Source organism: Rikenella microfusus DSM 15922, assembly GCF_000427365.1.
In the GTDB taxonomy this organism is placed as follows: Bacteria; Bacteroidota; Bacteroidia; order Bacteroidales; family Rikenellaceae; genus Rikenella; species Rikenella microfusus.
The window spans coordinates 2,029,938-2,087,608 of sequence record NZ_KE386488.1 but is presented as its reverse complement, the minus strand read 5'-3'; the positions used below and the strand labels follow the sequence as shown (position 1 = coordinate 2,087,608).

The 57,671-nt window shown below is 58.1% G+C and carries 45 protein-coding genes (2 of these 45 cut by a window edge); 21 read left to right on the top strand and 24 right to left on the bottom strand.

Annotated elements, in window-relative coordinates; genetic code table 11:
- From RIKMI_RS0109665 to tsaD, 8 genes are all read right to left on the bottom strand, one after another.
- Positions 1-35: the 5' end (the start) of a hypothetical protein gene (locus RIKMI_RS0109665; protein WP_027291442.1), read on the bottom strand. The gene continues 769 nt to the left of window position 1, outside the view; 35 of the gene's 804 nt are visible here — the first part of the coding sequence; it begins with the start codon at positions 33-35; the stop codon falls past the left edge of the window.
- Between the two features lie 187 nt (positions 36-222).
- Positions 223-1,539 (bottom strand): ribosome biogenesis GTPase Der, encoded by a 1,317-nt coding sequence (gene der, locus RIKMI_RS0109660; protein WP_027291441.1) that lies wholly within the window; start codon positions 1,537-1,539, stop codon positions 223-225.
- 410 nt (positions 1,540-1,949) lie between these two features.
- On the bottom strand, positions 1,950-4,322 hold the full coding sequence (locus tag RIKMI_RS0109655) for an ABC transporter permease (RefSeq protein ID WP_027291440.1): 2,373 nt from the start codon (positions 4,320-4,322) through the stop codon (positions 1,950-1,952).
- Positions 4,323-4,561: 239 nt separating this feature from the next.
- Entirely contained in the window at positions 4,562-5,527 is a 966-nt protein-coding gene (gene glsA, locus RIKMI_RS0109650) for a glutaminase A (protein WP_027291439.1), read from the bottom strand.
- Between the two features lie 97 nt (positions 5,528-5,624).
- On the bottom strand, positions 5,625-6,068 hold the full coding sequence (locus RIKMI_RS14385; RefSeq protein ID WP_051214483.1) for a hypothetical protein: 444 nt from the start codon (positions 6,066-6,068) through the stop codon (positions 5,625-5,627).
- 104 nt (positions 6,069-6,172) lie between these two features.
- Complete coding sequence (gene gadC, locus RIKMI_RS13760) at positions 6,173-7,690, bottom strand: glutamine/gamma-aminobutyrate antiporter GadC (RefSeq protein ID WP_051214482.1); 1,518 nt, start codon at positions 7,688-7,690, stop codon at positions 6,173-6,175.
- Between the two features lie 334 nt (positions 7,691-8,024).
- Positions 8,025-10,184, bottom strand: a complete 2,160-nt coding sequence (locus RIKMI_RS0109635) for a GDSL-type esterase/lipase family protein (RefSeq protein WP_027291438.1) — start codon at positions 10,182-10,184, stop codon at positions 8,025-8,027.
- Positions 10,185-10,283: 99 nt separating this feature from the next.
- Positions 10,284-11,309 (bottom strand): tRNA (adenosine(37)-N6)-threonylcarbamoyltransferase complex transferase subunit TsaD, encoded by a 1,026-nt coding sequence (gene tsaD / locus RIKMI_RS0109630; protein WP_027291437.1) that lies wholly within the window; start codon positions 11,307-11,309, stop codon positions 10,284-10,286.
- A gap of 125 nt (positions 11,310-11,434) precedes the next feature.
- On the opposite strand from tsaD, the gene RIKMI_RS0109625 reads away from it, so the two are divergent.
- Positions 11,435-11,890: a copper resistance protein NlpE N-terminal domain-containing protein gene (locus RIKMI_RS0109625; protein ID WP_027291436.1), complete on the top strand. Its 456-nt coding sequence runs from the start codon at positions 11,435-11,437 to the stop codon at positions 11,888-11,890.
- A 334-nt stretch (positions 11,891-12,224) separates the two neighbouring features.
- Entirely contained in the window at positions 12,225-13,166 is a 942-nt protein-coding gene (locus tag RIKMI_RS0109620; protein WP_037291817.1) for a M23 family metallopeptidase, read from the top strand.
- 1,065 nt (positions 13,167-14,231) lie between these two features.
- Here RIKMI_RS0109620 and RIKMI_RS0109615 read toward each other — a convergent pair.
- Complete coding sequence (locus RIKMI_RS0109615) at positions 14,232-15,776, bottom strand: glycine--tRNA ligase (protein ID WP_027291434.1); 1,545 nt, start codon at positions 15,774-15,776, stop codon at positions 14,232-14,234.
- A 167-nt stretch (positions 15,777-15,943) separates the two neighbouring features.
- The gene (locus RIKMI_RS0109610) at positions 15,944-17,458 is read right to left on the bottom strand and encodes an arylsulfatase (RefSeq protein WP_037291815.1); all 1,515 of its coding nucleotides are present in this window, start codon (positions 17,456-17,458) and stop codon (positions 15,944-15,946) included.
- Between the two features lie 71 nt (positions 17,459-17,529).
- Between RIKMI_RS0109610 and ruvX the strand changes: the two genes are divergently transcribed.
- The 5 genes from ruvX to RIKMI_RS0109585 all read left to right on the top strand — a co-directional run bounded on the left by ruvX (position 17,530) and on the right by RIKMI_RS0109585 (position 24,815).
- On the top strand, positions 17,530-17,955 hold the full coding sequence (ruvX, locus tag RIKMI_RS0109605) for a Holliday junction resolvase RuvX (protein ID WP_027291432.1): 426 nt from the start codon (positions 17,530-17,532) through the stop codon (positions 17,953-17,955).
- Between the two features lie 610 nt (positions 17,956-18,565).
- Positions 18,566-19,420 carry a carboxylating nicotinate-nucleotide diphosphorylase gene (gene nadC, locus RIKMI_RS0109600; RefSeq protein ID WP_027291431.1) on the top strand — a complete coding sequence of 285 codons (855 nt, stop codon included), beginning with the start codon at positions 18,566-18,568 and terminating at the stop codon, positions 19,418-19,420.
- Positions 19,421-21,580 (top strand): S9 family peptidase, encoded by a 2,160-nt coding sequence (locus tag RIKMI_RS0109595; protein WP_027291430.1) that lies wholly within the window; start codon positions 19,421-19,423, stop codon positions 21,578-21,580.
- Positions 21,581-21,998: 418 nt separating this feature from the next.
- Positions 21,999-22,394: a hypothetical protein gene (locus RIKMI_RS0109590; RefSeq protein WP_027291429.1), complete on the top strand. Its 396-nt coding sequence runs from the start codon at positions 21,999-22,001 to the stop codon at positions 22,392-22,394.
- A gap of 105 nt (positions 22,395-22,499) precedes the next feature.
- Entirely contained in the window at positions 22,500-24,815 is a 2,316-nt protein-coding gene (locus tag RIKMI_RS0109585) for an ABC transporter permease (protein ID WP_027291428.1), read from the top strand.
- Between the two features lie 232 nt (positions 24,816-25,047).
- Here RIKMI_RS0109585 and def read toward each other — a convergent pair whose 3' ends face one another.
- Positions 25,048-25,605 (bottom strand): peptide deformylase, encoded by a 558-nt coding sequence (def, locus tag RIKMI_RS0109580; RefSeq protein ID WP_027291427.1) that lies wholly within the window; start codon positions 25,603-25,605, stop codon positions 25,048-25,050.
- A gap of 602 nt (positions 25,606-26,207) precedes the next feature.
- On the bottom strand, positions 26,208-26,531 hold the full coding sequence (locus tag RIKMI_RS14895; protein ID WP_027291426.1) for a hypothetical protein: 324 nt from the start codon (positions 26,529-26,531) through the stop codon (positions 26,208-26,210).
- A 33-nt stretch (positions 26,532-26,564) separates the two neighbouring features.
- On the opposite strand from RIKMI_RS14895, the gene rlmH reads away from it, so the two are divergent.
- Complete coding sequence (gene rlmH / locus RIKMI_RS0109570) at positions 26,565-27,041, top strand: 23S rRNA (pseudouridine(1915)-N(3))-methyltransferase RlmH (protein ID WP_027291425.1); 477 nt, start codon at positions 26,565-26,567, stop codon at positions 27,039-27,041.
- A gap of 22 nt (positions 27,042-27,063) precedes the next feature.
- Positions 27,064-30,450 carry a sensor histidine kinase gene (locus RIKMI_RS0109565; protein WP_027291424.1) on the top strand — a complete coding sequence of 1,129 codons (3,387 nt, stop codon included), beginning with the start codon at positions 27,064-27,066 and terminating at the stop codon, positions 30,448-30,450.
- Between the two features lie 188 nt (positions 30,451-30,638).
- Here the strand turns inward: RIKMI_RS0109565 and RIKMI_RS0109560 are convergent, their stop codons facing one another.
- From RIKMI_RS0109560 to RIKMI_RS0109505, 12 genes are all read right to left on the bottom strand, one after another.
- Positions 30,639-31,070: a DUF3127 domain-containing protein gene (locus RIKMI_RS0109560; RefSeq protein ID WP_027291423.1), complete on the bottom strand. Its 432-nt coding sequence runs from the start codon at positions 31,068-31,070 to the stop codon at positions 30,639-30,641.
- Positions 31,071-31,101: 31 nt separating this feature from the next.
- Positions 31,102-31,545, bottom strand: coding sequence for a peptidylprolyl isomerase (locus tag RIKMI_RS0109555; RefSeq protein ID WP_027291422.1), 444 nt, complete (start codon positions 31,543-31,545; stop codon positions 31,102-31,104).
- A gap of 129 nt (positions 31,546-31,674) precedes the next feature.
- Positions 31,675-32,370 carry an FKBP-type peptidyl-prolyl cis-trans isomerase N-terminal domain-containing protein gene (locus RIKMI_RS0109550; RefSeq protein ID WP_027291421.1) on the bottom strand — a complete coding sequence of 232 codons (696 nt, stop codon included), beginning with the start codon at positions 32,368-32,370 and terminating at the stop codon, positions 31,675-31,677.
- An 84-nt stretch (positions 32,371-32,454) separates the two neighbouring features.
- Entirely contained in the window at positions 32,455-33,141 is a 687-nt protein-coding gene (gene phoU / locus RIKMI_RS0109545; RefSeq protein WP_027291420.1) for a phosphate signaling complex protein PhoU, read from the bottom strand.
- 881 nt (positions 33,142-34,022) lie between these two features.
- Complete coding sequence (gene pstB / locus RIKMI_RS0109540) at positions 34,023-34,784, bottom strand: phosphate ABC transporter ATP-binding protein PstB (RefSeq protein WP_037291812.1); 762 nt, start codon at positions 34,782-34,784, stop codon at positions 34,023-34,025.
- A 152-nt stretch (positions 34,785-34,936) separates the two neighbouring features.
- Entirely contained in the window at positions 34,937-35,821 is an 885-nt protein-coding gene (gene pstA / locus RIKMI_RS0109535; protein WP_037291809.1) for a phosphate ABC transporter permease PstA, read from the bottom strand.
- A 270-nt stretch (positions 35,822-36,091) separates the two neighbouring features.
- On the bottom strand, positions 36,092-37,300 hold the full coding sequence (pstC, locus tag RIKMI_RS0109530) for a phosphate ABC transporter permease subunit PstC (protein ID WP_027291417.1): 1,209 nt from the start codon (positions 37,298-37,300) through the stop codon (positions 36,092-36,094).
- Between the two features lie 621 nt (positions 37,301-37,921).
- Complete coding sequence (locus RIKMI_RS0109525; protein WP_027291416.1) at positions 37,922-38,734, bottom strand: phosphate ABC transporter substrate-binding protein; 813 nt, start codon at positions 38,732-38,734, stop codon at positions 37,922-37,924.
- A gap of 159 nt (positions 38,735-38,893) precedes the next feature.
- Positions 38,894-40,195, bottom strand: a complete 1,302-nt coding sequence (locus RIKMI_RS13755; RefSeq protein ID WP_051214480.1) for a hypothetical protein — start codon at positions 40,193-40,195, stop codon at positions 38,894-38,896.
- Between the two features lie 205 nt (positions 40,196-40,400).
- The gene (locus RIKMI_RS13750; protein ID WP_169715517.1) at positions 40,401-43,172 is read right to left on the bottom strand and encodes a S9 family peptidase; all 2,772 of its coding nucleotides are present in this window, start codon (positions 43,170-43,172) and stop codon (positions 40,401-40,403) included.
- Positions 43,173-43,752: 580 nt separating this feature from the next.
- A complete protein-coding gene (locus RIKMI_RS0109510; RefSeq protein ID WP_027291415.1) occupies positions 43,753-44,724 on the bottom strand; it encodes a diacylglycerol/lipid kinase family protein in 972 nt (323 codons plus the stop codon).
- 649 nt (positions 44,725-45,373) lie between these two features.
- Entirely contained in the window at positions 45,374-46,111 is a 738-nt protein-coding gene (locus tag RIKMI_RS0109505) for a S24 family peptidase (RefSeq protein WP_027291414.1), read from the bottom strand.
- A 109-nt stretch (positions 46,112-46,220) separates the two neighbouring features.
- Here RIKMI_RS0109505 and RIKMI_RS0109500 point away from each other — a divergent pair, with 109 nt between their 5' ends.
- The 12 genes from RIKMI_RS0109500 to RIKMI_RS0109445 all read left to right on the top strand — a co-directional run.
- Positions 46,221-46,436 (top strand): hypothetical protein, encoded by a 216-nt coding sequence (locus tag RIKMI_RS0109500; protein WP_027291413.1) that lies wholly within the window; start codon positions 46,221-46,223, stop codon positions 46,434-46,436.
- A 104-nt stretch (positions 46,437-46,540) separates the two neighbouring features.
- Entirely contained in the window at positions 46,541-47,260 is a 720-nt protein-coding gene (locus RIKMI_RS0109495; RefSeq protein WP_027291412.1) for a DUF5131 family protein, read from the top strand.
- 609 nt (positions 47,261-47,869) lie between these two features.
- Positions 47,870-48,637: a ParA family protein gene (locus RIKMI_RS0109490; RefSeq protein ID WP_027291411.1), complete on the top strand. Its 768-nt coding sequence runs from the start codon at positions 47,870-47,872 to the stop codon at positions 48,635-48,637.
- A 32-nt stretch (positions 48,638-48,669) separates the two neighbouring features.
- On the top strand, positions 48,670-49,614 hold the full coding sequence (locus RIKMI_RS0109485) for a ParB/RepB/Spo0J family partition protein (protein ID WP_027291410.1): 945 nt from the start codon (positions 48,670-48,672) through the stop codon (positions 49,612-49,614).
- Positions 49,614-51,065 carry a DUF5683 domain-containing protein gene (locus tag RIKMI_RS14380; protein WP_051214479.1) on the top strand — a complete coding sequence of 484 codons (1,452 nt, stop codon included), beginning with the start codon at positions 49,614-49,616 and terminating at the stop codon, positions 51,063-51,065. Before RIKMI_RS0109485 ends, RIKMI_RS14380 begins: the two co-directional genes overlap by 1 nt.
- Positions 51,066-51,124: 59 nt before the next feature.
- Entirely contained in the window at positions 51,125-52,465 is a 1,341-nt protein-coding gene (locus RIKMI_RS13730) for a lytic transglycosylase domain-containing protein (protein WP_051214478.1), read from the top strand.
- Between the two features lie 430 nt (positions 52,466-52,895).
- Positions 52,896-53,894 (top strand): ornithine carbamoyltransferase, encoded by a 999-nt coding sequence (argF, locus tag RIKMI_RS0109470; RefSeq protein WP_027291409.1) that lies wholly within the window; start codon positions 52,896-52,898, stop codon positions 53,892-53,894.
- A gap of 340 nt (positions 53,895-54,234) precedes the next feature.
- On the top strand, positions 54,235-54,972 hold the full coding sequence (locus RIKMI_RS13725) for a 2-phosphosulfolactate phosphatase (protein WP_037291798.1): 738 nt from the start codon (positions 54,235-54,237) through the stop codon (positions 54,970-54,972).
- The gene (locus tag RIKMI_RS0109460; protein WP_027291408.1) at positions 54,969-55,226 is read left to right on the top strand and encodes a DUF2007 domain-containing protein; all 258 of its coding nucleotides are present in this window, start codon (positions 54,969-54,971) and stop codon (positions 55,224-55,226) included. Before RIKMI_RS13725 ends, RIKMI_RS0109460 begins: the two co-directional genes overlap by 4 nt.
- The gene (locus tag RIKMI_RS13720; RefSeq protein ID WP_037291795.1) at positions 55,223-56,407 is read left to right on the top strand and encodes an aminotransferase class I/II-fold pyridoxal phosphate-dependent enzyme; all 1,185 of its coding nucleotides are present in this window, start codon (positions 55,223-55,225) and stop codon (positions 56,405-56,407) included. Before RIKMI_RS0109460 ends, RIKMI_RS13720 begins: the two co-directional genes overlap by 4 nt.
- Entirely contained in the window at positions 56,389-57,111 is a 723-nt protein-coding gene (locus tag RIKMI_RS13715; RefSeq protein WP_051214477.1) for a pimeloyl-ACP methyl esterase BioG family protein, read from the top strand. The genes RIKMI_RS13720 and RIKMI_RS13715 overlap by 19 nt, the downstream gene beginning before the upstream one ends.
- A protein-coding gene (locus RIKMI_RS0109445; protein WP_027291407.1) for a methyltransferase domain-containing protein crosses the window boundary here: on the top strand, positions 57,098-57,671 show its 5' portion. It continues 239 nt past the right edge of the window; only the first 574 of its 813 coding nucleotides appear in the window; the start codon lies at positions 57,098-57,100; its stop codon lies beyond the right edge, outside the window. The genes RIKMI_RS13715 and RIKMI_RS0109445 overlap by 14 nt, the downstream gene beginning before the upstream one ends.

The following is a 57,671-nucleotide window of genomic DNA, read 5'->3' as shown; positions in this document are numbered from 1 at the left end:
GCGACGACAGCGGCGGTCAGCGACAAAGGTTTCATTCGGAATAGGTGTCTATCGGTTCTTGGAAATATCATCTGGTAGTCCTGCGCCGTTTTTCGATTCGGATTCTCCCGCCGACGGCGCAAATTCCCGGTCGGAATGCCCGGCGGCACCGCAGAACCGGAACAGGATCGTACGGGAACAACGGGTTCTTTCGTGCAAAACCGCATGGGCAGGCCATTGTCCTTATTTCTGGCGGAAATAGATCTGCATCGGCACGCCGCTGAAATCCCACTCCCCGCGGATGCGGTTTTCCAAAAAACGGCGGTACGGGTCTTTGACGTACTGGGGCAGATTGACGAAAAAGGCGAACTGGGGCGTCGGCGTGGGCAGCATCATCGCATATTTGATACGGACGTACTTGCCTTTGATGCTCGGCGGCGGTGTCTGTTCGATAATCGGCAGGATAAAATCGTTCAACTCGGAAGTCGGGATGCGCCTCCTGCGGTTGTCGCAGACATGAAGCGCCGTTTTCAGGGCGTCGAAAATCCGCTGTTTTTCCGTGACCGACGTGAAAACGATCGGCACGTCGCTGAACGGGGCCAGTTTGCGCCGGATATTTTCGGCATACTCTTTCATCGTGTTGCTCTGCTTATCCGGCACCGTGTCCCACTTATTGACCACGATCACGCATCCTTTGCGGTTCTTGACGATCAGGTGGAAAATGTTCATGTCCTGCGCATCGACGCCCTGCGAAGCATCGAGCATCAGGATCGCCGTGTCGCACTCTTCGATGGCCCGGATCGTGCGCATCACGGAATAAAATTCCAGATCGTCGGTCACTTTCTGTTTCTTGCGCAGCCCGGCGGTGTCCACCAGATGGAATTCCATCCCGAACTTATTGTAATAGGAGTGGATCGCGTCGCGCGTGGTACCGGCAATCGGGGTCACGATATTGCGTTCTTCGCCCAGCAGGGCATTGGTCAGCGACGATTTGCCCACGTTGGGCCGCCCGACGATGGCGATTTTCGGAATGGTCGTTCCGTCGGTCTTCTCTTCCGGACCATCGGCCGGCAGGGAGGCCACGACCGCATCCAGCAGGTCGCCCGTCCCGGAACCGGTCATGGAACTGACGGTAACCGGATCGCCGAGGCCCAGCGAATAAAATTCGTAGGCATCGGTCTGGCGCATCGCATTGTCCACTTTATTGACCGCCAACAGTACCGGTTTCGACTGCCTGCGCAGCAACTCCGCCATCGTCAGGTCGAGGTCGGTGATCCCCGTCTCGACATCCACCATAAAGATCAACGAGTCGGCCTCCTCGATGGCCAGTTCCACCTGGCGGCAGATCGCCCGTTCGAAAATGTCTTCAGAATTGACCGTGAAACCGCCCGTGTCGATCACCGTGAACTCGCGCCCGTTCCAATCGGTCGTCCCGTAATGGCGGTCGCGCGTGGTTCCTTCGGTAGCATCCACGATGGCCTGCCTCATACCCACCAGCCGGTTGAAAAGGGTACTTTTGCCGACATTCGGTCGGCCGACTATCGCTACTATGTTTCCCATTATTCGATATTCTTTCTTAGTTTCACCTGATTGTCAGCACAATACGATTCTCTGCGACAACCGGCGTCCCATCTGCGGAACGGAAATAAGACCCGTTCCGAACAGGATGTAAAGTTAATACAAATTTCTTTATCCCCCGACACACTTGCAAAACACTGATAATGAAGTATATAAAAATTTATTAATAAAATATTTTAAAAAATTAATAAAATAATTTTGTAATTAAAATTTCATGCCTTACCTTTGTGACATCGATTTAGGGAGGATGGCAGTTTGGCATACAAATTGCTTCTTTTCATAAAAGAGTTTGGGTTAGTAGCTGAAGGGGTGGTTCCCTGAAGCAAAAAAATGGGCAGGCCGTGACGGACCGCCCATTTTTTGTTTCCAGGCTATGCATACGCTTCGGACATTCAGTCCCTGACGGCCAAAACGGGGTTGGCCCGGGTAGCTTTCAGGGACTGCCACAGCACCGTGCCGAAAGCGATTACGAACGCCACGGCCCCGGCCGCGGCGAATATCGTCCACGACAACGGAATCCGGTAGGCATATCCGCTCAACCAGCCGTTCATCAGATACCAGATCGCCGGGACGGCGACCACGAAAGCCGCAGCCACCAGCTTCAGGAAACCCGAGATCAGGCGAACGAGCACTTCGCGGTCCGTGGCCCCGAACACCTTCCTTACGGCAACCTCCTGCGCCCGCTGACGCATGAAATAGGTCGACATCGCCAGCATCCCCAAAGCCGATATCAGGATCGCAAGCAGAGAGAAAGTCCGGATCATCTGCGCCATCCGCTCCTGAGACCGGTACATATCGTCTATTTCCTGTTGCAGGAATCGACCGTCGAAATAATTGCCTCCAGCCTCCTTATTATAGAGTTCGCCTATTTTATCCATCGTGCCGTACAGATCCGTTCCCCCCAGCCGGATCAATATATACCCCGTCTCCGTATCCGGCGAAACATGAATCAGCAGCGAATAGGTATCTTCGGTAAAATCACTCGTCGAAAAGTCCGGCACCATTCCGGAAATGATAAACTTATGCCGCATCTCCTGCCCTTTGGTATACTCCACGGCATCCGGTGCCAAGCCTAAATCGTTCCACGCCCTGCGATTGAGCCAGATCCGACTGCCGTCCGGTTGCCGCTGCCCCGTCTCCCTCAGCGGTTCGATGCCCAGCGCCGGGAAATAGGCCGTATCCACGTAGTAGGCCCAGATCCCATGGAACTGCCCCTCGATATCCGTATGGATATACCGGCCGCTCCCATCGCCCACGCCCGGTATCGTGTGGGCAAACGAGACCACCTCGACCCCCGGAATTTGCATCAACCGATCGCGGAACCCCGCCGCCTGTTCCGCCGTGCAGCGATTGCGGCAGACCACCACCTGCTCCGTATCGAACCCCAAATCGCTGTGGCGCATGAAATCCAGTTGCCGTACGATCGCCACCGAGCAACCGATCAAGACGATCGTGATCACGTACTGAAAAACGATCAGCACCTTGCTGTACACCATTTTAGTTTTACGGCGGAACGTCCCCCGCACTACATCGATCGGCTTGAAGCGCGTCAAAACATACGCCGGTACCAACCCCGACGCCACCCCGATGGTTACGACTCCGGCCAGTACGACGGCGATATTTTCCGCCGTCGCCCCCTCGGATAGCGACACCTTCGTTTGCAGAACGTTCTGAAACCACGGTTCCACGGTAGAAGCGAACAACAGCGCCAGCACGAATGATACGGAACAGATCAACAGGGATTCCGTCACATAGGAAGCAAACAATTGCCCCCGCGTACTGCCGAGCAATAACCGCATGGCCGCTTCCTGCGCCCGGAAACCGCTCTGTGCCACCGACAGGTTGATGTAATTGATCACCGCGAAAAGCAGGATCACCAGCACCGTAGTTCCCAAAATCAGCAAATAGATCGGGCTGTTCCCGCGCGTGCCGGGGTCCTGCCGGTCGAGGTAGATATTCTCCAGTCGATTCAGATGCGGATTGCCGGAGATATTCTCAACGAACCTCCTCAGCCTCAGTTCCTGTTTGAAGCAGCGATTCAGTTCCGCCGTATCGAGCCTCGCCGACAGGTCGGCATTCCTACGCCCCTGAAAGTAAATCAGTATATCCGCATTGTCATTGAGCGTATTCATTTGCCCGGCCAGAAACGATCGGGTAGTTTTCGACGACCGGAGCCAGTTGTCGATCGGCACGATCATATCGGGATTCCGGAAATGCGTATGCTCGAAATCGCGCACCACCCCGCTCACGGTATAATCGATTCCGCGCGTGGAGATCATTTTGCCCATGGCCGGCTCATGGCCGAAAAGCCTCCGCGCGAACGACTCGGTCAACACCACATCGTCCCACGTATGCATCGCCGTCGCCGGATTACCCTCGACGAACGGGAACGAGAAGATGCTGAAAAAACTCGAATCCGTCAACAGTATCTTCGCATCGACCGTCTCGTCCGTATATCCCGCAATCGGATCGAGCGTATACCCATCTTTGGTACAGACCCGAGTCCAGGCCTCGATCTCCGGATAACGAGCCGCCATTGCCGGAGCCAATCCGGGAGCAAACTGCGCCCCGTCGTCAGCCTCAAGCCGGTAGATCCGCTCCTTATTCTCATGGAAACTGTCCACCGACAGTTCGTCCTGCACATATAACCCCAAAAGGAGCACGAACATCAGCGACACGGCGAACCCGAATATGTTGATCGCCGTGAACAACTTGTTTCTCCCGAGAAAATTCCAGAAAGACCGGAAGTGAAACAGACGTGCCATAATTGCAGTTTACGTATAGCCCATGGTAACTGCATACGATTTTACCCAAAACCATGCCATCACTTACAACGCGCTATATATCAACAACTAACGAACCACACACCCGATCGAAGTGTCTAAAAAATAGACACCCGTTGTCTAAAATTTAGACAACGGGTGTAAAAAACCGGTCGGCTCACGGAAAGAGCCGACCGGCCTGTCGGACGCCGTTACGCCGGGTAGGCGTAATCCGAAAGAAGCTACGCAGTGATCTCGATACTGTCGCCGCTGTACACGTTCACGCCCAGATGACGGGCGATGTACCGAACGGCCTGTTGAGCTTTCACCGAGTTGCCGGCGTCGTCTAACGGCGGGGCGAAGGCGGCGATTCCAAACCCACCGGGCAGAACGCCCATAACACCGCCTCCGACACCCGTCTTTGCAGGTATGCCACTGGTGTACATCCAGTCGCCCGTATGTTCGTAGAAACCGACCGCAGCGATCAAGGCCACGATCTTCGGCGCCAATGCCCTGTCGAACACCTGTTTTCCCGTAGACGGGTTCAGCCCGTAGTTCGCGATGGTGCAGCCGGCGACAGCCAGCTGCCGGGCCGTAACCCCCATCGAACACTGACGCGTATAGAGATCCAGAGCCATATCCGGATCGTCGTAAATACGGTTATAATTTTTCAGCAGCCACGCAATCGACTTGTTGTTGAAATTGGTAGCCGTTTCCGACCGGTACAGCTCCTCCAGCAACACCAACGGCGAGCCGCACAAATCCGCCATATTCTCCTCGATGGCCTTCCACTTGGCATCCGCGTCCGCAGTCGGACCGACCATGCTGCAAGCCGCGATGGCTCCCGAATTGACCAGCGGCGTGCTCGGATGGTCTTTCTCCAACAGGATGGCCATAATGGAGTTGAAAGGCAGCCCCGTGGCGTCCGCCCCGATCTTTTCGAGCAGCTTCTCCGGCCCCGACTGCCGCAATACCAGCACCGCGGTATGCACTTTCGAGATGGACTCGATGCCGAACACGTACCTCGTATCGCCGGCCTCGATGATTTCGCCTCCCGGCAGGCTCACCGCAATGCCGAACAGATCGGAGGGCACGTTGGCCAAATAAGGAATATAGTCGGCGTTCGCGCCGCCTTTCGCGCTTTTGACCTGTTCGTAGGCTTCGTTCACCAGCGATTTGAGCGCAGCGACGGAAATAGTTTTTTTCATAATATTCTCGATAGTTGATTCATACTGTCGGACCCAACCGCGGCGAGGGTACCCACCGCCCGTAACGGGCGGTGCCGTATCCCCCGGACACTGCGGATTACTCCTTGCGGCAACTTTTGCCGCGGCAGCTCTGAGCTTTGGCCTTTTCGCTCACCTCGTCGGCCTTGGCGCTGACCGTCCGGGCTGCGGAAGAGACGGCGGACGCCGCCGTAGCCACACCGCTGTTCACTTTCTCCTTAACCGTTTCGCCCACCTCGCCGGCTTTGTCTTTCACCTGTCCGGCCTTTTCTTTGGCGGTCTCTTTCAGCCGGTCTGCCTTTTCTTTGGCCGCTTCGGCCAGGCGGGCCGCCTTCTCGCCGGCGGTCTCTTTCAACTGAGCGGCCTTCTCCCTGACCGTTTCGGTCACGTCCCCGGCCTTGAGCGACACGGCGGCGGCAGCCTGCGATGCGGCTTCCTTCACCGCCTGTCCGGCATCCTTGAGTTTGTTTTTCGCTTCGGCCAAAGCTTCTTTCGCCGCAGCGCTGTTATCTTTTTCTTTCATAATACAATTGTTTTTTAATGCTTGTTTCGATCGCTACTCCTGTTTCCGGTCCGCCATGTCCTGCGTCCGCAAAACGTGCGGCAGGCGGACCGGCGGAAACGGCGTCACTTGGCTGCCGGCGCGTCGCCCTCCGGAACCGGAGCGACCTGCGCGTCCGGTTTCGCCGGCGTTTCCCAGTGGAACGGTTCGATCTGCGCGGCAGGGTCTTTCCAACTCGGTTTACGCATGGCGTAGATGACGAACGGAGTGGCCACCACGATCGCCGCGCCGATAATCAGCACGCCGAACCACATTCCGTTGCTGATACCCGCAATCGACCCCGGCTTCACGAAACTCAGGATAAAGGCCAGCAACGACCCGCAGAAGCCCAGACCGCCGACGAACCACAGCAGTCCGTTGCCACCCTTCCCGATCCGGAACGGGCGCTGTTCTTTCGGCATCTTGTAACGCAGCACGATGGCCGACGCGAACATCAGCATATACATAATCAGGTACAGGAGTACCGTCAGCTGCGACAGGATCTGGTAGAAAGACTGAACCGAAGGCATCACGACGAAAAGCAGCCCCAGGAGCGTCACGACTCCGCCCTGGACGTAAAGGATGTTTTTCTGAACGCCCAGTTTGTTGGTTTTCTGGAAGAACGGAGGCAGATAGCCCGACCGTCCCACGGTAAAGATACCTTTCGACGGGCCGGCGACCCATGTCAGCACCCCGGCCAGCACGCCGAAAGCCAGCGCGATGGCGATCACCGGAGTGGCCCAGGTCAGGTGCAGGTAATGCAGGTAGTTGTCGAAGCCCACCAGGAGCGACTGCGTCAGGCTGATGTCTTTGGCGGGAATCACCAGCCCCAGGGCGAAAGTACCCAGCACGAAAATCAGCACCGTAATCAGAGCGCCGATGAAGATCGCTTTCGGGTAGTTCTTACCGGGGTTCTTCACGTCCATCACGTGCACCCCCATCATCTCCATCCCCGCATAGAAGAGGAAGATACTGGAAGCCAGCACGAGGTTGTCGAATTTCGAGAGATCCGGAAAGAAACTCTGGCTCATGTCCATCTGGTTCTGGCCTCCGGTCGAGATATAGATGATCCCGAAAACGATCAGCAGTCCGGCCGGGATAATGGTACCGACCATGGCCCCGATTTTGGAAACTTTGCCGACCCAGCCCAACCCTTTGAGCGAGATGAAGGTAGCGATCCAATAGATGGCCAGCACCACGATCAGCGTATAGAGTTTGTTGGAAGCGAGTCCCATGTCGTGCACTTCGTTCATGCCGATGAACGCGATGGCCACGGCCCCGAAAGTCAGCACCGTCGGATACCAGATGGTACTCTCGACCCATTGCAGGAAGATGGCCAGGAAACCGGTGCGGGTTCCCATGGCCTCGCCGACCCAGCGGAATACCCCGCCCTGCTTGCTGGAGAACATCGCCGCCAGTTCGGCGGCCACCAGCGCCGTCGGGATCAGGAACACGATGGCGGCGAACAGGTAATAGAATGCGGAACTGAGTCCGTAGGTGGCCTCCGCCGGCAGCCCGCGCAGGCTGACGACCGCCGCCACGTTCATAATGGCCAGCGTCATCACACTGAGCTTGAACGCTGTGGATTTAGTAGAATTTGCCATTGTCGATAGTTTTTTGATTATGAATAATTTTTTCGAGTATTTCCTGACGTACAATGAACACGGCCCGTAGCCGTTCACGGGATTTCATGCAAAAGGCGTGCAATTTTTACACACAGCAGCTTCCTGAAATGTACGAACGAACACAACATACTACATATCAATGTGATAAAAAATCAGTGCGATTTTATCTGATCGTCCGCTCGGATTCCGGATTTTCAGATGTTTTCGGCCCGTACTCCGGCCGCCGACCGGCCAAACGGAAAACGGACGGTTCCGATACCGTAGGGATATCGAAACCGTCCGTTGTCTGTTTTCACGGCGAGGCCGCCCGGTCTTATTCTTCCAGCAAGGCTGCGATCCGGCCGCTCCAGACCCGGTACCCTTCCGCCGTCAGGTGGATATTGTCGCCGGAATACAGGCCGGGAAGCGGTTTGCCGTCCGGAGCGACGAACCATGCGGTCGGATCGACATACCGCACGTTATCCGGCAGGGCGGCTTTGCGTTCGGCGAGCAGCCGGTGGACCCGGAGGCTTTTCCGACGCAACGGGTCGGAACTGTCCGCCCCGGCGGGCAGCAGACCGAACAGGATGATGCGGCTGGCGGGAAAAAGCCGGGCCGCTTCACGCGCGACCGCTTCGATTCCTTCGGTTACCTCTTCCGGCCGGTCTCCGGCGATCAGGTTATTGATCCCGATGGTAATCACGATATTTTCCGGACGGACGACATCATAAGTCCCGTGCCGCAGTCTCCAAAGCAAATTTTGGGTTTTGTCGCCCGAAATACCGGCGCTCTCCCAGCAGGAACTGTCGCCTACGGCCCCGTCCATCGCCTCGCGCCCCGGTTTGTAAGCGACCAGCCGACGGCAACCGCCGAAACCCTGAGTAATGGAATTGCCCAGTAACAGCACCCGGAGCCGCTTGCCGGAATCCGCCCGTTCGGCATGCCGTCGCAGGGTGGCGGTAATATCCTCGGCTATGCCGTGCCATTCGGCGCCGGGAACCCATCCGGCCGCCGAGCGGAATTCGTTGCCCGGAACGGGCCGGACGCAGGGATTGGAATAGAGACCGGCCGCCCGCAGCACGAACCCGACGATGGGATCCGGATCGGTCAGCGAGTGAGGATGGTGTCCCACGCCCGGTTTATGGATCACTTCCATCCGGGTGCCTCCGGCGGCCTCGTAACGTTCGCGGAAGACCTCGGTATTTTCGGCCGGAGGCACCACCGTGTCGGCATCCCCCACGACATGCAGGATCGGAATATCCGTTCCCGCCAACGCGGCAGCGTGATCGATCGGGTTACGGCTCCATTTCCGCATCTGTTTCTCGTTACGGAACCCGTATGCGGCCATCATCAGCCGCGTATCTTCCGGCGACGATCCGACCGGCCAGCTTTTCAGGTCCATGACCGGCGCGTCGGCGTAGATGCAGCATACCCGTTCCGGACGGCGTGCCGCCCAGTTGTAAACCGGTAGCCCGCCGCGGCTCATCCCTTCGAGGACGACGCGCTCGCTGAAACCGGCACGGGTCATCAGGCCGTAAAACTTGTCCCAACGCTCAAGGGCCTCTTCCGCACCGTACAGGTTCGCCACGTCGCAATAGGCGATGGCGAACCCGTTTTCGAGCAGGGCGATGTCGGCCTGCGGTTCATGGCCCCAAAAGCGGGCGCGGAGCACCCAGGGCTGTCCTTCGGCATAGACGCGCGGCAGCACGAGACGGCAAGCGACCCCTTCTCCGGTTTTACCCCACGGCATGATAAAGTCGTACCGGGTGTGGCCATGAAAGTTCGAACGATCGACAGGCGCGGGCAGCGTCGCGGAATAGACGGCGGCCGGTTTGCCGCAATTCCGCAGGATATACTCCCCGATCGTGCGGGCCATGCGTCCGGCGGCGATGGACGAAGGATGGATGCGGTCAGGCATCGTCGCCGGATCCCAACGGTCGCCGAACAGGTTGTAAAGATTGACCGCCGCCAGGCCGTCTTCATAAGCGAGCCGCCGTACCAGCGGCACGATCCGGCCGCCGATCACGCTGTCGCTGATATTTTCGTCCGTAAAACATTTGACCGGGGTCAGCAGGATCACTTCGGGACGGGACGGGAGCTCGCGGTAGCTCCGGATCAGAGCCCGGTAGTCGGACAGAAAGTCGGAGGCCAGGCAGCCGCGGTTCTGCGGTTTGGAGTCGTTGGTGCCGAGCTTCAGCAGAACGATGTCGGGACGGAAGTCGAGCGAGGCCCGGTATTCGGAGGTCTGGATATAGGGCAGGTCGCCTCGGGTGAGCAGAGTACGCCCCGAAACGCCGAAATTACGGACTTCATAGCCAGTCCCGAGGTATTGCTGCAACTGGGCCGGATAAGAATTGCGGTCCCGGTTCGGAATGAGGGCGCCGTAAGTGATGCTGTTGCCGACACAGGCGACGCGCAACGGCCGGTTCTCCTGCGCCCGGGCCGAAAAGACCGGGAGCAGCAGGCTGCACAGAAAAAGGAAAATCGGTTTCATAAACAGAATGGTTTGGGTTTTGTCTGTATATGCGAATACGGCCCCGATCGATACGGGGCCGTCAGGCGGTTGTCGCAGAGAGGGACGGGAAAGGACTCGTTAAAGATCGGCGGCACGCGCTGCCGGAGCCATGTCCAGCCCGGCGAACTCCTCGCGCAGGTATTTGTAGTAGCCGGTAATGGCGATCATGGCGGCATTGTCGGTCGTCAGCGACAACGGGGGTATATAGGTCGTCCAGCCGTATTTCCGGCCGGCCGCGAGGATAGCGTCGCGCAGGCCCGAATTGGCCGACACGCCTCCGGCCACGGCGATTTCGGCGATGTCGTACTGTTTGGCCGCTTTGACGAGTTTGTTCATCAAGATTTCGACGATCGTGGCCTGCAACGAGGCACAGAGATCGGCTTTGTGTTTTTCGATGAAATCCGGATCGTCGGCCACGCGGTCGCGCAGGAAGTAGAGGAATGAAGTTTTCAGCCCGCTGAAACTGTAGTCGAAACCGCCGACCGACGGTTTGGCGAACCTGAAGGCTTTGGGATCCCCTTCCCGGGCCATCCGGTCGATCAGCGGGCCGCCGGGATAGGGCAGTCCCATGATCTTGGCGCACTTGTCGAACGCTTCGCCCGCCGCGTCGTCGATCGTGCCGCCGATAATCTCCATATCGAGGTAGTCCCGTACCAGCACGATCTGGGAGTTACCGCCCGAAACGAGCAGGCACAGGAACGGAAATCCGGGTTTCGGAGCGTCGGGGTTGTCCGGCAGGGTCACGAAATGGGCCAGGATATGCCCTTGCAGGTGATTGACCTCCATCAGCGGAGTGTCCTGGGCGATGGCGAACCCTTTGGCGAACGACACGCCGACCAGCAACGATCCGAGCAGTCCCGGGCCGCGTGTGACGGCGATGCCGTCCACCTCGTCGGGAGCGACGCCCGCCTTTTTCAGCGCGAGATCCACCACCGGGACGATATTCTGTCCGTGGGCGCGGGAGGCGAGTTCGGGAATGACACCGCCGTATTCGGCGTGGACGGCTTGCGAGGCGATGACGTTCGACAGCAGCGCCCCGTCGCGTATGACGGCGGCGGAGGTGTCGTCGCACGAGGATTCTATGCCGAGGATAGTGATTTCCATGCAGGCTGGTCTATGAAATGACTGTTACGGATTGACAAAGATAGGAATTTTTCGGTTTGCGTTCTTTGGCTTATTTTTTGTATTTTCACGCATTTCGGAGTTTCACTTAATAAATATCAAGAGGTATGAGAAGAATTCTGTTAAGGCCGATGTGCGCGGCGCTGGCGGCTCTCGGAGCGATGGCCTGCGGCGGGAACAAGGGGGCGCAAACGGATGCCGTGTCGGACACGGTATCGCGCCGTTATGTGGGAACGCTGCCTGCGGCGGACGGCCCGGGCATCGTTTACGACCTGACGCTGGTCAATCCGGCGGAAGATTCGCTTGCCGGGGATTTCCGGCTGTCGATGACTTATCTCGAAGCGGAAAACGGCCAGGACGCGAAGTTCGACTCCGAGGGCCGGTGGACGGCGCTCCGGGGTATTCCCGGCGATTCGTCGGCCGTGTTTTTCCAGTTGGTGGAGACAGGGGTACGGCCGGATACGACCGCATTCCTCGATCTGGGCGACAGCGTGGTATTGTTGGGCGCCGGCCTGCAACGGGCGCAATCGGGACTGAATTACACGCTCACCCTGACGGAATAGGCTTCCGCACGCGGTATGACGCCCGGCGGCCTCTTTTTCGGAAAGAGGCCGCTTTTTCGATGTCCGGACCGATCCGACGGCTCCGTCTCTATGCGAAGCCTTTCCGTCCGCTTCCCTTTTTATCCGGTTCGCGCCGCCCCTCGGGAGCTTTTTGCCGGAGCTTTCATCGCCTCGTGCCGCTCGACATACATTTCAGACGGTAAACGGACATTAAGGCCTCAATAACCCTATATAGACCGCATTGAAAAACAACCTGTCGGAAATTCCCGGATCTCCTTGAAAATCCGCGGACTTTTATCTATATTCGTCTGACAGAACCAAACTCTCATCCGTTATGTCAGCCAAATTTACGACACTTGCCGCCCTCGTTCTTTGCGGCGTGTCGGGCGTGTCGGCCCAGCAGAAGCATGAAATCGAGACGACAAGCCGATGGGTAGACGGTACCAGTCTGGAGATCAGCGCTGTCAAATATCCCGTCGGAAGTTATACCGTCCTGTTGAAATTCACCGAACGGCAAAACACGCGCCAGTCTCCGACTTTCAGGACGGTGATGCGCGGCAGCAACCAGAAACTGCTGACCGTCGCGCCGATCAATGCCGAACAGCCCGTCCGGTGCGGTTACCGGTATTATTATATCCGAGGGTACCGCCATCCGAAACTCGACAGCGCTTTCGTTTACCGGCTGCCGTACAGCACTTCGCACGAACCGGTAACGGTCCGGGAGCTGTACAACCTGAACGAGCGCCATTTCGAAGGCAAACCGGTGCGAGGATGGAAAGTCTGGCAGTTCATGTTGAACGAAGGAGACACGGTGTTCGCCATGCGGAAAGGCACGGTGGTGGAAATACACGACGGCGAGGCTCCGGCGCAGGCCGGACTGCAATCGACTTATCGTTCCAGGGAAAATTCGATACTGGTCGAACATCCGGACGGAACGCTGTGCCGCTATTCAGTGCTCGAAAACGGCAGTCTGACTGTGGCGGTCGGCGACGTGGTCTATCCGGGGACTCCGTTGGCCCGTGCCGGGACTTATTATGAAGGAGGAGAACGCCAGGTGCGTACGGCTGTCTATTTCCCGGACGAAAATCCCGCTTACGACGAAACCGCCCCTCAGAACGGTTCCGTTTTCGAATGGGTTTATTACAATCCGTGGTTCGCTACGGCCGGAGGCGATACCCGATTGCAGGACGGAGCTGCTTACCGGGCTGCCACTTCCGCCGAACTGGTACGGAAAGAGATGACCAAAAAGGAGATCAAACAGCGTCCGGAATCGTAAAACCGGATTGCATAACTGAACATATCATCGGAATCGCAATATTTTCCGGTCGGTTCCGCAGTACGGTCCGGCGCTCCGACCGAGCATTCTCTCTGCCGGAAGGGGACGGCACGAGCCGAAGAAGCATCGGCCGAAATGGTGGCGACCCGGTGTATATACGATTTTATGCCATTTATACATATGTCTGATTTTCAGATCTTTTGACTCGTATCCACTCTTGCTGCGATTCCGCTGTTCGGATGGAAAACCGGAGAATCCGATGGATCGTAGAAATATATAGGGTACCCGATTATATACTTCGATATACCTTTTAGTTTTCGCCGATACTTTTTCGGCTCGCGCCGGACCTTTCAGGTCTTTTGCTGGGTTTGCACCGCCTCAGGCCGTCCGGCGCGAAGCCGAGCGGGGTTATCGGGAAGTTTGTGTAAAGTCGTATATAGTCGCCATATATTTAAGGTTGAACGCCCGGGAAAAACCTTCGTGTTTAGGGCGGCCCCAGCCCGGAGCCAGCAAGGGCCAAACGAGCTTTGCGAGTTGCAGCCCTTCGCCGGGGGTGGCTCCGGGCTGACCGCTACGCGGACAATTAACCGTATGATTAAAAACAAGTTTCCGCGTCAGCGGGCGGGCCGGACGCCTCCCCACGGGAGGCCCGCAACCCTCGTAAACTCGGAGCGGTCTCCCGGGCGTCCGACCCGAATGAAAAATTAACCGTACGGTTAAAATACCCCTCGTCCATTCGGTTCCGCACCCGTTCTTCCTGCGGAAAAAACTTTCTGTCGGCGGCACCGGCGGATACGCTGACAGAAAGCGGGCTGCCCGGCAACTGGGCAGCCCGCTTCTACGACGGTACATTTCGCCTTTTTAGGGTGGAACCTCCTGTACCTTTTCACCTCGGCACGTTTACCGATCGCCCCGATTGCGGCAAAGTCATAGAATCGACATAGCAAACCAATTGCCGGACAGCGGGGATAAAATGCGGACAGTCCCCGTTCTGCTCTCGTCGGTAAAACGCCCCGCAGCGAGGACAGCGCCCCCGAACCCGGGAAACAGCCATAAAGCGATCGCTTATCTGACCAGCTTGGCGAACAGCGGACGGAGGCTGACCATATCGTGTACGATACCCGGCAGTTCGGCGATCTTCACCCGTTCCTGCTGCATCGAATCCCGGTGGCGGATCGTCACCGTGCCGTCTTCGAGCGATTGGTGGTCCACCGTTATGCACAGCGGCGTACCGATGGCGTCCTGACGACGGTAACGTTTTCCGATGCTGTCCTTCTCGTCATACTGCACATAGTGGTCGAATTTCAGGTCGTTCACGATCTTCCGCGCCACCTCGGGAAGCCCGTCCTTCTTCACCAGCGGCAACACCGCCGCCTTGACCGGTGCCAGGGCGGCCGGGAAACGCATCACCACGCGTTCTTCGCCGTTTTCCAGCTTCTCTTCCGTATAAGCCGCCGAAAAAACCTGAAGGAACATGCGGTCCACCCCGATCGACGTTTCGACCACATACGGCGTATAGCTTTCGCCGCTCTCGGTGTCGAAGTACTGGATCTTCTTGCCGGAGAACTTCGCATGCTGCGACAGGTCGAAATCCGTACGCGAGTGGATCCCTTCCACCTCCTTGAACCCGAACGGGAATTCGTATTCCACGTCCGTGGCGGCATTGGCGTAGTGGGCCAGTTTTTCGTGGTCGTGGAAACGGTAACGGTCGTCGCCGAAACCCAGCGCGCGGTGCCAGCTCATACGGAACTGCCGCCAATGCTCGAACCACTGCATCTCTGTACCCGGTTTGACGAAGAACTGCATCTCCATCTGCTCGAACTCGCGCATGCGGAAGATGAACTGCCGCGCCACGATCTCATTGCGGAAAGCCTTGCCGATCTGGGCGATCCCGAACGGAATCTTCATGCGCCCGGTCTTCTGCACGTTCAGGAAATTAACAAAGATCCCCTGCGCCGTTTCGGGACGCAGGTAAACGATACTCGCTCCGTCGGCCGTGGAACCCATCTGGGTGCTGAACATCAGGTTGAACTGACGCACGTCCGTCCAGTTCTTGGTACCGCTGATCGGACAGACGATACCCAGCTCCTCGATGAGCGCTTTCACGCCGGCCAGGTCGTTGGCATTGAGCACTTCGGTCATCTTCTCGTGCGCCGCGTCGCGTTTGGCCTTGATCTCCAGCACGCGGGCGTTGGTGGTCACGAACTGTTCGCGGTCGAACGCTTCGCCGAACCGTTTGGCGGCCTTGGCTACCTCTTTTTCGATCTTCTCGTCCTGTTTGGCGATCCAGTCTTCGATCAGCACGTCGGCCCGGTACCGTTTCTTGCTGTCCTTGTTGTCGATCAGCGGGTCGTTGAACGCTCCCACGTGCCCCGATGCTTCCCAGGTCTTGGGGTGCATGAAGATGGCCGCGTCGATGCCCACGATATTGTCGTGCAGTTTGGTCATCGCATCCCACCAGTAACGCTTGATGTTGTTCTTGAGTTCGACGCCGAGCTGGCCGTAGTCGTAAACGGCCGAAAGCCCGTCGTATATCTCGCTGGAGGGGAATATGAATCCGTACTCCTTGCTGTGTGCGATCAGTTTCTTGAAAAGTTCCTCCTGTGTCATCGGTTCTGAATGTTTGAATGTGCGAAAGTAGGGATTTTCCGGGACATGGCGATGCGTTATCACCGTCTGCGCGGCGGACGCAGCCCGCAAGGCACCCCGAACGGAGGGCTGCAACCCGCGCTGCGCCGGGTTTCGCCTCCGCTGGCTTCGGGGTATTGTGCTTCGTTTTATTCGGCTTTCGGGAAATTGGGCGTATGCACCGGCACGTTCCGGACGATTTGTAATTCGCCCGACGGCGACACCCATTCCTCCCCGCGTTCCCGGAGATGTTCCGCCATCCGTTTGCGGAAAACCTCCAGGCGCGGAGCCTGCGCCGCATCGTCGTGCAGGTCTCGGTTCTCGTAAGGGTCGGACGCGAGGTCGAACAACTGCTCTTCCCCCTTGTTGTAGAACCAGATATATTTGTATTTCCCGTCCGTCAGCGCCACGTAGCCGCTGTTCGGGCCGTAGCAGGAGTAATGCTCGATGTCGATCATGTCCCGCCATCCGGCTTTTTTCGGATTCCGGACGATGTCGAGTACCGAACGGCCGTCCACTCCGTCCGGCACGTCGGCCCCCGCCGCATCGAGAAAGGTAGGCAGGATGTCGCGGATTTCGACCGGTTCGGGCCGCGTCGTCCCGCGTTTCACTTTCGCCTTCATTCCCTTCGGATAACGGACGATGAACGGTACGTGCGACGACCCTTCGTAGGCATAGGTCTTGCGCCAGTGGTAGTGGTCGCCGAGCATGTCTCCGTGGTCGGAGACGAAGAGAATCACCGAATTGTCATACATCCCTTTCTCTTTCAGGGCGGCCATGATCCGGCCGATCTGCTCGTCGATGAACGATACGTTGGCCGCGTAGTATTTGCGGGACCGCTGCGCGTATTCGGACCCGAAGTCGCCGAAAGGCGCGTCGGGATTTTTCAGCGGATCGTGGGTAAAACGGGTCGAGTAGGTCGAGTCCCAGTCGCCCGCGGCCGGCGCGGCCAGCGTTTTGTCTTCGTACAGATCGAGGAATCGCCGGGGGGGATCGTACGGGCTGTGGGGCCGCGCGAAGGATACTTTCAGGAACAGCGGTCGGTCTTGGTCGTAGTTTTCTATCAGCCGGACGGCCCGTTCGCCGGTCCACCAGGTCGGATGGAGCGTGTCGGCCAGCGGGTATGCTTTCGCCGAGTGGCCGTTCCATCCCATATGGCTGGAGTCGGGACTCAGGCCCGGCGCCACTCGGGCGAACCACTGCCGGTAGTCGCTGACGAATCCGTCGTCCTCGACGCGCCCCGATTCGTCCAATTCGGTCGCCGCGAACCCGCGCAGGGAACGCTGCGGATGCCAGTGCATTTTGCCGATGCCGTAGCTGTAATAGCCTGCGTCGGTCATCAGCTGGGGCAGCTGGTTGGGATATTCCGGAGCGATGTACGGGACGTATCCGATCAGGCCGTGGTGCCACGGCGACTGGCCTGTCAGCAACCCCGCCCGGGCCGGCGTGCTGCTCGGCGCGGAGCTGTACCCGTTGGTAAACCGCACCCCGTCGGCGGCCAGCGCGTCGAGGTTGGGGGTATGGATATTGGGATCGACGGCGCCTAAATAATCGAACCGGTGCTGGTCGGTCATGATAAGAATGACGTTAGGCTGTGTCTTTGGGGCGGCCGATACGGCGCCTGCGGCTGCCAGCGCGGCCAGTGTCGCTATTGTCTGTTTCATGGTCGGATTCGGTATCGGAATTTCAAAGGTACGAAAAGGTCGTTTTATTTTCGCTATTTTTGTAGCCGGATATGGGCAGGATCGTCGCGATAGATTACGGGCGCAAGCGGGTCGGGCTGGCGGTGACCGACCCGCTGCGGCTGATCGCCACGGCGCTGGATACGGTACCGGCGCACGAGGCGGTGGAATATTTGCAACGTTATGCGGCTACAAACGAAGTGGAGCTTTTCGTGGTCGGCGAGCCGCGGCAGATGAACGGCGAGCCGTCCGAGTCGCAGCGCTATATCGCGCCTTTCGTGAACCGGTTGCGCAAGGTGCTCCCGGACATTCCGGTCGTGTTCCACGACGAGCGTTTCACTTCGGTGCTGGCCCACCGGGCCATCATCGAGGGAGGGGTAAAGAAAAAGGAACGGCGCACGAACAAGGGATTGGTGGACCGGGTCAGCGCGGTCATCATTCTGCAATCTTATATGGAATCGGCGGACGCGATCAAATAGACAGCCTGCGGTATCTGTCCGCCGACAGGCGTTTGTTTTTTTCGCCCGCTTATGCCGCGGAGGCACTGGCTTCTCCGGACGCCTTATGCCGGCGGGGCATCTCCTTTTTTGTGCGACCAAAAAAGGAAGCAAAAAAGTCACCGGAAATGTACGATTTTCCGGGTCAGTAGCCTCTACCTGACCGCGGTACAAAACAAGATGCTGGAAGAAGTACTTATATAAACCGTATGGTTAATTGGCCGCGTAGCGGTCAGGCCGGAGCCACCCCCGGCGCAGGGCTGCAACTCGCAAAGCTCGTTTGGCCCTCGCTGGCTCCGGGCTTTAACCTGCCAATTAAAAGTACGGTTAATTTTTCATTCGGGTCGGACGCCCGGGAGCGGCCGCATCGAGCAGCGCGAGAGTTGCGGGCCTCCCGTGGGGAGGCGTCCGGCCCGCCCGCTAACGCGGAAACTTGTTTTTAACCGCACGGTTAATTGGCAGGGATATACTTTGCGACCTTTAGGTCGCGCGGGCCGGATGAGTACCACAGGCTCCGGCGAATACATCGACACGGTTTCGAATACCGCACCGGCGGACGGAAACCGGACAAAAACCGCAACACACCAAACATATGGAAAAGACATACGAACCCTTCGTAGACAAACTGATCGAACTGGCGATCGCCGAAGACATCGGCGACGGCGACCACACCTCGTTGAGTTCCATTCCCACCGGCGAGCGCGGACGGATGAAACTGCTCGTCAAACAGGCCGGCGTACTGGCCGGCGTCGAAATCGCCGAACGCGTTTTCCGTCGGCTCGACCCGACCGTGACATTCGAACGCATCCTCCGGGACGGCGACCGCGTTCAACCCGGAGACATCGCCTTTTACGTGGAAGGAAGCCTCATCGCCCTCTTGCAGTCCGAACGCGTGATCCTCAACATCATGCAGCGCATGAGCGGCGTGGCCACCCAGACCGCGGTGTATGCCGACGCGCTGAAAGGGTTGAAAACCAAAGTGCTCGACACCCGCAAAACCACGCCCGGCATGCGCGTGCTGGATAAAATGGCGGTGAAGATCGGCGGCGGCGAAAACCACCGGATCGGCCTGTTCGACATGATCCTGCTCAAGGACAACCACATCGACTTCGCCGGCGGCATCGCCAAAGCATTGGCCGGAGCACGCGCGTACCTGAAAGAAAAACACAAAGACCTCAAGATCGAGATCGAAGTACGGACACTGGAAGATATCGACGAAGTGTTCGCGGCCGGAGGCGCCGACCGGATCATGTTCGACAACTTCAGCGTGGAACAGACCCGCCAGGCGGTGAAAAAAGTGGCGGGCCGGGCCGAAACCGAATCCTCCGGCGGCATCACGCTCGAAAACCTGCGCGCCTATGCCGAATGCGGCGTAGACTACGTTTCGGTCGGGGCGCTGACCCACCAGATCAAAAGCCTCGACATGAGCCTTAAAGCAGTGGAATAGATGAAAAAAGGAATTTGCGCGGCCGTTTTGGCCTTAGCGGCGGGCATCGCATCGGCCCGGCCGGGACAGATCGGTTACGACGATATCGCCGGAGGAAAACTGTCGGCCAGAAGCATCGGCGGCCTCAGACCCATGGCCGACGGGGAGCATTATACGACGCTGAAAGACGGAGCCGTATTGCGCTGGCGCTACGCCGACGGCGGGCTGGTCGATACGCTGTTCGCCCCGCCGGCCGGCTTCCCGGAAGTCGAAGGCTACACGATGAGCGACGACGAACGTAAGATGCTGATCGTTACCGGCCGCGTGCCGATCTACCGTCATTCCGCACGGGCCGATTACTACGTGTACGACCGAACGAGCCGGGACCTCCGGCCTCTATCGAGCGGCGGCAAACAGCAGGAGGCGACCCTGTCGCCCGACGGTACGAAGGCGGCATTCGTGCGGGACAACAACCTGTTTACGGTCGATCTCGCCTCGCCGCAGTTCACCGAACGGCAGGTCACGACCGACGGCCGGCGCGGCAAAATCATCAACGGTATCCCCGACTGGGTGTACGAAGAGGAGTACAGCTTCTCCCGCGCCTACGAATGGGCGCCCTCCTCGGACGCCATCGCCTTTTACCGCTTCGACGAAAGCGGGGTGAAGGAGTACTCGATGAACACCTTCCGCGGGAAACTGTACCCGGAAAATTACGACTTCAAATATCCGAAAGCGGGCGAAGCCAATTCCGTGGTCGAGATTAAAATTTATCGATTCGACAGCGACTCGACCCTCAGCGTGAACTTGGATTCCGAAACGACCGACATCTACGTGCCGCGCATCGGATGGACCTCGGACGGACGGCTGGCGGTACACTGGCTCAACCGAATGCAGAACCGTTACCGGATCCTCGCGGCGGACGCATCGACCGGAGCTTCGTCCGTACTGTACGAAGAGCGGAACCCGCGCTACATCGAACGGATCAATGACCAGACGGCGACTTTCCTGCCGGACGGGAAAGGGTTCGTGGTCAAGAGCGAACGCGACGGCTGGATGCACCTCTACCGGTACGACATGCAGGGCCGCCTCGTGAACCGGATCACCGAAGGCGAATGGGAAGTGACGGCGCTCTGCGGGATCGATCCCCGAAACGGCAGGGTCTATTACCAGTCTACCGAAGGATCGCCTCTGCGGCGCGGGATTTACAGCATCGGCCTGAACGGCAAGGGCAAAAAACTGTTGTCGGCGGCTGACCAGGCGGGGACGCACAGCGGAGTGTTCGGACCGGGTTACCGCTATTGGATCGACTACTTCTCGAACAGCACGACGCCGACGGTGGTGACCCTGCGGCGGACGGCGGACGGGAAAGCCGTCCGCGTGCTGGAAGACAACGCCGCCCTGCGGGAACGGCTCCGGACGGACTATCTCCTGCCCCGCAAAGAGTTTTTCACCTTCACCACGCCCGAAGGGGTCGAACTGAACGGTTATCTGCTCAAGCCGGCGGATTTCGACTCCACGAAACGCTACCCGGTACTGATGACCCAATACAGCGGCCCGGGGTCGCAACAGGTGGCCGACCGGTGGGGCTGGTCGTGGGAGACGGCCCTGCTGCGGGAAGGCGTGCTGGTGGCTTGCGTGGACGGCCGCGGAACGGGATTCCGGGGCGAGGAGTTCCGCAAATGCACCTACGGCAACCTGGGCGGCCTCGAAACGCAGGACCAGATCTCGGCGGCCCGTTACCTGGGGACGCTGCCCTGGGTAGATCCGGCGAGGATCGGCATTTACGGCTGGAGCTACGGCGGTTTCATGGCTCTGAACTGCATCCTGAAAGGGGCGGACGTATTCGCCTTGGCGGTGGCGGTGGCTCCGGTCACTTCGTGGCGCTATTACGATACGATATATACCGAACTCTACAACGGTCTGCCGCAGGACAACGCGGCGGGGTACGACGACAACAGCCCGGTCCGTTTCGCACACCTGCTGAAGGGGAAATTGTTGCTGGCGCACGGTACCGGAGATGACAACGTGCACATCCAGAACAGTTACGAAATGATCGAACGGCTGGTCGAAGCCGGCAAACCGTTCGAAATGCTGATCTACCCGGACAAAAACCACGGGATGGGCTCCTCGCGCGACCATCTGCTGCGCCGGGCGATCGGGTTCGTAAAGGCCAATTTGTAACGGAATCCGCCGCGAGGCATCCGAAAACCATAAAACTTTCGTCTATGGAATAGAAACCGGAACAGAGACACATACATATCGAATAAGCATCGGCTTCACGTTCCTTTTCTGAAACTTGAGAAATTTCCGTGTGTAGGGAACAGAGCTTCATGCCTTTGTTGTACCCCTGCGTTTTCGGCGCAGGGGTATCGACATGGCATGGGGGCGTCTGCTCTACACCGGGTATCTCAAGACCTCAGAAAAGGCAGACCGTTTCCCCATGCTTTGTCGTATCTGGGACACGGGGGAGACAGGTCGTTTGAGGAAAACCGTTATATACCTTGACATACCTGCATTTCAATAAGTGCTTTTCGGTTCGCACCGCCTCTCTTTTCGACTGAGAGGCCGGGAGGCAAACCGAGACAAAAAAGTTCCCGCCATGTGCAAAGCGCATTTCGAAATCGAGACCAGTTGTTCCCACCCCGAATGGTATCGTTATCCGCTCGAATATATTTTCACCCCCTATGCCGAACCCGGTAAAGCACGGGAAACGGTCCGCCGCACGCATCCCGACCTCGACCGACAGATGCGTTTCGCGGCCGACGGGCCGCGCGAATGGGTGCTTTTCGGCGTGCGGCTCAGCGGCCCTCCTCCTGCGGGGGCCGAACCGCTGTGGATCGACGTGACGGTCTATTGTGACGGGCGTCCCGTGCGACATTTGCGGCACGAGGCATCGGATCTCTATCGCAGCGTGTCCGGCGCCCATGTCTATTATGCGGCCAATTACGCCGAACGAAACCCGGTTCCGGAAAAGCGAGTGGCGGATATACGATAATTCGGCCCAGATATGTCCGAAACGGACGAATATTTTGAAAGCATTGGTTTTGTATCTATTATTATAAACATTAGTTAAAATTGCATCAAATCAATCAGTCTAAATATGTCCAGCTTCAGCCAACTGAAATCTTTTTGGAATTTTCTCGGGAGAAACAAGTTATTCACGACGATCAACATATTCGGGTTCGCCGTGTCGTTGGTGTTCGTCATTCTGATGAGTCTTTACATACAGGACGAAAAGTCCGTGAATGCCGCCCAACCGAACAAAAACAGGATCTACTACCTGTCGCACGACCGAGGCGGTCATTTTCCCTGCCCGCTCGCTGCCGAGATGAAAAGCCGCTACCCGGAAATCGAGGCCACGCTACGGATGCAGCACCAATATTGGACAATCTCGGACGGTGTGCGTGAAAGTATTCTCGATCATGTTCTGCTGGCCGACTCGTCGTTCGTGACGATGTTCGAATTGCCCTGGACAGAGGGCGATCCCGCACGCGCCATGCGTACGCGCGACGACGTGCTGATCAGTCAGGAGTGCGCCCGCAAATGGTTCGGTTCCGAACCGGCGCTGGGCAAGACTATCCGGATCAACGACCGCGACCGGATCGTAACCGGCGTTTACCGCGATCTGGAGGATACCCATTTCAAACCGGCAGCGGCGATTCTGCCGTTCGAGAATGTGGTAGAGAACTGGGGGAACGGCATCCTGACGAATTCGGGAAATTGCAGTTTCAGCCTGTACGTCATGATCAAGCCGAACGTGCAGTTCACACAGGAAAACCAGGACGCGATCGAATCTTATCTGAAAGAAAATTTCTGGCTGTTCAAAAACGGGCTGGTCGATACACTGACCATGGAAACGCTGTCCGAAGTTTACTATGCGGAACGGCCGATGGAATGGATGCGCACCAATAACAAAAGTTTCCTGATGGTACTGGGTATCACGGCGCTCGTCATCCTGCTTTTCGCGGTGATCAATTACATCAACCTGTCGGTGGCCCAGAGCGGTTTCCGGGCGCAGGAAGCGGCCACCCGGCGTCTGTTGGGAAGCTCGAAAACGAGCCTGTTCTCCGGATTCGTACTGGAATCGCTGATTATCTGTTTCATATCTTTCTGTTTGGGCATCGTGCTGGCGATGGCGGTCGAACCCTGGTTCGGAAAGGTGATGTGGACCGACATATCGGTGGCGGAGAGTTTCACAGCCCCCAATATCCTCCTGGCCTTAGGCGGTATCGTTGCGATAGGCGTGGTCTCGGGATTGGTACCGGCCTATGTGCTGACGCGTTTCAAACCGATCGACGTGGTGCGCGGCACGTTTCGGCGGCAAACCAAAATGGTGTACAGCAAAGCGCTGATCGCCTTCCAGTACGCCATCACGATCGTCCTGCTCGGCGCGACGATTACGATCGGGCGGCAGATCGACTTCATGTGCAATTCCGATCTGGGTTTCAAACATGATAATATACTGGTTATGGATTATTCTCCGGGCGAGAACGGCAGCCGGGACGGACTTCGGAACGTGTTGATGGCGGTACCCGGAGTCGAACGGGTGGGCTTCGCACAGGGAACGCCGGCGACGGGTTCCAATAACAATACGTTCGAGAGAAACGGGAAACAGCACAGTTTCCAGGTGATCGGACTGGATAGTACGGCTTATGATATGATGGGATTCCAGGTGGTTAAGAGAACGGGAGTAGACGACCGCCGGGCCGTATGGCTTAATTCCGTCGCCTGGAACGATCTGGAACTGACCGATAACGCCCCGACGTTCCGGCTTTGGGACCGTGAATTGAAAGTGGCCGGGATTCTGGAAAATTACCACATCGATAACATGGAAAAGCCGATCGGTTCGGTCATGGTGCAATTTATCAGTGCCGACGATTGGCCATGGGAGGTGCTGATAAAGGTTTCCGGACAAAACCCGTATGCCGTGGCGGACCGGATCAAGGAAGCATATCTGGAATACAACGGCAGGGAGCCGGTCGAAGGAACTTTTATGGACGATACGATCCAACAGCAATATACGGCGCAAAAACGAATGGCGGATATCATTACGGCATTGTCTCTGCTTGCGATCCTGATATCGGCTTTGGGGATGCTGGCGATGTCGACCTATTTCATGCGTCAGCGGGCGCAGGAGGTTGCCGTAAGGAAGGTGTTCGGGGCCACGGACCGCGAAGTGCTCGTCCGCCTGATCTCGGGTTTCCTGAAGCTGGTGGCTGCGGCTTTCGTGGTCGCCGTCCCGGCGATCTGGTATCTGATGAACGACTGGTTGAGCGGATATGCCTACCGGATTCCGTTGTCGTGGACGATATTCGCCGCTGCCGGGGCCGTAGCGTTCGTAATCGCTTTCGGCACGGTGCTGTGGCAGTCCCTGAAAGCTACCCGGGCCAACCCCGTTTTGGCCGTCAGGGACTGACGGGGGGCCAAAACCCGACGCAGGAACAAGGGGGAAGGACTCGAACGAGTCCTTCCCCCTTGACAATCATCTACGAATTTTCGCCGCTTTGTATTTCCAACCCGGTGGAACACTTCGGGGGTCTTCCATCGGGAGCCGCGCCTCCGCACCCGGCAAGGCACCGAACCGGATGCGGCCTTCACGACCGTTATTGTAGTGCTATCGGTCTCTTATAGCTAACACTCCTTCGGGTCTATCTGGCCAGCTTGCATCGATAGGCCGCCCGGAATTTGCCTTTCGTAAAGGCCGCCAGTTTCGACCGGATCAGATTCTTGCGAATCGGGGCCACCCGGTCGGTGAAGACGATCCCGTCAATATGGTCATATTCGTGCTGGATCACCCGTGCGGGATAACCGTCGAACTCTTCGTCCCGCTCCTTCAGGTTTTCGTCCAGATAACGTATCCTGATTTTCGAAGGCCGCACCACATCCTCGTTCAGCCCCGGCAGGCTCAGGCACCCTTCGCCCATTTTCACGTTCGCCCCGCCGCGTTCGTAAATCTCGGCATTGATGAACACCTGCTTGAACGGCATCCCTTTCGGAACCTCTTCGGCTACGGGCGTCAGGTCGATACAGAACAGGCGGATCGGCAGGCCGACCTGCGGCGCAGCGAGTCCTACGCCGTCAGCGTCCGACATCGTTTCGAACATATCGCTTATCAGCTCCTGTAAATTCGGATAGGCGGCTGCGTCTATATCCTGCGCCACTTCGCGCAATACCGGCGATCCGTAAATATAAATCGGTAATATCATATCCAGTACGACTTAATTTTTCTGTTTTGCGACTCCCTTGCCGGCTCTGTCCGACATGTATCGACGTGTCTTTATTCATACGGCTGCCCGCCCGGTGCCGCTCGGCACTCGAATCGGGCTTTAACCTGCAAATTAAAAGTACGGTTAAAAACAAGTTTCCGCGTTAGCGGGCGGGCCGGACGCCTCCCCACGGGAGGCCCGCTCTCTCGCTCCCGCTTAGCGGCCGCTCCCGGGCGTCCGACCCGAATGAAAAATTAACCGTACTTTTAATTTGCAGGTTAAAGCCCGGAGCCAGCGAGGGCCAAACGAGCTTTGCGAGTTGCAGCCCTGCGCCGGGAGTGGCTCCGGGCTGACCGCTACGCGGCCAATTAACCATACGGTTTATATAAGTACTTCTTCCAGCATCTTGTTTTGTACCGCGGTACGGGTAGAGGCTGCTGACCCGGAAAATCGTACATTTCCGGCGACTTTTTTGCTTCCTTTTTTGGTCGCACAAAAAAGGAGATGCCCCGCCGGCATAAGGCGTCCGGAGAAGTCAGTGCCTCCGCGGCATAAACGGGCGAAAAAACAAACGCCTGTCGGCGAAAGACACACAATTCAACCTACGGTTCAATGGCCGGGACATGCTTTGCGACTTTCAGGTCGGGCGGGCCGCAACCTCCTGCAGCGGAGGCCCGCAAAATCAATCGCTCACGCGATTGCTGCGTACCCCGCAGGCTGCGACCCGCCCGCTGGCGCAGAAATTTATGCTTAACCATACGATTAAAACTAAACTGCCAAACCAGCGGACAGAACGGAAGATCGCCAAGCATTTCCCCGCCAATCGTACGATTTTTATTCCTGCGGTTCGAAAGAATCGCCGCCATAAACCCCACACGACCCGACATGCAAAAATAGGAAATAAATACGAGAGGAATCGGCTCCATTTTTGTAGCTTTGCTGAAAACAGGCCGAAAAGCATGGTAATCGAACTGATCGTCGTCGGGAAAACCGTCGGAGCGTGGCTGGAAAGCGGCATCCGGGAATATACCGGACGGCTGGAACACTATACCCGTTTCATACAAACCGTCATCCCTGAACTGAAAAACGCCAGAAACCTGCGCGAAGAACAGATCAAAGCTACCGAAGGCGAACTGATCCTGGACAAGCTGTCGCCCGGCGACCACGTCGTGCTGCTGGACGAAAACGGACAGCTGCCCGGAGGCTCCGTCGCTTTCGCCGACCGGTTGCAAAGCCTCATGAACCGGGGTACCCGCAAACTCGTTTTCGTGATCGGCGGCGCCTACGGGTTCTCCGCCTCCGTATATGCCCGCGCCGACGAAAAACTTTCCCTCTCGCCGATGACCTTCTCCCACCAGATGGTCCGTCTGATCTTCGCCGAACAGCTCTACCGCGCATTCACCATCCTCAGAGGCGAACCATACCATCACCGCTGACCCGAACCGTCGAACCGCATCCATGTTCCGAAACACTTACAACTCATCGAACCCGCTGCGTGCATTCGGTCTCCGGTTCCGGGCACGGATCCGGCCGATCGTGCTTCCGCTGGCCCTGTGCCTGCTCGCCGTGAACCTGTTTTACTCGGCATTCCGGGTCAGCGAGAAAGTCGATCCGGGCAGCCGTCATGTCGTTCGCGAACTCCAGACCATCGAACAGGAGACCGAACGCATCGTCGGAAACTGGCTCGAAACCCGGAACGACACCCTTTTCGTACAACGACTCTGGTACGGCGACCTCCCGGCCGCGTGGGCGGAAAAAGGCGTTTCCCTGCTGTTGTTCCGCGACTCGGCCCTGGTTTACTGGTCGAACTACGTTTACCTGCCCAATATCAACAGCTTCTGGCTGACCCCCTCCCGCACGATCCGGCAGATCGGTTCCCATCAGGTGCTGACCAGCCTGCAAAGCCGCAACGGCAAAAGCGCCGTCGTAGCCATCGACCTGCGCGACCGGGAAACCGATCGCTACAACGCCGAAATCTTTCCCGAACAGCGCATCGCCCTGCTGCCCGCCAGCGACAGCATCCGGGCCAGACTGGTCGGAGCCGAACGAATCGATACCGCCGGCAGCAGCTTCTACATCGAAGCCAAAACGATGCAAAGCATGCCCTGGTGGCCGGAACTTTGCGGATGGGGCGCCGTGCTGCTGTTGTGCCTCTACCTCAAAAACATCGTCCGCCGCTACACGACCCGCCGGAACGCCTTCCTGAACGCCGGCGTCCTGCTGCTGGTCTACGCCCTGCTGCGGATCGGGCTGTACTATGCCGGAATACCCAATTCAAACGGCGTATTGTTCAACAAAATATACGGCCTTCACAACCGGGTGCTCGGTTCGCTCGGCGACCTGCTTCTGAGCTACGGGATGTTCTTCGTCTACACCGCCTACCTGTTCCAGGTACGGGCCAAGCTGAACTGGCGGTACCGACGCTTCGCCAGGCGCGGACGCATACTCGTCTCGCTATCCGTCTGCGTCCTGATCGCCCTGGTCGTCTCCATATTCCACTACGCGCTGATCCTGTCGATCTACTCCCCGAAAATCAACATGCAGAAATACGACATCTTCGACCTGTCGTACACCAGCGCCATGTTCTACCTGCTCACCGTCCTGTTCGTCAGCATCCGCCTTCTGCTCGCCCATACGGGACTGGTCCTGTTCGGTACCCGCCGGCTGGTCCTGCGAATCCTCTTCACCGCCGTCCTGATCCTCCTTTTTCTCTGGCCCGTCGAAAACCAGATCCACCGGACCGGCTACACGCTCGTCGTCTTTTTCCTGTTCGCGGCCGGTTCCGACTACATCCGGCAGCGCTACAAGCATTACGGCTCGTTCATCATTTCGTTGGTGATCTTCAGCGCCTATATCTCCTACTTCGCCACTCAGGAGAACCGATCCGCCCAGAACAACGCACAGAAACTCTACGCCCGTATCCTGGCCACCTCGCCGCACGACCTGGCCATCATGAGCCTCGAAGAAAACACCACCGGCGAACTCAGCCTCGACATCCGTTTCCGCGACTTCACCTACGCCCGCATCAAGGACGGCCAGATCTCCTTCCGACACGACAACAGCAACAACTATCAGGGGCTGGCCGCCCGCATCACACCGGGACGCGACACCATACTGACCCGCAACGGCCAGACCCACCTCCTGTACAACTACTACGGCCAGGACGGCCGGCACGGCCTGCTCGTCATCAGCCGTAAAGCGACCACCCTGCTCGATGCCGTCTCCCTGTACGCCTATATCTTCCTGCTGCTTTTCGTCCTGTGCGGCCTCCTGTTGGAAATCGCCGGTTACACGTTCAACATCCAGCGGCTCGGCACACGGATGACTTTCAAGATACGGGCGGTGGTGATCGGCGTGGTGCTTTTCGCGATGCTGGCCGTCACCTGCGTGATCGTCAACCATACCCTGACCAATTTCCACGCCGAACAACGGCGTTTCGTCAATAACAATCTCCAACGGCTGGGTACCAGCATCGCCCGATACCTCGAACACAACCCGTTCGACGGACCGTCGCTGCAAACCTGGCTCGCCAACGAACAACGGGACGTCAATTACAGCATCAGCGTCTTCGGCCTGAACGGCGACCTGCTGGCCACTTCCATCGAACGCCAGAAATACATCACCCGGATGAACAGCGCCGCCTACCGTTACCTGCACTACCTCGGCCGGCCGTTCTATGCGACCGATATCGACGACTCGCAATATACCTCGGCTTTCGCGCCGATCGTCTCGGACGGGGTATTGTACGGATACCTGAACCTGCAATACTACAGCCCGAGTGTGAACAACAGCTTCCTGCAACACGAACTGCTGGCCGACATCCTGAACCTGTTCCTGATCATCCTTTGCGTGGCGGTCATCCTGTCCGAATTCCTCTACCGGCTGCTGGCCAAACCGTTCAACCAGCTCCACGAAGCGATGGGCAACATCTCCAAGATGCAGAAAATCGACGCGATCGGCTCCGGCCGCAAAATCAGCGACGAAGTCGGAATGTTGGTGGAGCAATACAACACGATGATCGACTATCTGGAGGAGAGCTATCGCCAGCTGGCCCGCAGCGAACGCGAAGGGGCATGGCGCGAGATGGCCCGCCAGGTGGCCCATGAGATCAAGAACCCGCTGACTCCCATGCGGCTCAAAATACAGATGCTCCAGCGCTCCATGCAGCGCGACGACTGCGACGCGCTGAAACCGAAAGTGGAATCAACACTGGCCCTGTTGCTCGACCAGATCGACCTGCTGACCAAAATCGCCAGCGAGTTCTCGGACTTCGCCAAACTGGGGGAAGGCCATCCCACGCGAATCGACCTCGTACCGCTGGTCTGCAACGTAGCCAAACTATATTCGGGCTATGAACATATCGGCGTGCGGCTCCACTTCGAATGCGGATGCAATTGGCAGGACAACGGGATGGCTCCCGGAACGAACGGAGGGGACGATGCCAGCGTTCCGCTGCCCGTCGGCCATACCCGGCCTCCGGTATGGGTAACCGCCGATCCCGACCACCTGACCCGCGTTTTCGTAAATATCTGCCAAAACGCCGTGCAGGCCATGGCGGGACAAAAACAGGCATGGATCGACATAGACCTGCGGGTAACGGACGGACGCGCCCGGATCAGTTTCCGCGACAACGGCCCGGGCATCCCGGCAGAGATCCGCGAAAAGATCTTTCTGCCCAATTTCACGACGAAAAGCAGCGGCAGCGGCCTGGGGCTGGCCTTGTCGCGTAAAATCGTAGAGCTGCTCGGAGGACACATCGGATTCACAAGCATCCCCGGCACGGGTACGACATTCACGGTGGATCTGCCGGTCGATACGGCTGCGGAAACCGAACCGGACGCATAAGAGAACTGCCGGGCACGGACTTCACCCCGTGCAAACCGACGGCAACGCAGGTTCTATCCGAATGCCGTACACGGAACGCTCCCCTCCCCCGCTGTCTATCCGTTCCGTCCGCCGAATACCCCGCATACATTTCGGGCCGGTAAGGAACAATTTCTTTACCGGCCCGAAAACCACTGTCCGGAAGAGGCTTAAAACGGAAGGTCGTCCACCTCAGCAGCCGAAGTGGGCTGAGCCTGCTGCGGTTGCTGCGGAGCCTGATACTGAGGCTGCTGATAGGCCTGTTGCCCTGCCGGGGCCGCGTTTGCCGGCGGATAGGGAGGCGGATAAGCCCCGGCCGGCGCACCTGTCTGCGCCTCCAAACGATTCATACGCCAAGCTCGCACTCTGGTGTACCAGCGCCCGTTATATTCGCGTGATTCCACATTGATGCTCAATGCCACACGGTCGCCCGGCCTCAGGGCCGCGGCATCTGCGGCACGGTCGTTCCAAAACTCGACGCAGAGCTTACGGTCGAACTCGCCGGGCAGTGCGAAAATCACGTCCTGTCTTTTCCACTCGCCGCGGGCGCTCTGGCCCGTCTCCAGCGGCAGAACCATGTGTACGGTTGCTTCTAAATCCATATTTCGTTCTTGCTTAATTATTAATCCGCAACTACTCCGCGTCGTCGAAAACGACGATCTTTTCGATCACGTCGCCCGGACGGATATCGTCGATCACGTCCACCCCCTCGTACACACGTCCGAAACAGGTATGCACCCCGTCCAGATGCGCCGTATTTTCGCGGTTATGGCAGATGAAGAATTGCGATCCGCCCGTATCGCGGCCGGCATGGGCCATCGACAACACGCCCCGGTCGTGGTACTGGTGCCCTCCGGAGGTTTCGCATTTAATGGTGTAACCGGGACCGCCGGTACCGTCTCCTTTGGGACAGCCCCCCTGGATGACGAAATTCGGGATCACGCGGTGGAAAGTCAATCCGTCGTAAAAACCGCTCTTGGCTAGTTTGCAGAAGTTTTCTACCGTTCCCGGCGCATCCTGTTCGTAAAACTCCACTTTCATCACCCCTTTCGCGGTATGTATTTCAGCTTTTCTCATACGGTTCCATGCAATTTACTGTGCGTAAAGGTAACGCTTTTCCGCCTGAATCGCAAGCTGCATCTAAAAAGAACGGGTTCCCGCGCTGTTATGCGGGAACCCGTCGTACCTATCTGCGACAGGGAGGGATTATTTCTGCGATTCCGATTTCCGGTACTGCGGATCGTGGTTGGCCACCACCTTCGTCACTTCGATTTCGAACTTCAGCGCCTGGTTCGGGCCGATCCCGCGGGTTCCCGACTCGCCGTAGGCCAGGCTGGCCGGCGCATAGAGCGTGATCTTACCGCCCTCGCCCACCAGCGGGATCCCTTCGGTCCACGCCTTGATCAGATACGGCGGTTCGAGCAGCATCGGCACGGCTTCCGGCGTCTTTTCCAATTCCTTGCCGCCGGGCAGGGTCAATGTGTATTTCACGTAGATAGAGTCGCCCAAAGCCACCTTGGTATCGGAACCCGGATCGTCGATCTTGTAGGCCAGACCGCTGGCCAGCGTATCGGCGCCGTTCTTCACCGCTTCGGCGATGAACTCCCGACCGGCTTTGGCATTCTTACGCGCCAGCCCCACCGTCATATATTCCTGGATGAAAGCCCCGGCCTCTTCGCGGGACATCTTGCCCTCCTTGTTGAAAACATCTTTGACAGCCGCCGCCAGGATATCCGGATTCAGCGTAGAATCGAACGAGAAAGCCATGCTTCCGAGATCCGTACCGATCGCGTAAGCCAGCGTATCCATGTCGGTAGTCATCTTCGCGCTGCCCTGACCGCAGGAGGTCATCGCCGTCAGCGAGGCGGCCGAAAGAGCGGCCAGGATAAAAAGTTTTTTCATGATGCGAATGAAATATAATTTGGTTTTGCGATTTCAAAGTCAAACGCAAATGTAGTCATTTTTATCCGATTCCGCGCCGGCAGGTTATTTTTCCTCTTTCGGCAGCTGAGTGTACGCCGTATGGCGCAACTCCTTGGCATCGACGTAGAACACGATGTCTTCGGCGATGTTGCTCAGTCGGTCGCCCATACGTTCCACACGGCGCACGACGTTGTGTATGCCCATCACCTCCACCGTTTCGTCCGGATGGGCCGTAATGTAGGCCGCCAGTACCGGAACGGCGTCCCGATGGATCAGGTCCACCGCGTCGTCCAGCCCCAGTACGCGGCTGGCCAGCCGGCTGTCTTCGCGGGCCAATGCCGTGCGGGCCTGATCCATCATCTTGAGCACCGTGTCGAACATTTTCTTCAACTGAAGTTGCTTCAACAGTTCGGGTGCGATCACTTTGGTCTGATGATGGGCGGTGAACAGGGCGATGCTCTCCGCAAAATCGCCGATACGTTCCAGATTGTTGTTGATCTTGAGCAACGACAGCACGAAGCGCAGATCGACGGCGACGGGATTGAACAGGGCGATAAAATTTTCGCAATGATGATCGACAACCAGTTCCTGGGCATTGACGCTCTTTTCGCGCGATATGATTTCATGGGCGAGGTCCTGATCGAAAACGACGACGGCCTCGAAACTTTTGCGGACCTGCTGTTCGACCAACGACCACATCTGGGCGAGGTGGCCTTTCAGTTCCTTGATTTCTATCTCTGTCTGTTTCATATTCGTTGTGTTTGTAATATGCGGTTCACATCCTATTTGTATACGTCGGGAAACCGGTAACCGCAGGGTTCATGTACCAGCCGGAACCAGCGAGGACAAAACCTCAGGCTACACTGTGCCGGTTCCGGCCCGACCGCTGCCGCGGATTTTTCACGAATAACCCTACGGTTTTTCCGCCACGGCCGGACGTCCGGGAGCGGCTCGGGTAGTTACAGCCCGGCCCCCTGTGCCGAGCGGCACCGGGCCTCCCGTGGGGAGGCATCCGGCCCGCCCACTAACGCGGAAGCTTATTGTTTAAAATATACACTCCCGCTTTTTGTTCTGTTCCAAAGTGCGGGTAGAGACTGCAGACCCGGAAATGTGCGATTTCCCGATCCGACGGGAGGTAGGAACGGGGAATCGCATTCCCGGCGACTTTTTTGCTTACTTTTTTGGTCGCGCAAAAAAGTAAGTGCCCCGCCGGCATAAGGCGTCCGGAGCAACCGGTGCCCCGCGGCATGAGCGGGAAAGAAAGAACAAACGCCTGTCGGCGAAAGACACACAATTAAACCTATGGTTAAACTGTTTTACCCGTTCGGCTTTGCGCCCACCCCCGAAGCCGCAAAAGCGGCTTGGGCGCGAAAGCCGGCGATTCTTATGAATCGCAAAAACTAAAAACGTACGGTTATTCGTGAAAAATCCGCGTCAGTGCGCGGGCCGCAGCCTCCCGCAGCGGAGGCCCTGTGCCGCCCGGCACAAAGGACCGGGCCGTAAGTACCTTATTCCCCGCAGACTGCGGCCCTGGGCAAACAAACGTACAATTAAACCGCTTTCCCCATTCGGGTTCACCGTCTATCGCTACGACGGAGAAAACTGCGGGGAACGGCCTGTCGGCCCGACTCCTAACCGAACCGCCCCGTGATATAATTCTGCGTCTGAGCTTTTTCCGGACCGAGAAAGATCTTCTTCGTTTCGCCGTATTCGACCAGTTCGCCGAGGTAAAAAAACGCCGTGCGGTCCGACACCCGCGCCGCCTGCTGCATATTGTGCGTTACGATCACGATCGTGTACTCCGATTTCAATTCGTAAATCAACTCTTCGATCTTCGAAGTGGAAATCGGGTCCAGCGCCGAAGCCGGTTCGTCCATCAACAGAATCGCTGGCCGTACCGCCAACGCACGGGCAATGCACAGCCGTTGCTGCTGCCCGCCCGAAAGTTCGAAAGCCGACTTCCGGAGTTTATCCTTCACCTCGTTCCACAACGCCGCCCCCTTGAGCGACTCTTCGACCCGCTGCTCGATAAACGCCTTGTCCCGCACGCCATTGACCCGCAGCCCGTAGGCGATATTCTCGAAGATCGTCTTCGGAAACGGATTCGGCTTCTGGAATACCATTCCCACCCGTTTACGCAGCTCGTCCACCATCACTCCCCGCGCGTAAATGTCTTCCCCCTCGATCAGAATATGTCCTTCGAGCCGGGAATCGTCCACCAGGTCGTTCATCCGGTTCAGCAGACGCAGGAAAGTCGATTTCCCGCAGCCCGACGGGCCGATGAATGCCGTGACCGTATGGGCCTCTATATCCAGCGAAATATCGCGCAGCGCATGGAAATCGCCATACCAGAAATTGACGTCCTGCGCCGAAATGATTGCTTGTTTTTCCAAAATCTATCGAAATGATTAGTTAGTTTTCACATACTTAGAGACCATTCAAGATCTCCCTTTGTCAGGCCGGAGCCACCCCCGGTAAAGGCCTGCAACTTTCGCTTCGCTCAGTTTGGGCCTCGCTGGCTCCGGCCAAGAGATAAAAGCACACATTAATGCGTTTTCACTTTCTTGCCGAACCAGGCTCTCAGTCCGTTCGCCAGCAGGTTGATCAGCAACACGATCAGGATCAGCACCAACGCCGTACCGTAGGCCATCGGACGCGCCGCCTGTATATCCGTACCGCTGGTCGCCAGCACATACAGATGGTACGGCAGCGCCATTACCTGGTCGAAAATGCTCGTCGGCAGTTTCGGCAAAAAATAGGCCGCTACCGTGAACAGGATCGGAGCCGTTTCGCCCGACACCCGCCCCACGGAAAGGATCAGCCCCGTGATGATATTCGGAAAGGCCATCGGCAGGATCACTTTGCGGATCGTCTGCAATTTGGTGGCTCCCAGAGCCAACGAAGCGTTCCGATAGCTGTTGTCGATCGCCTTGAGAGCCTCCTCGGTAGTACGGATCACCACAGGCAGTACCAGCAGGCCCAATGTCAGCGAGCCTGCGAGGATCGAATCTCCGAACCCCAGCGTATTGACGAACAAAGCCATCCCGAACAGGCCGAACACGATGGAAGGGATACTGGACAGGTTGTTGGTCATCACGCGGATAAACTTCACGAGCCAGTTATTGGGCGCATATTCATTGATATAAATGCCCGACATCACCCCGATCGGGAATGCGAAAACCATACTGCCGACCACCAGACAGAGTGTCCCGACGATAGCGGGCAGAATACCCCCTTGGGTCATCCCGTCTTCGGGTATCGAGGTCAGGAACTCCCAGTTCACTACGCCGATCCCCTTGACGACCAGGAAGCCGAGTATCCAGAGCAGGATAGCCACCACTGCGAGGCTCATCAGCCTGAAAATCCAGAACGCCACGCCTTGCGTGCGGCGTTTCCGGCGGTCGAATTTCGTATTGATTAACGTACTCATCTGTTTTTTATTTGTTCGTTTATTCGTACTTGTGCTGGAGGGTACCGTTCTTTCTTGAAAGAAAGGCCCCGGCCCACAGCATCCGACTCCGGCAGGTTTAGGATGCGACAGCATCCTTGAAAGTTTTTCTGGTTCCGTTACCGCGAAGCGGTTTCCTCCTCGCCGCTCGGCAATGTTCAAGCAAGTTTGCATTGCGCTCGCTGGCAGCGTCGGTTGTTCACAAAGAGAACGGTTCCTTTCCGGGTACGTACGATAAATCGAACGGTTAAACTAAATCTGTTGTTTCGGTTTTTTGGCCGCCATCATTTCCGCCGTAATACTGATAATCAGCGTAATGACAAACAGGATACAGCCCAACAGGAACAACGCCTCGTAATGTACCCCTCCGTTCGGAGCCTCGCCCAGTTCCGCCGCGATCGTGGCCGGAATCGTCCGGACCGGCTCCAACAACCCGTGCGGAACGATCGCCGAATTACCCGTCACCATCAGTACCGCCATCGTCTCGCCGATCGCCCGGCCGATGCCCAGCACCACCGCCGCCATAATCCCCGACACCGAATACGGCAGCACCACCCGACGGATCGTCTGCCACTGCGTCGCCCCCAGCGCCAGCGAAGCCTCCTTCACCGCCCGCGGCACATTACGTATCGAATCTTCCGCCACCGTAATGATCGTCGGCAGGGCCATGATAGCCAGAATCACGCTCCCGGCCAGCGCCGTTTCGCCCACCGGCAGGCCGAACACCCGCTGGATCAGCGGCACGATCACCACCAGCCCGAAAAAGCCGTACACCACCGACGGAATACCGGCCAGCAACTCGATGACCGGTTTGAGCACCTTCCGTATTTTGTCATTCGCCAGCTCGGCCATATAGATCGCCACGGCCATCCCCAGCGGCAATGCGAAGAGGATCGCCGCCAGCGACACCCACAGCGTCCCCATCACCAGCGGCACGATCCCGAACAACGGAGCCGGCGTAGCGGTCGGAAACCATTCGTCGCCGAGAAAAAACTCGCCCGGCGTGATGTTCCGCTTGTCGATCACCTTCCCGGCAAAACCGTCGATGAGATACGTATCCGGGAAAAAAGCGATCATACCCGGATGATCCGCGACGATCCGGCTCAGGCACTGCGGAATGAATTGCAATTCGTCGCCGAGTTCCTCGTAACTCGCGTACTGTTCGATGTCGTTCAGCCGGAAAACCACGATCGGTTCGTCCTTTCCGCCCAACTCGCTCCAGTTGGTGATCTCCTGGTCGAAAACCTCCTTGAGCTGCACGGGCGTCAGGTCGCTCACGGTATTTTCCCGATTGACCGCCACCACATACCCCTGCTCCACGGCCGGACTCCCGAACAACCCGATCCCTTCCCGGAACAGGAAAAACACGATAAGGATGATGGTCACGGAGGTAACGCCTCCGCTGACCATCAACACCTTCTCGGCTATCAGTTCGACTACTCTTCTGAATCGTCTGTTCATCTGTAACTGTTAAGTGTTCGTTTTTTTTGAAAGATAACTCTGTAGGGCTAATTTTTCATCGGGTCGGGCGCCCGGGAGACCGCGGCCCGCACGACCCAAAAGTCGCAAAGTATTTTCTTACTGATTAATCGTAGGTTTAAATAAGTACTTCTTCCGGCCTCTTACATTGGTATCGCAGTACGGGTAGAGGCTGCTGACCCGGGAATGTGCGATTTTCCGTTCCGACAGGAGTCGGGAGCGGGGAATCGCATTCCCGGCGACTTCTTTGCTTGCTTTCTTGGTCGCGCAAGAAAGCAAGTGCCCCGCCGGCATGAGGCGTCCGGAAAAACCGGGCCCCCGCGGCACGAGCGGGCGAAGAAAGAACAAACGCCCGTCGGCGAAAGACAGTACACTACGCTTCCGCGCCAGCGGGCGGGCCGGACACCTCCCCACGGGAGGCCCGCAATTCGCCGCTCTACGCGTCGAAAGTTGCGACCGCTCCCGGGCGTCCGACCCGAATGAAAAATCAACCGTACGATTACAACCTGATTTCCGCGTTAGCGGGAATTCGGCACTTCACTCCCCCGAATCACACGGGCAACGACAAAAAACGAACGGTTAATCGGTTTATTCTCCGCAGATTTAGAGCACGTCGATATAACCGACCTCCTTGACCCACTTCTGTCCTTCCGGCGACATGACATAATTGACCAGCGGACCGACTTTCGCCTCGCGATCTTTCGTATAATAGAAATAGAGCGGGCGCACCACCGGATAAGTCTTATTCTTCGCATTGGCATAAGTCGGCTCCACGAACGTCTTGCCGTCGTACGAAACCTTCAGCGCCTTCACATCGTCGTTCACATACGCATGGCCCACATAACCGATCGCCCCCGGCGTCTGCGACACAGACTGAATAATCGCCCCCGTAGCCGGCATCGACAGCACCGACGCCATGTAGTTCTTGTTCTTCAGTACGCTTTCCTTGAAGAATTCATATGTGCCCGAACTCGTTTCGCGCGAATAGACCACGATCTTCATATCCGGGCCGCCCACCTGTTTCCAGTTCGTAATCTTGCCCGTGAAGATTCCCTCCAATTGTTCGCGCGTCAGCTGCGACACCGGATTCTTCGGATTCACCACCACCGCCAGCGCATCCAGCGCGACGATCTTCTCCACCACCGGTCGTTTGGCGTTCTGTAATTTCAGCCGTTCGTCGATTTTGATTTTGCGCGACGCCATCGCGATGTCGGTCGTATTGTCGATCAGTGCGGCGAGCCCCACGCCCGAACCGCCGCCCGTTACCGTCACATCGGCCGACGGATTCTTTTTCAGGTAATTTTCAGCCTCTTTCTGAGCCAGCGGAAGCACCGAATCCGAACCTTTGAGTTTCTGGGCCATTGCCTGTCCGCCGACCAGCGTCAGCGCCGCGATAAGCATTACGATTCTTTTCATATCTGTTTGTTGTTTTATTGATTATCTTTTTTCTTTTTTGGTCGGACGCCCGGGAGAGGCTCGGGTAGTTACAGCCCGGCCCCTGTGCCGAGCGGCACCGGGCCTCCCGTGGGGAGGCGTCCGGCCCGCGCGGTTCTTACGAACCGCCATGCACACTTGTCAGAACTTCGCCTGAATCCTCAGGGTCAGCACATTGTCTTTGATATTGCGGGCATAGTCCTTGAGCGGATTGTCGTTCGCCAGCCCCGGACACTTCTCGTTCGAGACCATATCGTAATAGGCCGAAAGGGTCAGGTACTTGTTCCAGCGGAACATATAGCCGACACCGTAGGTATTGTAAGCCACGTCCGCCGCGCCCGTACCGGGCAACCGGCCGATCCGGTCGGCGCCGATCTTGGTGTTCGGGTCGTAATTGTCGTATTTGAACACGAGCGAATGTTTCGATTTGCCGATGTCCTGAATAAAGTACACGTAGGCGCCGCGGAAACTGCGCAGGTAGAGCGGATCGCTGCCCGCCCCGAACGAAGTTCCGCCCGGATCGGCATTCTTGTTCTGCGTGCCCGGCTGTTTGCCCCACAGATATTCCGCGCGGACATGAGTCGTACCGGCCGCCCACTGTTGCGAAACCTGCGCCGCAAACCCGAAATACTGGCGTTTGGAGTATTCGCCCTGCACCCCTTCCTGTTTCACGAATCCCCGATCTTTCACGAACTTATACTTCTCGTTCACCGGATTCAGCACCCCGCCGTTATAATACGAGAACGCCGCGCCCCATTCGCCCGTTTCGTACGTATGCAAATAAGCCAGACGGCCGATGAAGTCCTTGCGGGAATCGGTCTCCTCCCCGACGCCGTTGCCGTTGAACAGACCGCCGTTCAGCATGAAACGGCTCATGAAAGTCCCTTTGCGGCCGCTCAGGGAGAGCATGGCGCCCAGATCGCGTTCGTTCGGGAAAAGCGACAGATAGACGCGGCTCCGTTCCGGAGTCTCCCGGTAAGACGACGAATAACCGATCTCATATCCGAACGGGCGGTCGAAAATCCCCACCTGCCCGCCGATCACCTGCGAAGGGGCGGTCAGTTTGATATACGCGTCCCGGACCTTCACCCCTTTTTCCGAGAAATCGGGTTGGAAAACGACCTGCATCACCCCGAGGTCGTAAGTGAACTTCACCCGTCCGCGGCGGAGCATGAAGCGGTTATCGCTGTTTTCGCCGAAGCTGCCGCCGTCGCCGAACGCGTCGATCCCCTTCTGCTGGGCCAGCTGCCACTGGGCTTGCAGGTAACCGGTAATTTTGAGCTGCCCGCCCTTTTCCCCGAAGCGGAGTTTCAGGCCTCCGTCTTCCGCAGCCGGCGCGATTTTTTCAGCCACGGAAGTCGAGCCGCCGGTTCCGGCCGCGACGGCATTCGTTCCGGCCAAAGTCAGGGCCGCAAGGGCCGCGGTTGTCAGTTGTCGTTTCATAAGCATCTGTTTCGGTGCGATATTCTTTCCCTTATTTCTACACCGCAAACATAGAATCCCCATATTAACCCCTCCTTAACACGCCCTTAGTATTTTATTAACTTAACGTTACCAAATTGTTAAGCGCGGACATAACGCCGTATAAAACAGGCCGTGCGGCTCCCCTTTGCGAGGGGAGCCGCACGGCCTGTTCCGCAAAAGCGCATCAATAATCCAGTTTCGGGTCGATCCCTTTGTCCGTCGCCGGAATCCCCTCGCGCATCCAGCGCGGCGCGGGGGCGTCTTTGAGGTAATGGTCGAAAAACTGCATCATCCGGCGGTCCCAGTCCAACCGGTCCGCATAACGTTTCAGGTTATGGGGCTGACCGTTGTAGTTCACCATCCACACCGGCACCCCATGGCGGCGCAACGCCAGAAAATACTCGATGCCCTGGTACCACGGCACCGCCTCGTCCGCGTCGTCGTGGCGCATCAGCATCGGCGTACGCACTTTGTTCGCAAAGAAAAGCGGGGAATTTTCGATATACTCGATCGGTCTCTCCCACAGCGAGCCTCCGATCCGGCTCTGCCCGTGCTCGTACTGGAACATGCGCGGCATGCCCGACCCCCAGCGGATACCGCCCGAAGCCGAAGTCATGTTCGACACCGGAGCGCCCGGACTGGCGCAGCGGAACATGTTCGTGCGCGTCACCAGGTAGGCGATCTGGTAACCGCCCCAGCTCTGCCCTTGCAGACCGATGCGCCGCGGATCGGCGATTCCCCGGTCGATCAACATCCGGGCGCCGCTCACCACCGCGTCGTAGCACGACTGCCCCGGATACCCCGTCCGGTAACGGATGTCCGGCATGAAAACCACGTAATCCTGCGAAGTGCAGACCGCCGGAATCACGATCGACCAGCTCGGCTGCGGGTGCACGTGCTTATGAATGTCGTCCGTATGCGTCTCGTAAAAATAGACGATCACCGGATAGCGGCGCGTCGAATCGTAATCCTCTGGCAGATAGAGCAGCCCTTCGGCCGGAACGCCGTTCATATCCTCCCACGCCACGCGGCGCACACTGCCCCACTCGTACCGGGCCGCCTGCGGATTCGCGTCGCTCACCTTTTGCAAATCCGCGAACGACAACCCCGACCGCCACAGGTCGCGGTACTCGCGGAAATTTTCCCGCTGCCACAACAGGACATCCGCCTCTTTCGCCTTTGCCACGAACGTGTATTTATGACCGTCCATCACCAGTTTTTCCGGTTCGCCGCCCCCCGCAGGCAGGCGATAATACCCCCCGTCGCGGGAAGAGCGGTCGAATGCCGAGAGCAGCGCCGGCCGCGACAGGTCGATCGTCCGCTCCTGCGGATCGAGCCGGACATAGCGGAACCGAACGCTGTCCCGCCGCCCCGCTCCGCGGGTCAGGCACTCCGGTGCACGCCGGCCCGACGGATCCGCCAGCCACAGGTCGAAACGATCGTAAATCACCGCCCGGCCGTCCGCCGTCCAGCCTGCCATGCCTTCGGCCGAAGGATAGTCCGGCATATCGAAATCCGGCACGGACATCGGGTAAGGAATCGCCCGCGAGAGCGACACTTCTCCGCCCTTTCCGGCCTCGGTCGCCGCCGCTTTCCACTCCGCCGCCGGAGCATCGTACCACGCGACATACCGTCCGTCCGGCGAAATCGAAGCCTGCGCCCTGACTCCCTTCGCCAGCAATCGCCTCCCGCCCGTGCGCACATCCACCGCATACAAATCTTTCGTGCCCGGCGATTCCCACGTGCTGGCCCATTCGTAAGGCCGGACATCCGTCCCCAGCGCATATGGGGCGTCGTCGTTCCCGGCGAACGCCACCGACGCCAGCTCCTTATCCTCCAGCAAGACCCACTTTCCCGTCCGGGTGTCGTAAGCCGCCCGGTAACTCCGCTCTTTCAGCCGTTTGACATTCGCCAGCTGCTGGGTCATCAGCAGCGTGTCGGTATAGCTCCACAGATCGAAGGCGCTCTTCTCGTCTTCGGGCAGGGTATCTTTCGGCACCACCCGCGGCGGCACGTTCATCCCGAAGGTCAGCCATCCCCCTTCGCGCGAAAATTCCGGTTTCCCGAACTCGCTCACCGTAAAGCCGTTGGCAGCGCCCTGCGCCGCAATGCGCTGCGGCTGCGGTTTCTTCGCCGTAAAATAATAGAGTTCGTATCGAGCACCCGTCGCAGTCGTGTCGGGCGTCACGAGATAGGCCCCCTGCCGTCCGGCTTCGTCCACGGCCAACGTTCCGGTCCGGCCCGCCGAAGCGCGGTACAGCTCCGTCCGTTGGCCGTCCGCACAGGCCCACACGCTGCGCAGGCTATCCCCTTTCCGGGTATAAAGCAGCAGTTTCCCGTTCCGCGACAGGGCGAAATTCTCCACACTGTCCACCACCGTACTGTCGCCGCCCGCGGCGGTATTCCACAGCACCAGCCGGTTGAACTTCTTCGATTTCGGAGCCTTTTTCACCGCCGTGCTCGTATCCGTAGCGGGCACCACCTCATAGAGGTAAGCCACGACTCCGCTCCCCTCCCGGTCGGCGACTTGAAATTCCTTGAGCCGGGGCACGACGACACGTTCGTCGGAAAGCAGCGAAACCAGCAACAGGGTGTCGGGCCGCCTGCGATCTTTCGGGGTCTTCGCGATCTTCTCCCGCCGCCGTTGCGCGAAGGTCGGGCCGACCTTCGCCGCTACCCACGGCGCCCCGGCCGGGCCGAACAATCGGGCGTCGGAAGCCCGACGGAGGGTATCGGTCGTCCCGTTCGAAGCGTCGTAAACGACGGTCTGCCCGTCGCCCCGAGCCGGATTCAGCCCGTAAACCGTCCACCGGCCGTCGTCGCTGATCCGGGGCGCGGCAATCTGACGCCATCCGTCGAACGCTTCCTGTCCCAATGTCTTCTTCTGCGCCTGCACGTTTCCCGTGCCGAACAACAACCCGGCGCACAGCGCCGCCATCCATCGAAATTTTGTCATCGTATGATTCATTTATCGTATCGTCATTCGTCCGTACCCGGTTCTATACAATGATATGCCGGCTATATGAAGCCTTGCACGGTATTGCCTCGAAGCGGCTTTGTCGCTTCGGAGACAAACCAGAACAAAACACACTAAAATTATCTATATACACACAAATAGAGTAACCTCGCATATAAACCAAATAAAAAACGTAGGGTTAATTTTTCATTCGAGTCGGGCGCACGGGAATCTTCGGATCATTACAGCTCGGCCCGAGTGCCGAACGGCACCGAGCCTCCGATGCGGGAGGCGTCCGGCCCGTCCCGCTCACGCGAAGATTTAGTTTCAACGGAACAATCAATCGTCCGTGCAGCAGACAGTCCCCGGTGAAGAGCTGTAAGCATCCCCGCTGGCTTCGGCTAAACGGAGCAATCGTACGTTATGCACTTCGATGCCATGGCTGTCCGTTGGCGCGGGGACCGATTCGAGGGGACGTTCTCCCAAAGCGATTCCCGAGGATCGGCGGCAGGCGCGGTGTCCCTTTGCCGCGGGCCGCACGACCACTGTCCGCCGTCGCGGATCGTCGGCGAAGCCCGGTTCAGGCCCTGTCCCGGATGAACTTCTCGCTTACGACGACGCGTACCGCCCGTTCCACGATGCGGAATTCGAAATCCGAATAACCCAGAATTTCGCCGTCGATTTCGAGCCGTACAGGCCGTTCGGCATGTACCCGGATAGAACCTCCCCGGAACAGCGAAACGCGCGGAATATCGTAGATGTTGCCCGTATAGACGACCCGGAAGCGGCTGAAGAGCCGCACCCGGTTCATTGCCGGAATCACCGTCAGGTCGAACAGCCCGTCGTCCGCAATGGCGTTCGGCGTCTGAGTCAGCCCGCCCGCCGTATATTTGCAGATGCCCACGGTGCCGGTGAACAGTTTGCCGTCGAACACCTCTTCGCCGTCCACTTCGACCCGGACGCGACGCGTCCGGTAGCGCAGCGCTTCGCGGAAAACGCTGAACAGATAGATCCATTTGCCCCGGCACCCTTTCTCCTTGAGTCGGTTGAAACCCCGGCAGACGGCTGCATCGTAGCCGAACCCGGCAACGTTGGCCAGGTAGCGGGACTGGTGGACTTTCGATTCGTAATAGCTCACTTTTCCCACGTCCTGCAGGAAAGCATGCCCTTCGCGGATCGAACGGATCGCGTCCACGTAGTTGCGCGGGATACCGAACATGCGTATCCAGTCGTTGCCCGTTCCGACGGCGATCACGGCCATCAGGATGTCGGTGGTCGGACACTCCTGCTGGATGAAGAAACCGTTGACGGTCTCGTGTATGGTCCCGTCGCCTCCCACCACGATGATCCGGCGGTAGCCTTGCCGCACAGCCGCGACCGCCAGTTCCGTAGCGTGGTATTTGTGCAGCGTGAACATGGCATCCACGGCGATCCCCTCGTCGCGGAGCAGGCCGCTGATCTGCGGCCAGTCCGTCAGGCCCCTGCCGCTGCCGGCTACGGGGTTCACGATGGCCGCCCAACGCTGCGATATGTCGAAATTCTTCGGTGTCATTGCGTCGTTCCGAAAGACAAAAGTACAAAACCGAAATGATTTGTCCGTCGGAAATCCCAGCGTATGCCGGCTTCGGTCCCGGACGTTGAAACAGGCGATCGATATTAGGAAGTGTCTGCGATTCTTTTGGGTTCACGTGAGTATATACGATTTTACCCTGTTTTATACGCAGCTCCCCGGTATTCCATTTACTCGGCCTGCGCCTGCCTTTGCTCGGAGAAAACTCCAGATCCTTGGTGCGAGCGGTACCGCAAGGTCGTTGGTGGAGAGTCACGGCATGGCTTCGGGTAAAGACATATATGCTATTTCACAGGCCCGATTATAGCTTTGGCATACCAGACTTATTCGGTGATAACTTCCCTATCGACTCAGTGCCGGAGGGCTTTTTCAGCCGTCGGGGGTAAGATGCGAGAATCGAAAAAACGCCAGTCAAAACGGTTCGGTATATCAAAGTATGTAATCGGAAATTTTTTCTTATCGGTTTTGCGTCTGATCGTACAAGGCCGGGTAACATATCCGGTGCGTGCCGAAAAATGTTTATTGAAACAGCACATATGCCAAAACATATCCTTGTCAAATAAGAGATCCCGCCTTTCCGTTTGTCAGACCGGAAAGGCGGGATCTGTTTCAGGAGCCGTCCGATAAGCGTTTAGCCCATCGTGTTGAAGCGCACGCTGGCTTTGACGATCGCGAGCGCCCGGATCGCCGTAAGGGGAATCTCGATCGGGGCATGGTGGGCGTTGTAGCTGACCAGTCGGGCGAAGTCGGGTTTCTCTTCGATACGGTTCAGGTATTTGACCGTGGTGTACTCTTCGTCGTCGTAACTGAACGAAACCAAGTACATTTCGCCCCAGATGATGTTCGTACAGTCGTGTACCTGTTTGTATATCACGATGTCGCCCGCTTTAAGCAGCGGATACATCGAATCGCCGCGCATTTTCACCGCCCCGTCGCACCGCGGCAGTTCGGGGATGGCCAGATAGCCCGTCGGCGCTGTCCGTCCGTCGAATACCGGAGCCAGTCCGGCCGCCGCTTCGAAATCGTAAAGGGGTATGCGCCGCGTCGGATCTGCCGCGCCCGCCGCAGGGGTATATATCCGGGTCGGTACGTAATAAGGACTTTCCGGTTCCTCCAGATGCGAGATGTTCGGCCGCATATCGTAAGCGACGCCCTCGGGACGCGGTTCGATAATCATCTCCCCTTCGTCCATAATCAGCCATTCGAGGCTCAGGTCCGGGAATTTATTGATGATTATCCTGACCTTGTCGGCTCCCAGGCTGCGACCGCTGTCCAGAAAACCGACGGAAAATCCGGTTTCCGTATAGAATCTGTTTTTGCTGATGCCTTTATATTGAAGGTACGCCTTCAGTTTTTCTTTCTCGGTCATAAAATTTACGATTTTTATCTTGCAATAAAAGATTATTATCTCTAACTTTGCACAATCTTTCACTCTGAAAGCAGGCTAAAGGTACAGATATTTAAAATAAAAACAATACATGGCCACTGATAAAAAGATAATCATGCCTTTGGGCGAGCGGCAGAAGCTGGCCCGCGACTTCGGGGTCAGTCTGCCCACGGTGCGGTCGGCGCTCAACGGGATCACTTGCAGCGAACTGGCCGAACAGATTCGGGCGGAAGCCCTGCGCCGGGGCGGCGAAGTCTATCTGAAGGTCGTGCCGTCTTCCCGGCGCAACAGACCGGATTCCGAGTAGCCGCTGCGCCGGGAACGGCTTTCGTCCGGTTCGTGTCTGCGGGTTGTTGCGTATCTTTGCAGCGGCGTTCTGCCGTTCAACCATGGGCGGACGCCCGTGGACGCATGCCTTTCTGGAACCCCTGGCACGGATGCCGCAAAATCAGCGCAGGGTGTCTGCACTGCTATGTTTACCGTATGGACGCGCGGTTCGATCGCGATGCTTCGACCGTTGTCCGCACGGCTTCTTTCGACATGCCGGTACGGCGCGACAGGAAAGGCAACTGCAAAATTCCTGCCGGTTCGACGGTTTACACCTGTTTCAGTTCCGACTTTTTCGTTCCCGAAGCCGACAGGTGGCGGCCCGAGGCGTGGGAAATGATGCGGCTGCGCGGCGATTTGCATTTTCTTTTCATCACCAAACGTATCGACCGGCTGGGGGAGTGCTTGCCGCCGGACTGGGGACCGCGGGGTTACCCGAACGTGACGATCGGCTGCACGGTCGAAAATCAGGACCGGGCGGATTACCGGCTGCCGATTTACCGGGAGGCTCCGATACGGCACAAAATTATTGTCTGCGAACCGTTGCTGGGACCGGTCGATCTGACCCCGTGGTTGTCGGCGGATTGGGCGGAAGAGGTGGTCGCTGGGGGCGAATCGGGAACGGATGCCCGGATTTGCGATTTCGATTGGGTCTTGTCGCTCAGGGAGCAGTGCCGGGCGGCGGGGGTCGCCTTTTCGTTCCGCCAGACGGGCGCGGCTTTGTTCAAGGAGGGCCGGCTTTACCGTATTCCCCGGCGTTTGCAGCATGAGCAGGCCCGTAAAGCGGGGATCGATTTGCCTTGATGCCGGGCCGGTTGTATGCCGGTTGCATCGTCTTGTCGAAAATCATTGGCCCTTATGTCGGGGAAAAAATTTACCTTTGTAAATTGAATGAATTGTTCTTTAAAGAAAGGTAGGACCGGTGGTCCCGTACCGTAGGAGGCGTCCGGTCCAACCGCTGGCGCGGATCCCTAAATTAAAACCGTACAATTAATTATGGCCGGAGCCAGCGGGGCCGCAACAAGCACCGCGCAGTTGCAGGCCTACGCCGGGGTGGCTCCGGCCTGACTAAGGGAGAACCTTACATAAAATCGTACGGTTATTTCTACGGTCGGACGCCCGGGAGGGTGTGCAATGAAGGCGCTTGCGACCTTATTGCGGGCCTCCCGTGGGGAGGCGTCCAGGAAAGCCGGTGCTCCCGCGGCACGAGCGGGCGAAGAAAGAACAAACGCCAGTCGGCGAAAGACATACAATTAAGAATAAGTTTCCGCGATAGCGGGCGGGGCAGCAGCCTCCGGGCAGCGGAGGCCCGGAAACGACAGAAAATCAGACCTGCGATAACGCGAACGAGCGCCGTCCACCCACCCCCGCCGAATCGTAAGAGCAAGAGAGAGAAAGATATAGAAAACCATTATGGGAAAAATAGTAGCTCTGGCCAACCAGAAAGGAGGGGTCGGGAAGACCACGACCTCCATCAACCTGTCCGCATCGCTGGCCGTGCTTGAGAAACGCGTGCTCCTGGTCGATGCCGACCCGCAGGCCAATTCCACCTCCGGACTCGGTTTCGAACCCGGAGCGTTCAATACCTATACCGTTCTGACCGGCGAAGCCGACATCGCGCAGTCCATCCTCCGGTCGGACGAAATCCCCGCCCTGCATCTGTTGCCCTCGAACATCAATCTCGTAGGCGCCGAGACCGAGCTCGCGCAAATGGAAGGCGGCCAGTTCCGGATGAAAAACCTGCTCGACGCCGTACGGGCCGACTACGATTACGTCGTCATCGACTGCTCGCCGTCGCTGGGCATGCTCACCCTGAACGCCCTGATCGCCGCCGACAGCGTGATCATTCCCGTCCAGTGCGAATACTTCGCCCTCGAAGGGCTGGGCAAGTTGCTCAACACCATCAAGATGGTCAAGGCCGGACTGAATCCCGGCCTGGAGATCGAAGGGTTCCTGCTGACGATGTACGACTCCCGCCTGAGGCTCGCCAACCAGGTGGTCGGCGAAGTGAAAAACCATTTCGGAAACCTCGTGTTCCACACCATTATCCAGCGCAATACCCGTTTGAGCGAATCGCCCAGCTACGGCAAGCCGGTCATCACCTACGACGCCTCCAGCAGCGGCAGCGTCAATTACCTGAACCTGGCCCGCGAATTCCTCGAACGCAACGGCAACGCATAAAACCCATTAACGCACGGCACACCACTGAACCTATGAAACCGAAAACCACAGGCCTGGGCAAAGGGCTGGGCGCAATATTCGAGATCGAAGAACTCAACATCCCCAAACAGACAGCCGCCTCGCGCCGCGACAATACCGTGGCCGACATCGAACTGGCGCGTATCGTCCCCAATCCGGGGCAGCCGCGTACCCTTTTCGACGAAGAGGCGCTGGAAGAACTGGCGCAATCCATTTCGCGGCTGGGCGTGATACAGCCCATCACCGTCAAGCGGATCGAGAATCCCGAAAAAGACGGGGCCGAATACATGATCATCAGCGGCGAACGCCGTTTCCGCGCCTCGCAGATCGCCGGCCTCGACACCATACCGGCCTATGTCCGCGAAGCCAACGACCAGACCCTGCTCGAAATGGCCCTCGTGGAAAATATCCAGCGCGAAGACCTCGGGGCCATCGAAGTGGCCCTGTCGCTGCAAAGGCTGATCGACGAATGCTCCCTGACGCAGGAGATCCTGGCCGAACGCGTCGGCAAGAAACGCTCCACCATCGCCAACTATATTCGCCTGCTGAAACTGCCGGCGCAGATCCAGAGCGCCCTGAACAACGACATGATTTCGATGGGCCACGCCCGCGCGTTGCTGGGGCTGCCGGGCGAACGGCAGCAGCTGGCCATGCTGGCGAAGATCGTGAAAGGGCACCTTTCCGTGCGGCAGACCGAACTGGCCGTACAGCAGGCGCTGGCCCCTTCCAAAGGCGCGGCCGGGACGGTCAAAGACAATACCGAATACCCGGTCTGTTATTCGCAGCTGGTCGAACGGCTGGAACCGCTGGTCGGCAGCCGGATCAGCATCAAACGGAAAGCCGTTACGGGGAAAAACGGCAAGACCGCTTTCCAGGGAAAAATAGTGATCGACTTCGAATCGGACGAACAGGTGAAAGAGATACTCGGCCGCCTCGAAAAACTCTCCGTGAAAAACTGATGCGCCGCCACCGTCCTACATACCGGTCTGTCCGCGTTTCGGTATCGATCCTGCTGTGGGCCTGCCTGCTGGCCGTCGCCGCGTGTGCAGAGGCGCGGGCGGATGTCCCCTTTGCAGTGACCGAGCCGGACAGCGTCATGCTCGACGCGAAGGCTGTCCGCAAACTGGAAAAGGCGCAGGCCAAGGCCGAACGGCAGGAACTCAGGCGGAAGATGAAACAAGACCTGACCCACGACCAGCGCAAACAGCTCAACGAACGGGTCAAAGAGATGGACGGACTGGCCGTCGGGCAGCACGTGCGCATATCCGGCGGACAGAAAGGGACACCGCTCGACGCGATACAGGACAGCATCATGCGCCGGGCGCGGTTCGTGCGCACGACGCTCAAGCCCGACAGCACGCTGATCGTCCGGGCCGGCTTCGACAGCATACCGGCATACCGGGCGGCCGCGGATTCCGTCATCGCCAGGCAGTTCAGCGACTCGCTGCTCGTGGGCCGCTACCCCGACTCGGTCTTGTGGAAAGCCCCGTTCCGGCTGGCCGGGCTGGAGTATCCGGCCGTCGATACCGCCCATATCGGCGCGGCCGGGCGGCAGCTGACGGCCGCCGATTCCGCCCTGCTGTTCAAACCGAAATTCCGCCTGACGCAGGATACCATAGCGGCCGGAAAGCATACCGTCCTGTCGCTGGTCGCGCCGGGTTTCGGACAAATTTACAATCGCCAGCCGTGGAAACTGCCGATCCTTTACGGAGGCGTGGGGGGATTCCTCACCGGCGGGATACTGTTCCATAACAAATACAAGGACTACAAGGCCGAATACCAACGCACGGTGGATCTTAGGCTGCCGCCGGACGTCCAGAAACGGGCGCGGACACGGATGCGCAATGCCGGCAGCGGCCAGACGCTGATGTACGCCATGGCGGGGGCGACCTACCTCTATTTCGTGGCCGACGCGGTGTTCAATTACCGGGGGCCGGTCGATCCCGTGCGCAAGGCCACGACGCTCGCGGCGGTATTCCCCGGCATGGGTTTTGTTTATACCAAAACCTATTGGCGCATACCGATTTATTATGGCGGTTTCATCGCGCTGGCCACCGTGATCGACTATAATAACCGGAATTACCAGCGGTACAAAACGGCTTACAACGCCCTGACCGACGGCAACCCCTCCACGGTGGACGAGTTCAACGGCCGTTATTCGGCCGATTTGCTGTCGCGGGTGCGGAGCGCCTACCGCCGCGACCGCGACCTGGCTATCATCGGCATGGCGGCCGCTTACCTGCTCAGCGTGATCGACACGTATGTGATCGCTTCGCTCAAAAACTGGGACGTGGACGAAAATCTTTCCGTGCGGGTCGAACCGACCATGATCGACACGCGTTTCGACGGTCGTCCGGTGAGTCCCTCGCAGGGAAGCTCTTACGGGCTGGCACTGAAAATCAGGTTTTAAACTTTCGGATGCGGCGGGCGTCCAATAAAAATGACAGAATACCGAAAACGACATATACCATGCAGAAAAATCTACTGAGTGCCGCCCGCCTGTTCGCGCTGGGGGCGGGGCTTATGTTCGGGACGGCGGGCGCAGGCCATGCGCAGACCGGCGATACCCGTGCGTTCGGGATGCTGGCGCTGAACGGTTTTTCGGCCAGCACGTACGATTCGCTGCTGGCCGACTATACGCGGCAGAATGTAGTAGACTCTTACGATACGTTCGTCAATGAGTTCATCGACGTGGATCTGGACCGGGTGGACATGACCGGGGCGCTGCCCGACGAAGTGTACGCCGAGCGGCTCAAGATGATGGCCACCGAGGTGCAGCTGCCATATAACGATGTAGTCAAGAAGTATATCCAGATCTATACGCGCAAAGGGGGAGTGATGGAACGCGTGCTGGGGCTGGCGCAGTACTATTTCCCGATTTTCGAGGAGGCGCTGTACCGGTACAAGCTGCCGATGGAGTTGAAGATGTTGCCGGTAATCGAGTCGGCGCTCATTCCGCGGGCCGAATCGCGGGCCGCGGCAGTGGGGCTGTGGCAGTTCATGCTTCGCACCGGCAAATATTACGGGCTGGAGATCAACTCTTTCGTGGACGAGCGGTGCGATCCGGTCAAATCGACCGAGGCGGCCTGCAAGTACCTGAAAGACATGTACAAGATCTACGGCGACTGGACGCTGGTGATCGCTTCGTATAACTGCGGGGCGGGGAACGTGAACAAGGCGCTGGAGCGTTTCCGTTCGGCGCACGGGGGAGCGGACGCCAAGACCTATTGGGACATATACGAATACCTGCCGCGCGAGACGCGCGGCTATATCCCGGCTTTCATCGCGGCGACGTACGCTTATACTTATTATAAGGCGCACGATCTGAATCCGACGATTCCGTGGCATCCGCTGGCGACCGACACGGTGCACGTGAACCGGATGCTGCACCTGGAGCAGGTGGCCACCACGCTGAATATCCCGATCGAGGTGCTGCGCGGCCTGAACCCGCAATATACGGTGGATGTGATACCGGCCAAAAACCAGACTTATACGCTGACGCTTCCTCAGGAATACATGACGTCGTTCGTGCGCGAAAGCCCGGAAATTTACGGCAAGGACAGTCTGTATCTGGCCAAATATCTCAATATCAGCAATCTTTCCCAGGAACAACTGACGGCCGGTTCGTCGCGCGGCGGTTCGGCTTCGGCCAAAGGCACGAAGATCACATACAAAATCAAAAGCGGGGATATTCTGGGGCGTATCGCGGCGCGTTACCATGTGACGGTCAAACAGCTGATGAGCTGGAACAATATCAAAAACGCCAAAACGCTGCGACCGGGCCAAACGCTGGTCATCTACCGCAAATAACCGAATAAACGATCTTTTTATTCTTACACCCGTTTTTGAGATTGAGGCAACCGTTCTTTTTCTGAAGAACCGAGCAGCGTGGCGAGTCCGGAGGCCGCTTGCGGACTATGGCGAGGTAGCGCGAGGAAACCGCAGGTAAAAAGAACCCAAAAGACTTTCGAGCAACTGTGTATGCCTTAGTTCGCCGCAGTCCTTTTGCATTGAGGCACCCTTTGTTCTGTAACGGATAGGGGGCTATATGGCAGGGTTATATCCCATTAGCCCCTATTCGTTACGGAACAAACCTTCAAAGGAAAGGGTATCCGGCAGGCACGGGAGATGCGTAAGGCATCTCAAAAAGTTTTTTCGGTTCCTTTTGTGAACAAAAGGAACAGTACCCTCAAACCCGATAAAAACGGACGTGGGAATAAAAAGATCATATACAGAGATTATGTACAAGAAAAGTTTTCTGGACATCGGATCGCTTCGCAGGGAAGAGATAGAGGGGCTGGTCCGGTTGGCCGCGCGGCTGAAAGCCGAGAAAAAAGCCGGCACCGAGCAACAATACCTCCAAGGCAGGAACATCGTTCTGCTTTTTGCCAAAGATTCCACCCGCACGCGCTGTTCTTTCGAGGTCGGCGCTTTCGATCAGGGGGCGCGCGTAACCTACATCGGTTCCAGCGGGTCGCAGATGGGGAAAAAAGAGTCCATTAAGGACACAGCGAGGGTATTGGGACGCATGTACGACGGTATCGAGTACCGCGGATACGGTCAGGAGGTGGTGGAAACCCTGGCGCAGTATTCGGGCGTGCCCGTCTGGAACGGGCTGACCAACGAATGCCACCCGACGCAGTTTCTGGCCGACTTGCTGACCATTACGGAGCATTGCTCCAAACCGTTGAATGAAATCAAGGTATGTTTTGCGGGAACGGCGGACAATAATGTCGCCCTGTCGTTGATGGTGGGCTGTGCCCGGATGGGGATGGAGTATTCCGCGGCGGCGCCGGCGGCTTATCATCCCTCTGCCGCTCTTGTCGAAAGGCTCAGACGGGAAGATAACGCCCGGATTACGATTACGGACAATGTGGCGGAAGCAGTGGCCGGCGCCGATTTCATCTATACGGACGTATGGGTGTCGATGGGCGAACCGGCCGAGGTGTGGGACGAACGGATCAAACTGCTCAGACCGTATCAGGTGAATCGTCGCATGATGGAGATGACGGGTAACCGGGATTGCAAGTTCATGCATTGCCTGCCTGCGTTCCATGATTTGGAAACGGAGGTGGGGGAGGAGATCCATCGCCAGTACGGACTGCGGGAAATGGAGGTGACGGACGAGGTGTTCGAGTCGCCGGCGTCGATCGTCTTCGACGAGGCCGAAAACCGTATGCACACGATCAAGGCGGTCATGGTCGCCACGCTCTCCCGCCAACCCGAAACCTCATTTTAAACCGTTCGTTTATTCGTACTGTTCAGGTTTGAGGGGACTGTTCCTTTTGTGAACAAAAGGAACCGAAAAAACTTTTTGAGATGCTTGCGCATCTCCTGAGCCTGGCGGATGACCTTTGCCTTTGAAAGTTTGTTCTGTAACGGATAGGGGACTTTAATATCGTTATGCCCGATGTCCCCTATCCGTTACAGAACAAAGAAGTCTGCAAGAAAAGGTTTTCGATAAACTGAGGCGCTGCAAACCTGCTCGAAAGTTTCTTTGGTTCTTTCTTTTCAAAGAAAGAACAGTTGCCTCAAACCTAATGTGCCAAATAAACGAACGATTCAGGATTGGAGAATTTATGGAAGTCGATATTATAGGGACCGCCGGCGAAGTGACCGACGAGCGCGTCGCAGGAAAAAACGTCGCCGTGATCGACGTGTTCCGTGCCACCTCCGTGATGGTTACCGCCTTTGCGAACGGCGCGCGGGAGATCATTCCCGTGACCGGTATCGAAGAGAGTTTCCGGTTGCGCGACGAAATCGTCGCCCGTCACCGGCAAAGCGGCGACAACGGCCCCGTGCTGCTCGGCGGCGAAAGGAAGACCGTCATCATCGAAGGTTTCGATCTCGACAACTCCCCCCTGCGGTACTCCCCCGACATCGTACGCGACGCCACCATCGTCATGAGCACCACCAACGGGACGCGGGCCGTGAACTGCGCCCGTGGAGCCGCCGAAATTTATGTCGCCGCCCTGCTGAACGCCGACGCCGTCGCCCGGCGATTGGGCGAACGTGGGGAAGACATCGTATTGGTCTGCTCCGGCCGCCACGACCGTTTCACCATCGAAGACGCCCTATGCGCCGGCATGATGGCACGATATTTGGGCCGACACTACGGATATAAACTCACCGATATCGCCTGGTGGTGCGCCGACGTGTACCGACGCTACGAAGACGACCTGCAGCAAGCCCTCGACCACTGCGAACATTACCACAACATCAAGGGCCGCTGGGCCGAAGACATCGCATGGTGCCTGCGGCGGAACGTAACGGACGTCGCCCCGCATATCGTTAAAGAGGGAGGAATCCGATTATGACGACCGACACTACAGACCAAAGCCGCGTGGTAGCCATCAAACGCTACACCTCGCCCAACGAAGCCTGGCTCGACGCCGACCTGCTCCGTAACCACGGAATCGAATGCAGCGTGGACGGAGCCATCGGAGGCACCGTTCTGCCCTTTATCCAGGGGCAGGTCAGCCTGATCGTCGCCGAAGCCGATGCCGCCCGGGCAGTAGAGATCGTGCCCGGCGCGGCGTTGCCCGACGACAACGACCGTCACCGCCCATGACCCGCGAACAAGAGATTCTCGAAGGACTGGCTGCGCAGGACAACCTGCGCAGCCTTAAAACTTTACGCGCCGAAGGCCCCTCTGTTTACCACTCCGACGGACACGGCGGCGAGAAGGGATATTGCAACCTCTCGTCCAACGATTACCTCGGCCTGACCGACCCCGCCCTGCAACGTCGGTTCCTGCTCTCCGCCGATGCGGAACGGTTTCTGTTGGGCAACCCTTCGTCGCGACTGATGACCGGCAACAGTCCGGCCTATGAACGGTTGGAAGAAACCCTCGCCCGCTTGCAGGGAGCCGAGACCGCCCTCGTGCTGGGGTCGGGATTCGCCGTCAATTCCGGCGTGCTGCCTGCCGTAACGCAAAAAGGCGACCTGATTCTGGCCGACAAGCTGGTGCACGCCAGCCTGATCGACGGCCTCAGGCTCTGCGACGGCGTCCGGTGGCAGCGTTACCGGCATAACGATATGGAGCAGCTCGCCGCCCTGCTCGCCCGGGCGCAAAGCGAAGGTTACGGACGCATAGTGGTCGTGACCGAAAGTCTTTTCAGTATGGACGGCGACTTCGCGCCGCTGGAGGAGCTGGCCCGGCTGCAACAACGGTACGGATTCCGGCTCTACCTCGACGAAGCGCACGCTTTCGGCGTGTACGGGCCTCCGGGCAGGGAAGGGGCCGGGCTGCTGGCGGCCTATAACGCAGCCCGCCCTGCGTTGCCTCTGAAAGCGGAATACCATGCGGTCACTTTCGGCAAGGCGCTCGCGTCGGTCGGCGCCGCCCTGATCTGTTCGCGGGAGACGAAAGAGTTGCTGATCAATCGGATGCGGCCTCTGATCTTTTCCACCGCCCTGCCCGATATTTCTCTGGAATGGACCCGGTTCCTCATCGGTCTTTTCCCCGAATTCGGACCGCGCCGCGAGCGGCTCCGCGAACTGATCGGTATCGTGAACGACATTCTGCGACCGGGAAATGCCTATCGGTCGCAGATTATCCCCGTTCGGGCCGGTTCCAACGAAAACGCCCTGCGCATGGTCGCCGCCCTGCGCGACGAAGGGTTTTGGACGACCGCCATCCGGCATCCCACCGTACCGCAGGGAGAGGCCCGGCTGAGGATCTCGCTCTGCGCGAACCATACCCCTGACCAAATCGAACAATTCGCCACCTTATGCAGACAGCTTGGATAATTCGTTCCGCCGCAGACGAGATACCGGCGAAAAACGGCGTGATCGTATTCGCGGCGGGCTGGGCCGGTTCGGACGAACTGGTGCGTCGTCGGCCTCTGCCGGAAGGGTATGATTTTTTGTGTCTGTACGACTACCGCACCTTACCGTCGCCCGAAGAAACCGTGAACCTGTACGCCTGGCTGGAACCTTACCGCACCCGGCATCTGGTTGCCTGGTCGTTCGGCGTATGGGCTGCCGGTCGGATTTTCGGCGAATCCCCGGTCGGCTGGGATACCGCCACGGCTATCGGCGGCACGCCGCGACCGGTCAGCGACCGTTACGGCATTCCGGAGCGGGCTTTTGCCGTTACCGTACGCAGCATCGGCGGGGCCGGAACAGTCAAATTTCTCGAACGGATGTGCGGCACTCCTGAAATCCTGCGCGAATATTACAGGCATCGCTCGACCCGGCCTCTGGAGGAGATTTACGAAGAGCTGCTGTCGCTCCGGAGGCAGGCGCTCGCCGCGCCTCCGGAGCTTCCGGAGCCGGGCTTCTGGACACGGGCCGTCGTCGGGGGACGGGACGCCATTTTCCCGCCGGAGCAGATGTGGCGGTACTGGAACGAAGCCGGCGTGCCGGTGGAAGTCTGCCCCGACATGCCCCACTATCCGTTGTACGAACCGCATATACTGACCTCCTGCATCGCCCCCGATGAAACACGATAAGACTTTGTTGCAGCGGCGTTTCGCCCGCAATCTGAAGAGCTACGACACGCTGGCCGTCGTGCAGCGGGCCATCGCCGACCGGTTGGGAGAACGCCTTGCGCAGGCCGTCGGCCCGGCCGTTGTCCGGCGCGGGGCGGAGATCGGGGCCGGTACCGGCTTCCTGACGCGGCATCTGGTGCGGTTGTTCCCGGCAGCGGAGTGGACGGTGAACGACCTGGTGCCCACCAGCCGGGATTTCCTGCCCCACGTTACGGGAACGGGCGTTCCCGTCCGGTTCGAGGCCGGCGACGGCGAGACGTTCCGTTTCGATACGGCCGGTTACGACCTGATCGCCAGCGCCTCGGCCGTGCAGTGGTTCGACGACCTGCCCGGTTTCATTCTCCGTGCCGCCGCCGGTCTTGCCGCGGGCGGCACATTGGCTTTCAGTACGTTCGGGCCGGAAAACTTCCGCGAAATCGCGGCGACGACCGGACAGGGACTCGATTATTATCCGTTGGAGGAACTTTGCGCCTTGTGCCGCGGAGCGGGGCTGACCCTTTCCGTCGCTGAAGCGTGGATCG

Bases quoted from the DNA above. Each gene is read 5' to 3' on its own strand.
- RIKMI_RS0109555 (WP_027291422.1), bottom strand. From the start codon at position 31,545: ATGAGAAAAGCTGAAATACATACCGCGAAAGGGGTGATGAAAGTGGAG.
- RIKMI_RS0109615 (WP_027291434.1), bottom strand. From the start codon at position 15,776: ATGACACAGGAGGAACTTTTCAAGAAACTGATCGCACACAGCAAGGAG.
- RIKMI_RS0109625 (WP_027291436.1), top strand. From the start codon at position 11,435: ATGAGAAGAATTCTGTTAAGGCCGATGTGCGCGGCGCTGGCGGCTCTC.
- RIKMI_RS0109490 (WP_027291411.1), top strand. From the start codon at position 47,870: ATGGGAAAAATAGTAGCTCTGGCCAACCAGAAAGGAGGGGTCGGGAAG.
- RIKMI_RS0109620 (WP_037291817.1), top strand. From the start codon at position 12,225: ATGTCAGCCAAATTTACGACACTTGCCGCCCTCGTTCTTTGCGGCGTG.
- RIKMI_RS13715 (WP_051214477.1), top strand. From the start codon at position 56,389: ATGCAGACAGCTTGGATAATTCGTTCCGCCGCAGACGAGATACCGGCG.
- argF (WP_027291409.1), top strand. From the start codon at position 52,896: ATGTACAAGAAAAGTTTTCTGGACATCGGATCGCTTCGCAGGGAAGAG.
- RIKMI_RS0109460 (WP_027291408.1), top strand. From the start codon at position 54,969: ATGACGACCGACACTACAGACCAAAGCCGCGTGGTAGCCATCAAACGC.
- def (WP_027291427.1), bottom strand. From the start codon at position 25,605: ATGATATTACCGATTTATATTTACGGATCGCCGGTATTGCGCGAAGTG.
- RIKMI_RS0109635 (WP_027291438.1), bottom strand. From the start codon at position 10,184: ATGAAACCGATTTTCCTTTTTCTGTGCAGCCTGCTGCTCCCGGTCTTT.
- RIKMI_RS0109610 (WP_037291815.1), bottom strand. From the start codon at position 17,458: ATGAAACAGACAATAGCGACACTGGCCGCGCTGGCAGCCGCAGGCGCC.
- tsaD (WP_027291437.1), bottom strand. From the start codon at position 11,309: ATGGAAATCACTATCCTCGGCATAGAATCCTCGTGCGACGACACCTCC.
- RIKMI_RS13755 (WP_051214480.1), bottom strand. From the start codon at position 40,195: ATGAAACGACAACTGACAACCGCGGCCCTTGCGGCCCTGACTTTGGCC.
- gadC (WP_051214482.1), bottom strand. From the start codon at position 7,690: ATGGCAAATTCTACTAAATCCACAGCGTTCAAGCTCAGTGTGATGACG.
- RIKMI_RS0109595 (WP_027291430.1), top strand. From the start codon at position 19,421: ATGAAAAAAGGAATTTGCGCGGCCGTTTTGGCCTTAGCGGCGGGCATC.
- RIKMI_RS0109565 (WP_027291424.1), top strand. From the start codon at position 27,064: ATGTTCCGAAACACTTACAACTCATCGAACCCGCTGCGTGCATTCGGT.
- RIKMI_RS0109590 (WP_027291429.1), top strand. From the start codon at position 21,999: ATGTGCAAAGCGCATTTCGAAATCGAGACCAGTTGTTCCCACCCCGAA.
- nadC (WP_027291431.1), top strand. From the start codon at position 18,566: ATGGAAAAGACATACGAACCCTTCGTAGACAAACTGATCGAACTGGCG.
- RIKMI_RS0109510 (WP_027291415.1), bottom strand. From the start codon at position 44,724: ATGACACCGAAGAATTTCGACATATCGCAGCGTTGGGCGGCCATCGTG.
- RIKMI_RS13730 (WP_051214478.1), top strand. From the start codon at position 51,125: ATGCAGAAAAATCTACTGAGTGCCGCCCGCCTGTTCGCGCTGGGGGCG.
- RIKMI_RS0109495 (WP_027291412.1), top strand. From the start codon at position 46,541: ATGCCTTTCTGGAACCCCTGGCACGGATGCCGCAAAATCAGCGCAGGG.
- pstA (WP_037291809.1), bottom strand. From the start codon at position 35,821: ATGAGTACGTTAATCAATACGAAATTCGACCGCCGGAAACGCCGCACG.
- RIKMI_RS13750 (WP_169715517.1), bottom strand. From the start codon at position 43,172: ATGACAAAATTTCGATGGATGGCGGCGCTGTGCGCCGGGTTGTTGTTC.
- RIKMI_RS0109655 (WP_027291440.1), bottom strand. From the start codon at position 4,322: ATGGCACGTCTGTTTCACTTCCGGTCTTTCTGGAATTTTCTCGGGAGA.
- RIKMI_RS14380 (WP_051214479.1), top strand. From the start codon at position 49,614: ATGCGCCGCCACCGTCCTACATACCGGTCTGTCCGCGTTTCGGTATCG.
- RIKMI_RS14895 (WP_027291426.1), bottom strand. From the start codon at position 26,531: ATGGAGCCGATTCCTCTCGTATTTATTTCCTATTTTTGCATGTCGGGT.
- RIKMI_RS0109560 (WP_027291423.1), bottom strand. From the start codon at position 31,070: ATGGATTTAGAAGCAACCGTACACATGGTTCTGCCGCTGGAGACGGGC.
- RIKMI_RS0109500 (WP_027291413.1), top strand. From the start codon at position 46,221: ATGGCCACTGATAAAAAGATAATCATGCCTTTGGGCGAGCGGCAGAAG.
- rlmH (WP_027291425.1), top strand. From the start codon at position 26,565: ATGGTAATCGAACTGATCGTCGTCGGGAAAACCGTCGGAGCGTGGCTG.
- RIKMI_RS0109550 (WP_027291421.1), bottom strand. From the start codon at position 32,370: ATGAAAAAACTTTTTATCCTGGCCGCTCTTTCGGCCGCCTCGCTGACG.
- RIKMI_RS14385 (WP_051214483.1), bottom strand. From the start codon at position 6,068: ATGAAAGAAAAAGATAACAGCGCTGCGGCGAAAGAAGCTTTGGCCGAA.
- glsA (WP_027291439.1), bottom strand. From the start codon at position 5,527: ATGAAAAAAACTATTTCCGTCGCTGCGCTCAAATCGCTGGTGAACGAA.
- RIKMI_RS0109505 (WP_027291414.1), bottom strand. From the start codon at position 46,111: ATGACCGAGAAAGAAAAACTGAAGGCGTACCTTCAATATAAAGGCATC.
- RIKMI_RS13720 (WP_037291795.1), top strand. From the start codon at position 55,223: ATGACCCGCGAACAAGAGATTCTCGAAGGACTGGCTGCGCAGGACAAC.
- RIKMI_RS13725 (WP_037291798.1), top strand. From the start codon at position 54,235: ATGGAAGTCGATATTATAGGGACCGCCGGCGAAGTGACCGACGAGCGC.
- phoU (WP_027291420.1), bottom strand. From the start codon at position 33,141: ATGAAACAGACAGAGATAGAAATCAAGGAACTGAAAGGCCACCTCGCC.
- pstC (WP_027291417.1), bottom strand. From the start codon at position 37,300: ATGAACAGACGATTCAGAAGAGTAGTCGAACTGATAGCCGAGAAGGTG.
- der (WP_027291441.1), bottom strand. From the start codon at position 1,539: ATGGGAAACATAGTAGCGATAGTCGGCCGACCGAATGTCGGCAAAAGT.
- RIKMI_RS0109525 (WP_027291416.1), bottom strand. From the start codon at position 38,734: ATGAAAAGAATCGTAATGCTTATCGCGGCGCTGACGCTGGTCGGCGGA.
- RIKMI_RS0109485 (WP_027291410.1), top strand. From the start codon at position 48,670: ATGAAACCGAAAACCACAGGCCTGGGCAAAGGGCTGGGCGCAATATTC.
- ruvX (WP_027291432.1), top strand. From the start codon at position 17,530: ATGGGCAGGATCGTCGCGATAGATTACGGGCGCAAGCGGGTCGGGCTG.
- RIKMI_RS0109585 (WP_027291428.1), top strand. From the start codon at position 22,500: ATGTCCAGCTTCAGCCAACTGAAATCTTTTTGGAATTTTCTCGGGAGA.